Source organism: Streptosporangium sp. NPDC048886, from assembly GCF_055586905.1.
Genome location: NZ_JBVJHH010000032.1, coordinates 1 through 56334, shown reverse-complemented (window position 1 = coordinate 56334; position 56334 = coordinate 1). Strand labels below are relative to the sequence as shown.

Here is a 56334-nt window from a genome sequence, read left to right as displayed (position 1 = left end):
CGGCCATCGGCCCGGTGGCCGCGCACACGGCCAGGGCGTCGTTCGCGGCCAACCTGTTCCAGGCCGGGGGCATCGCCACCGTGACCGCCGGCCCGGGCGCGGATCCCGCCGGACCCGGCGCCGCCGCGTCCGGCGTCGACCCCGGCCGGATCGCCGCCGCCTTCGCCGCCAGCGGCGCGAAGATCGCGTGCCTGTGCTCCAGCGACAGGCTGTACGGCGAGCACGCCGAGGCCGTGGCCGCCGCGTTGCGGCAGGCGGGGGCGGCGAAGGTGTGGCTGGCGGGGAAGGGAGAGTATGTGGGCGTGGACGCCAACCTCTACGCCGGGTGCGACGCGCTCGGCGTGCTCCGCACGACCTTCGACGACCTGGGGGTGGCTCGATGATTCCCGACTTCTCCGGAATCGGGCTGGAGGGCGGCCCCGTCACGCCGGACCCGGCCGGTTGGGCGCGGGCCGTACGGCGGGCCACCGGGCAGGACCCGGAGGGGCTGGAGTGGGAGACGCCCGAGGGGATCGGGGTCAAGCCGCTCTACACGGCCGACGACCTGGCCGGCCTGGACTTCCTGGAGACCTATCCGGGCGCCGCGCCGTATCTGCGCGGACCGTACCCGACCATGTACGTCAACCAGCCGTGGACCATCCGGCAGTACGCCGGGTTCTCCACGGCGGAGGAGTCCAACGCCTTCTACCGGCGCAACCTGGCGGCCGGGCAGAAGGGCCTGTCGGTCGCCTTCGACCTGGCCACCCACCGGGGCTACGACTCCGACCACCCGCGCGTGGCCGGGGACGTCGGCATGGCCGGGGTGGCGATCGACTCCATCTACGACATGCGGCAGCTGTTCGACGGGATCCCCCTCGACAGGATGAGCGTGTCGATGACCATGAACGGCGCGGTGCTCCCGGTGCTCGCGCTCTACATCGTGGCGGCCGAGGAGCAGGGGGTGGCGCCCGAGCAGCTCGCGGGGACCATCCAGAACGACATCCTCAAGGAGTTCATGGTCCGCAACACCTACATCTACCCGCCCGGCCCGTCGATGCGCATCATCTCGGACATCTTCTCCTACACCAGCGAGCGGATGCCGAAGTTCAACTCGATCTCGATCTCCGGATACCACATCCAGGAGGCCGGGGCCACGTGCGACCTGGAGCTGGCCTACACCCTCGCCGACGGGGTGGAGTACCTGCGGGCGGGGGTGGGGGCGGGCCTGGACATCGACAGGTTCGCGCCGCGCCTGTCGTTCTTCTGGTGCATCGGCATGAACTTCTTCATGGAGGTCGCCAAGCTGCGGGCCGCCCGGCTGCTCTGGGCGCGCCTGGTGTCCGGGTTCGGGGCGGCCGATCCCAAGTCGCTGTCGCTGCGGACCCACTCGCAGACCTCCGGCTGGTCGCTCACCGCCCAGGACGTGTTCAACAACGTCGTACGCACCTGCGTCGAGGCGATGGCCGCCACCCAGGGCCACACCCAGTCGCTGCACACCAACGCCCTCGACGAGGCGCTGGCCCTGCCCACCGACTTCTCGGCGCGGATCGCCCGCAACACCCAGCTCCTGCTCCAGCAGGAGTCCGGCACCTGCCGGGTGATCGACCCCTGGGGCGGCTCCTACTACGTCGAGCGGCTCACCCACGAGCTGGCGCGCAGGGCCTGGGGGCACATCGAGGAGGTCGAGGCGGCCGGGGGCATGGCACGGGCGATCGACGCCGGGCTGCCCAAGCTCCGCATCGAGGAGGCCGCCGCCCGCACCCAGGCGCGCATCGACTCCGGCCGCCAGCCGGTCATCGGCGTCAACAAGTACCGGCCCGACGCCGACGAGGTCATCGACGTGCTCAAGGTCGACAACACCGCCGTCCGGGCCCAGCAGCTGGACAAGCTCCGCCGTCTGCGCGAGGAGCGCGACGCCGACCGGGTGGCCCAGGCGCTGGAGGCGCTGGCCAAGGGCGCGGCGGGCGACGGCAACCTGCTCGCGCTGTCGGTCGAGGCGGCCCGGGCCAAGGCCACGGTCGGGGAGATCTCCGACGCGCTGGAGCGGGTGTTCGGACGGCACGCCGGTCAGATCCGCACGATCTCCGGGGTCTACCGCGAGGAGGTGGGGTCGGGCGTGGAGGAGGTCCGTACGGCGTGCGCCGAGTTCGAGCGCCTGGAGGGCCGCCGCCCGCGGATCCTGGTGGCCAAAATGGGGCAGGACGGCCACGACCGGGGCCAGAAGGTGATCGCCACGGCCTTCGCCGACCTCGGCTTCGACGTCGACGTCGGCCCGCTGTTCCAGACGCCCGAGGAGGTCGCCCGCCAGGCGGTCGAGGCCGACGTGCACGTGGTGGGGGTCTCCTCGCTGGCGGCCGGGCACCTGACGCTGGTGCCGGCCCTGCGCGAGGCGCTCGCCGAGCTGGGCGCCGGCGACATCATGATCGTGGTCGGCGGCGTCATCCCGCCGGGTGACTTCGACGAGCTGCGCGCCGCCGGCGCCGCCGCCATCTTCCCGCCCGGTACCGTGATCGCCGACGCCGCCCGCGGGCTGCTCGGCGACCTGCTCACCCGGCTGGGCCATGACGCGGGCGCTTGAGGACTATCTCCAGGGGGTGAAGGAGGGCTCCAGGGCATGGATCGCGCGGGCGATCACGCTGGTGGAGTCCTCCAGGGCCGACCACCGGGAGCTGGCCCAGCGGCTGCTGGTCGCGCTGACCCCGCTGGCCGGCAAGGCGCGCCGGATCGGCGTCACCGGCGTGCCGGGTGTCGGCAAGTCCACCTTCATCGACGCCCTCGGCGTGCACCTGACCGGGCAGGGGCACCGGGTGGCGGTGCTGGCCGTCGACCCGTCGTCCACCAGGACGGGGGGCAGCATCCTCGGCGACAAGACCAGGATGTCCCGCCTGGCCGCCGACCCGGCGGCCTTCATCCGCCCCTCGCCCACCTCGGGCACCCTGGGCGGGGTCACCAGGGCGACCCGCGAGGCCATGGTCGTGGTGGAGGCGGCCGGATACGACGTCGTGCTCGTGGAGACCGTCGGCGTCGGCCAGTCGGAGACCGCCGTCGCCGACATGGTGGACACCTTCCTGCTGCTCGCCCTGGCCAGGACCGGCGACCAGCTCCAGGGCATCAAGAAGGGCGTGCTGGAGCTCGCCGACGTGATCGCGGTCAACAAGGCCGACGGCCCGCACGAGCTGGAGGCCAGGAAGGCGGCCCGGGAGCTGGCGGGGGCGCTGCGACTGCTCCGCTCGGAGCGGTCGGTGCCGGTGCTGACCTGCAGCGGGCGCGAGGGCAGCGGTCTGGAGGAGCTCTGGGGACAGCTCGTCCGGCACCAGGAGGCCATGGCCGCCTCCGGCGAGCTCGCCGCCCGCCGCCGGCACCAGCAGGTCGCCTGGACCTGGTCCCTGGTGACCGAGCGCCTGCTGGCCAGGCTGCGCGAGCACCCCGAGGTCGCCGCCATCACGGCCGAGGTCGAACGGGACGTCCAGGCCGGGGCCCTGACGCCCTCCCTGGCCGCCGACCGTCTCCTGGCAGTCTTCACGCACTGACACGCCCGTGCCGCGGCCGTCTCCCCGCGGGTCTCCGACGCCGGCCCGCCCGGTCCACGCCGCCCGGTCCACGCCGCTCCGCGCCGCCCGGTCGCGGGCGGGCGGGAGTGTGTGGACATGACTACGTTGCGTGACTTTCAGTCAAGATGCTCGATGCGTATTGTGTCCATTTCATGTGAATTGCCACTTAATGGAACGATTCATTTGTGGGTCGACAAAACTATTGTTCCGTTTCTGGGTTGATGGTCTGTGTGGATCATGTGATACTTCGTCCCGAGCGTTACGAATGTCGTAATAAAGCACTCTTCGGATACGTGAGTGTGAGATAAGGCGCATGGCGAGGTACGGGAAGGCCGCAGAAGGGTCGCCGGTCGACCGGCCCTGACCTGTTTCCCGTGTGGGGGTCGGCCACGACGGAGTGGCGGATCCCCGGATTGCGCCCGTGCCGCCCCGGTTCGCCGTGGGCGGTGGTCACGCTGCGTGGATCCGTTCCATGCGAAGTGGGAGCTTCAACAATGTCGATCGATACGGGCACGCGGGGGGCGCGGCGGGCCAGGACCGCTCCCGCCCGCCAGATCCTCCCCCGATTCATGAGGGATCCGGTCAACGCGCTGGCCGAGCTGGGCCGGCAGGCGGGCGGGGAGGTCGTCCGGCTCAACCTGGGGCCGTTCCGGCCCTATCTGGTCACCCACCCCGAGCACGTCCAGCAGGTGCTGCGGGCCGACTGGACGAACTACCGGCGCGAGGGGATGTTCTGGCGCCCCCTGCAACGCATCCTCGGCGCCAGCATCCTCGGCGAGGGCGGGCCCTGGGAGGAGAGCAGGAAGATCCTGCAGCCCCTGTTCACCGTCCGCTACGTCGCCTCGCTGGCCGAGGAGATGGCGCGGACGATCACCGCGCGCGTCGAGGAGCTGGACGGCTACGCCCGCGACGGGCGGCCCATCGACGCCGCCGAGGAGATGGCCGGCATCGTCAACCAGGCCGTCATCAGGGTGCTGTTCGGCGACAAGATCACCCGTGCGGACGGGGAACGCCTCGCGCCGGCCTACGACACGGCCGCCACGTCGATCAACTTCAGGCTGCTCATGCCGTTCGCGCCCTACTCCGTCCGGGTGCCCGGTGACCGGGCCTTCATGAAGGCCGTCAGGACGGTCGACGACGTGGTGTTCCCGGTGATCCGCAAGGCGCGGGCCAACCCCGACGGCGGTCTCGACGTCATCTCCGCGCTCTGCCGGGCACGCGGGGAGGAGGGCGGGGAGGCCGTCGACCGGCAGATCCGCGACGACCTGGTCAGCGTCTACGGCGCGGCCTCGGAGTCCACCGCGATGACCCTGACCTGGCTGTGGCCGCTGCTGGAGGCCCACCCCGAGGTGGCGGCCAGGCTCTATGACGAGATCGACCGCGTGGTCGGCGCCGGGCCGGCCGTCCCGGCGCACCTGCCCGAGCTGGTCTACACCCGCATGGTCCTGCAGGAACTCCTGCGGCTGTACCCGGCGGGCTGGATCTTCCCCCGGATGGCCATGGAGTCGGGGGAGATCGACGGCGTGCCGGTCAGGGCGGGCTCGCAGGTGCTGATCAGCCCCTACGCCACGCACCGGCTGGAGGAGTTCTGGGAGCGCCCGCTGGAGTTCGACCCCGAGCGGTTCGCCCCCGGAGGCAACGAGCGCCGGCACAAATACTCCTACTTCCCCTTCGGGGGAGGGCCGCACCAGTGCCTGGGGCAGCACCTGTTCTACGTCGAGGCGCCGCTGCTGGTGGCGGCCATCCTGAGCCGCTTCCGCCCCACGGTCGCCGGTCAGGGGCCGTTCACCCCGGCGCCGGCCGCCTCGCTGCGCCCCAGGCAGAAAGTCGAGCTGAACCTCCACCCCCTCCAGCGCGTCCCCGGGCGGGTGCGATGACGGTGCAGCCCGCCCTCGCCGCCTGGCCGGCGGCCGCGGGCTCCGGGACGGTCTGCGCCGTGGCCGGGCAGTCCCAGCGGGAGATGCGCGGCTGGGCACTGGCCTATCCGGACCTGTTCTCCGCCAAGCCGTTCGACGAGGCCCTCTACAGCACCCTGTCGCTGGCCATGGCCTTCAGCGGGCCGTGGTTCACCGCCGAACAGCTGCGGATGGCCAACAAGGTCTGCCTGTGGGCGTTCGGCCTGGACTGGCTCGTCGACTACGTCTCCACCTCGCGGGCGGAGGCCGAGGACGTCGCGCGGCGGTGCCTGGAGGTGGCCGAGGGCGCTGCGCCGGTCCCCGGCGACGACCTCACGCGCCTGCTGGCCGACATCCGGGACGGACTCGCCGCCGCGCCCGCCTTCCCCGTGCTCGGCCCCGTCTGGCGCGAGGAGCTCCGGCTCATGCTGGAGGCGATGCTGCGGGAGTGGCGCTGGAAGAGCGAGGGCGCCACGCCGAGCTTCGGGGAGTATCTCGGCAACGCCGACAACCTCGGTTTCTGCTTCGCCTTCGTCTCCCACTGGATCCACACCGCGGAGACGGCGGCGATCCCCGACCTCGACCGTGTGCGCCAGGCGGCCCGCGCGGTGCAGCGGGTGATCCGCCTGCTCAACGACATGGGGACCTACGGGCGGGACCTGAGCTGGGGCGATCTCAACTCCCTGCTGCTCGGCGTCACCCGCGACGAGGTCGAGCGCGAGGCCGCCCGGCTCGCCGCCCTGAGCCGGGAGCTGATCGACCCGATCCGGGCCGACCGGCCCGAGCTGGCCGGCTACCTGGAGCGGCAGATGGACTTCTGCGCGGGCTTCTACCGGGTCGGCGACTACTGGGGCAGCCTGTGAGCGTCGACGATCTCCTCCTGCCGGACACCGCGCGGCCGGCGGGCCGGACCGGGATCGACGTGCCCGCCGCGGCGCGCGAGCTGGTCGCCGGGCTCGTGGCCGAGCCGTACGGCCAGGTCTCGGCCTCGGTGTACGAGACCGGGCGGCTGGTGAGCCTGGCCCCGTGGCTGACCGGCCACGCCGAGCGCGTCCGCTTCCTGCTGGCCGCCCAGCGGCCGGACGGCGGCTGGGGCGCCCCCGGCGGCTACACCCCGGTGCCCACGCTCAGCGCGACCGAGGCGCTCGTCGCCGAGCTGCGGCGCGACGACCCCGATCCCGGCCTCGACCTCGCGGCGGTGAGCCGCTCCGCCGACCGCGGCCTGGAGCTGCTGCGCGGCTGGTCACGTGAGGACCGCTGGCCCGTCCTGCCCGACATGCCGGCGATCGAGCTCATCGTGCCGGCCCTGGTCCTGCGGATCAACGGGCATCTGGCGCAGGGGGACGGCGCCGAGCTGCTGGACCTCCCCGCGGGCATGGACGGCGCCAAGCTGTCGGCGATCCGGACGTGGCTGGCGACGGGGGCGGCGGTCCCGCGGAAGCTGGTCCACGCGCTGGAGGTCGCGGGCGAGGCGGCGGTCCAGGCCCCGGGGATCGTCCCCAGCCTGGTCGGGGCGGTCGCCGGCGCCCGGGACGCGGCCGTCGGCACGATCGGGGCCTCACCCGCGGCCGGCGGCGCGTGGCTCGGACCGGCGGGCGGGCCCGGCCCCGGCGATCCGGTGCGGCGGTATCTGGAGGCGGTCGCGGGCAGGTACGGCGGGCCGGTGCCATGCGCCCTGCCCATCACCGTGTTCGAACGCGGATGGGTGCTCAGCTGGCTGCGGCGGGCCGGCGTCCCCGTGGACGTGCCGCCCCAGCTGGTGGCGAGCCTGGGGGAGACGCTCGGCCCGGAGGGCACCCCGGCGGGGCCGGGGCTGCCGCCGGACGCCGACACCACCTCGGTCGCGCTCTACGCCCTGGCTCTGCTGGGGGAGCCCCGCGAGCCGGACGGCCTGCGGGTGTATGAGACGGACACCCATTTCTGCACCTGGCGCGGGGAGGAGGGGGCCTCCCCGACGGTCAACGCGCATGTGCTCGACGCCTTCGGGGAGTACGCGCGCCGCCGTCCCGCGGCCGCGCCGCGTTACGCGGAGGCCACCGGCAAGCTGGCGGCGTGGCTGCGCGGCTGCCAGCGCGAGGACGGCAGCTGGCTGGACCGCTGGCACGCCTCGCCGTACTACGCGACGGTCTGCTGCGCGCTGGCCCTGGAGGAGTTCGGCGGTGAGGAGTCGGCGGGCGCCGTGGACGGCGCCGTGCGCTGGATCGTCGCCACCCAGCGCGGCGACGGGTCCTGGGGCCGCTGGGAGGGGACTGCGGAGGAGACCGCCTACGCGCTCCAGACCCTGCTGCTGACCGCTCCGGCGGCCGGGCGGGAGCGGGCGGAGGCGGTGGAACGGGGGTATCGCTACCTCCGGGGCGCGGTCGGGGACCGGGGCGTGCCGATCGACGCGCCGCCGCTCTGGCACGACAAGGACCTGTATCTGCCGGTGGCGATCGTCACGGCTGCCGTCCTGGGGGCGCTGCACCTGGCACGTCCGGCGCAGGTCGTCGCGGCCGGGTGACCCGGTCGCGACGACGGAGGGTAACCGGAATTCAGCGGATAATTTTGTCCGGAAAAGGACAGATGAGTCCATGAGATCAATGTCGCCTTGAGTGTATTTGATGACATTGCTAGGGTTCTCCGGGTGCGGAACGGATGTCGCCGATCACATGATGTGGCGCCGATTATTCACACACGTTAATTGCCGTGAAACGTACTGTGATTTCCTTTAACTTTCACCAGGATGGATGCTATGCGCTTGCGCAACGCGCGTTTGCGGACCAAGGTCACGGCGCTTCTGGTGTCCCTTATCGCGCTGTGGGCGTTCACCGCATGGGTGACGGTGCGCGAAGGTCTGAACATGCTCGGAGTGGCCAGTCTCGACTCGGGCATCGCCGAGCCGAGCGAACGCCTCCTGGTGGAGTTGCAGGCGGAGCGGAGGCTCAGCCTGGTCATCCTGGGCGATCCCGGCGCCGCCCGGCAGCAGCGCGGACTGCTGCAGGCCCAGCGCAGGCGGACCGACGCGGCCGGCGCGGACTTCCGCAGGCTCGCGACCGGCGGCAACGTGCGGCTGCTGGGGAGTGAGGCCCTCGAGCGGCGCGTCGCCGAGGTGTTCCAGGAGCTGGACGGCCTCGGCCCCGGCCGCAGGGACATCGACGCCGGGCGGAGCGGCCGGATCCCGGCGGCCGCGGCGTTCACCGAGGTCATCGACTCCCTCTACCGCATCTACGACTCGATGGCGACGCTCGACGACAAGGAGATCGCCAAGGACACCCGCACGATCATCCAGTTGAGCCGGGCCCGGGAGATCCTGGCCAGGGAGGACGCGCTGGCGGCGGGCGCGCTGGCGGCGGGCCGGCTCACCGACGACGAACGCGACCTGTTCGCGCAGGTCGTCGGCGCCCGGCGGTTCCTGCTGGAGGAGACCGTGGCCGAACTTCCGCCCGCCGACCGCGAGTCCTACCAGCGCCTGGCCGCCGGTGAGCCGTTCACCCGCATGCGCGCCATGGAGGACCAGCTCATCCGGAGCGCTCCGACGCCCCTGCCCGACCCCGTCACCGTCAGGCAGTGGACCTCCGCCACCCAGCCCGCGCTGTCGCAGCTGCAGGAGGTGGTGCTGGCGGCCGGCGACGGCGTGGTCGAGCGGGCCACCCCGGTCGCGGTCGGCGTCGTCGTGCGGCTCTCGCTGGCCGGCGGCCTGGGGCTGCTGGCGGTCATCGCCTCCGTCGTCCTGTCCATCACCACGGCCCGCGCCCTGATCCAGCAGCTCGAGAAGCTGCGCGTGGCGGCCTGGGAGCTCGCCAACGAGCGGCTGCCCTCGGTGGTGGAGCGGATCGGCCGCGGGCAGGAGGTGGACGTCGCGGCCGAGGCGCCGCCGCTGAAGTTCGGCGACGACCAGATCGGCCACGTCGGCCAGGCGTTCAACGCCGTCCAGCAGACCGCGATCAAGGTCGCCGCCGAGCAGGCCCAGCTCCGGCGGGACATCGCCGACATCCTGCGCAACCTCGCCCGCCGTACCCAGTCGCTGGTCCACCGCCAGCTGAGCGTGCTGGACGTCATGGAGCGCCGGGAGAACGACCCCCAGGAGCTGCGGGACCTGTTCCGGCTCGACCACCTGGCGACCCGCATGCGCCGCTACGCCGAGAACCTCCTCGTGCTGTCCGGCGCGGCTCCCGGCCGCGCCTGGCGCGACTCGGTCCCGATGATCGACGTGGTCCGCGGCTCGCTGGCGGAGATCGAGGACTACACCCGGGTCGACGTGCTGCCCCTGGGCGACGCCGCGCTGGACGGGCGGGCCGTGGGCGACGTCATCCACCTGGTCGCCGAGCTGGTCGAGAACGCCGCCTCCTTCTCCCCGCCCTACACCACCGTGCAGGTCAGCGGGCACTCCGTGGCCCACGGGTATGCCATCGAGATCGAGGACCGGGGCCTGGGCATGAGCCCGGAGGACATCGAGGGGGCCAACGAGCGGATCGCCAACCCGCCGGAGCTCAAGCTGTCGGGCAACGCCCGCCTGGGCCTGTACGTGGTCAGCCGCCTGGCCGAGCGGCACGAGATCCGCGTCACGTTCAAGGCCTCGCCGTACGGCGGCACGACGGTCGTCGTCCTGATCCCGCAGGAGCTGGTCACCGAGCAGCCCGGACAGGCCGAGCCGGAGCCCGCCGTCAGCGTGCCGCAGGCCCGCACGGCGCTCGGCGGCGCGCCGGCCCTGCCGGCACCGCGCGGCCTGGGCGGCGGCCCACTGGAGATCATCGGCGGCACCGGCCCGGGCGACGTCCCGGCCGCCGGACCGTCCGGCAGGAGGGAGAGCGCCATCGAGGAGAGCATCATCGAGGAGAGCACCCGCGCGGCGGCGCCGTCCCGGCGGCAGGAGACGGGCCAGCCGGCCGGAGGCCGGCACGCGGCCAACGGCGAGTCCGGCGCCCCCGGCTCCTCGCTGCCGCCCGTCATGCCCCCGCCCGACACCAGTCACACGCCGGGCGGCCTGCCGCGCCGCGTCCCGCAGACCCACCTCGCCGCTCCGCTGCAGGAGGAGGAGCCGCCGCCGGCGCCCTCGCCCGAGGACGACGGTGACGAGCGCTCGCCGGAGACGATCCGCGCGGCCATGGCCTCCTTCCAGGACGGCACGCGCCGCGGCCGCTCCGACGCGGCGCAGCTGCTGGAGCGGGGCGGTGATCCCGCCGGCGGCGGAGAGCCCCACATGTGACACCAGTGATGATCTCGGATTCGCGCGTGCCGGCCCGGCGCCGACGAGCCGCCGGAGGCCGGTGACCGGACGCCCGCCGGCAGAAAGAGGACAACGAGTGGTGCAGGGAACAGGATCTTTCACCGACCTGGCCTGGTTGCTGGATGACCTGGTCGCGCGAGTCGGGGAGGCCGAGCACGGGATCGTCTTCTCCTCCGACGGTCTGCTGCTGGCCGCGTCGGCGGCGTTCGACCAGGCCGACGCCGAGCACCTGGCCGCCGTGGGATCGGCGATCCAGAGCCTGGGACGGGGGGTCAGCGACCGGGTCGACGGCGGCGCGGTCCGCCAGACCATCATCGAGATGCGGTCGGCGTATCTCGTCGTGACCGCCGCCGGCCAGGGAGCCTGCCTGGCGGTGCTCTGCACGCACGAGGCCGACGTCGGCCTGGTGGCCTACGAGATGGCCATGCTCGTCACCCGGGTCGGCCAGTACCTCACCTCGCCCGCGCGGGCGGCGGGGTCCGCCATGGACGACGTCCCGCGATGAACCCCCTCGAGGAGCATTCCGACACGCAGTGGGTGGGCGAGGAGGCCGGGCCGATCGTCCGGCCGTACGTCCTCACCCGCGGCAGGACCGAACCGACCCAGGGCCGGTTCGACCTCATCACCCTGGCGGTGACCGTCCGCTCCACCTCCCCGAGGGAGGCGGGCCTCGACCCGGAGTGCCTGGCCATCGTGCGGTTCTGCCAGCAGCCCCAGTCGGTCGCGGAGCTCGCCGCGCACATGAACCTTCCCGCAGGCACCATCCGTGTCCTGCTCAGCGACCTGCTCGACCAGGGATTCATCGCCCTGCAAGAGCCTCATTCGGAGACGGACATGCACGACGAAAGGCTGTACAGGGCGGTGCTCGATGGACTCCGTGCACTCTAGCCGTGACGCCGGGCGGGTCAAGCTGCCCAAGGCGATCAAGATCCTGGTCGCCGGCGGCTTCGGGGCCGGAAAGACCACACTGGTCGGCGCGGTCTCCGAGATCGCGCCGCTGCGCACCGAGGAGACGCTGACCAACCGGGGCCTCGGGATCGACGACCTGTCCGGGGTGGAGACCAAGCAGACGACCACGGTCGCGATGGACTTCGGCCGCATCACCATCGGCGACGCCTACCGGCTCTATCTGTTCGGCACCCCGGGACAGGAGCGGTTCTGGTTCCTCTGGGACGAGCTGGCCCTGGGCGCCCTGGGCGCGGTCGTGCTGGCCGACACCCGCCGGCTGGCCGACTGCTTCCCCTCCCTCGACTACTTCGAGCGGCGCGAGACGCCCTTCGTCGTCGCGGTCAACTGCTTCGACGGGGCCCGCCGCTACGACCTCGACGAGGTCAGGCTCGGCCTGACGCTCCACGAGGACATCCCGGTCGTGCTCTGCGACGCCCGCAGGCGGGAGTCGGGCAAGAAAGTACTGATCACTCTCGTGGAGCACGCCATGAGGATGCGCCTGGGCACGGCGCCGGCCGCCGGGGACGCGACGCCGGTGCCCTGACGCCTCCGTCCCCGGGGCCTCCCCCCGGGGATGAGTACTGACCCTCAGGGGATCACTTGTGCCCTCCAGACAGCTATGAATCAGCTCTTCCCGCTCTCCGATCCGCCCGGGGGTCCGTGCCGGGCGTGCCACGATGACGGCGATCACGAGGAGCTCATCACGGGGAGAGATCTATGTGCGACGATCCGGCCGTTCCCCCCGCCGTGGCGCGGGCACTGGAGGAGTACGGGGCGCTGCTCGCCGGCCACGGGGTCACCTGGGGCGAGGACCCCATCTTCTACGTCAGGTCCATGGCCACCGACGCCTACCTGATGGGCGCCACGACCTTCTGGGAGGTCTGCTACGGCACGCTCCGGGCCCGCCATCCAGGCACCCCTCTCCGGCAGCTGCGCGACCGGCTGACCGAGCTCGACATGGACGAGGTCGTGCGCGACGTCCTGGCGGGCGCCCTGCCCGACAATCTCGCCGCCCTCCGGCTCACCGGGGAGGGCCGCGCCGTCGAGGCGCACGCGCACGCCGTACTGGACGGCCGGCCCCTGCGCACGACGCTGCTGGTCGACTCCACCCGGGACGAGCCGGTCACCGTGCTGGTGGACGGCCACGCGCACGAGGTCGGCCCGCGCGGCGCCCGCCTCATCAGGATCACCAGCGCCAGCGAGGTGGTCGCCGACGGCGCGCGGGTGGACCTCGCGCCCCTGACCCGCCCCGCCGCGGCCGCCCGCCTGCGGCTGCGCGCCGGGTTCCCCTGCAGATGGAGCGTGTACGGCGAGCACGGGCAGGGCTGGTACCCCGAGGGCGCCCCCGCCCGGCGCGACCACCACGTCCGGCCCTACTTCCACGGCGACGACCTCGTGCTGGACGTCCCGGCGGAGCCGCTGACCGTGCGGGTCTCCAGAGGGATGGAGTACGGCTCCGCCGAGGTCGCGCTCAGCCCCGTCCCCGGCGCGGAGACCCTGGTCGAGCTCACCCCCGAGCGGCTCTACGACGCGGCGGCGGCGGGCTGGTACGGCGGGGACATGCACGTCCACCTCAACTGGGCCGGGGACATGGTCGGCACGCCCGCCCTCGCGGCGGCCATGCAGCACGGCGAGGACCTGCACGTGCTCAACCTGGTCGCCGGCAACGTCTCCTCCGAGCGGGTCTACGACTCCGAGGCGCTGGCGCACTGGGCCGGCCGGGACCTGCCCTGGTCGGACGCCACCCACCTGGCCAGGGTCGGCGTCGAATACCGCAACGACCTGCTCGGCCACCTCTACGCCTTCGGCGTCTCGGCCCCGCCCTCGCGCTTCCACACCGGTTTCCTGGGCACCGCGGACTGGCCGCCCAACAGCGTGGCCTGCCGGGAGCTGCGCGGCCTCGGCGCCATCACGGGCTACAGTCATCCCTTCCACCCGCCGGTCCACGACGACGACGTCCCGGACAGGGTGCTGGCGTGGGGGCGCAACTGCTCCGCCAGGGAGATCGTCGCCGACGCCGCGCTCGGCCTGGTGGACAGCCTCGACGTGCTCAACCACAGCTCGATCGCCGCGACCGCCGCCGTCTACCGGCGCCTGGTCGGCGCGGGCAACCGGCTCGCGGTCACCGCGGGGACCGACGCGATGGTCTCCTTCGCCCGGCGCGGCAACCAGTCCAGCCCACCGGGCTGGGCCCGTGTCTACGCCCGCGTGGACGGACCGCTCACCGCCGGATCCTTCGCCGAGGCCGTCCGGCGGGGCCGTACGTTCGGCACCACCGGCCCCTGGCTGGAGCTGTCGGTCGGCGGCCACGGGCCCGGCGCCACCCTGGACCTCTCACCGGGAGACCGGGTCACGGTCACCGTGAGATCGGTCGGCCCCGAGGTGGAGAGGCTGGAGATCCGCACCGCCGACGGCGTCCTGGCCGAGGGGCCGCCCGGCGAGCTGACCGCCGAGCTGACCGTCGGCGACCCCACCTACGTCGTCGCCGTGGCCGCCGGCGGACCGCACGAGCGCGCCTTCACCGACGGTGTCCACGCCCACACCAGCCCGGTCTATCTCGACGTCGACGGCCGCCACGTGGCCAGGGCGCAGGACGTCCGCTGGTGCCTGCGATGGCTGGACGGCATGGAGGCGCTGCTCCGGAAGGAGGGCGTCTTCGACACCGCCGGGCAGCTCGGCGACCACCTGGAGCTGATCGGGCGGGCCAGGGAGGTCTACCAGGCCCGCCTGGGCTGACGCTCGGCGGCCGGGCCTTCCGGGAGGCTCGGCTGTCGGGGCCTTCTGGAAGGATCGTCCGATGGACGCGAAAACGGTTCTCCGCGTGGCGGACGAGTGTCAGACCCTCCTCGGCTCGGGGCTCGAGGGCGACTGGGGGAGCGGGATCCCCGGGATGGAGTGGACGGTCGCCCAGGTGGTCGCGCACATCTCCGACACCCTCCTGTGGTACGCCACCGACTTCGCCGCCGGAGAACGCGAGCTCAGCACGGTGGACCTGCGGGTGCGGCCCGACAGCTCGCCGGCGGACCTGGCCGCCACCGTCGGGGTGTTCGCCACGGTCGTGGCGCGGGTCGTCCAGGGCAGCCCGGCGGGGGCGCGCGGCTGGCACCCGTACGGCATGGCCGACGCCTCCGGGTTCGCGGGCATGGCCTGCGACGAGATGCTGATGCACACCTACGACGCCGCCCTGGGACTGGGGCTGCCGTTCACCCCGCCCGCCGAGCTGAGCGCGGCGACCCTGCGCCGCCTGTTCCCCTGGGCGCCGCACGACGGCGACCCGTGGCAGACGCTGCTGTGGGCCAACGGCCGCGCGGACCTCCCCGGCCGCCCCCGCCAGAGCGACTGGCGCTGGCACTGCGCCCCGCTGGAGGAGTGGGACGGCGTGGCCCCCTGAGGCGCCGGCCGCCGGGGTCACTACTGTGAGCTGCGTGATTCACCGAACGGGGTTGGCCGTCCTGCTGCTGGTGGTGGCGCTCGTCACGGGGTGCGGCACCGGATCCGCCGTCTACGACCTGGGAACGATCGTCCACGGGGGCGTCGGCAAGACGGCGGACGTCCGGCTCACGCCCGGCAAGCGGTTCTCCCTGGCGGTGGAGGAGAACGCCTCCGCCGGAGACAGCTGGCAGATGGCCGACCTGCCGGACGTCACGGTGGCGTCGTTCATCAGTGAGGAGTACCGCCCCGCGGCCCAAGGGGCCGGCGGGGTCCGCTACTTCGTCTTCAACGCCAAGCGTCCCGGCACGGCCACCGTCACGCTCTCCAACTGCCGGCGCTGCACGGCCGGCCGGACGCCCGCCGACGAGCAGAGCCGGCGCGCCTCGGGCGAGGCGATCTTCCGGATCACCGTCGCCTGAGCCGCCGCCCGCCGCCCGCCGTCCGCCGTCCGGTGCCGGAGGGGGCCGGGCGGGTGGCAGGCTCCCGGCGGGCGGTGCGAGGCTGATGTCCATGAATCGGTTGTCACAGGTCGACCTGTCGCGGAAACTGGCCAAGAGAGAGGCCGCCGAGCGGCTCGACGCCGCGCTGGAGCGCCTGCTGCGCCTGCGGCTCATCCTGGGCGGGCAGGTCGCGGACAAGCGCATCGGCCCCCCGCTCTGCGTGGTGTTCGAGGGCTGGGACGCCTCGGGCAAGGGAGGGGCCATCAAGCGGCTGGTGCGCCCGCTCGACCCGCGGCACGTGCGGGTCGCCCAGTTCGCGGCGCCGACCTACGACGAGAAGCGGCACCACTTCCTGTGGCGGTTCTGGCCCGTCCTGCCCGGCTGGGGCGGCATGGCCGTGCTCGACCGCTCCTGGTACGGGCGGGTGCTGGTGGAGCGGGTCGAGGGTTTCGCCACCGAGGAGCAGTGGTCGCGCGCCTACGGCGAGATCGTGGAGTTCGAGAGGACCCTCGCCGCCGAGGGAATGATCATGGTCAAGTTCTGGATGCACGTCTCCGAGGAGGAACAGCTCCGGCGCTTCCAGGACCGGGCGGACGACCCGCTGCGGGCGTGGAAGCTCACCGACGAGGACTGGCGCAACCGCGACAAGCGCCCGCAGTACGAGACGGCCGTGGAGGACATGCTCGCCCGCACCGACCATCCGAAGGCCCCCTGGCACGTGGTGGCGGGAGACGACAAGCGCCTGGCCCGGGTCACGGTCGTGGAGACGGTCTGCGCCGCGGTCGAGGCGGAGCTGGGGGCCCGGGGATACGACCTGGACGACCCCGCCGCCGATCCGGCCCGGACACGGTGACGGGCGTGACGGCCCCTCCGTCGCCGCCGGCGCGCCGGCCCGCGGTATCTCGGCTGGACCCGTACCGGGCTGTGACGGGTGTCCCGTGCGAAGGCGCCCCGGGCGGCTGAGTGCTGCCGTGGTGGCCCTCGTGGCGGGGCGGATCAGCTGGGGAAGAGCAGGGCGGGGATGGCCGCGACGCCGGGCAGGAGGTGGGTGTGGCGGACGGCGCCGAGGGCGGCGGCGTCCTGGCTGCCCGTGAGGACCCCGGCCACGATCGCCGCGCCCGCGTTCGTGCCGGCCTCCAGGTCGCGGACGGTGTCGCCGGCCGTTAGGACGTCGGCCACGTCGCGGACGCCGGTCGCCTCCATCGCCCGGAAGATCATGTACGGCGCCGGGCGGCCGGCCGGGACGTCGTCCACGCACACCACGGCGTCCAGGAAACCGTCGTCCCAGCCGATCTCCGCCAGCAGCGCCGCCGTCACCTCGCGGTCGAAGCCGGTGGTGAGCGCCACCCTGACGCCCGCCGCGCGCAGGGCGGTGATCGCCTCGGGGACGCCCGGCAGGGGCTCCGGCGGGCGGGCGGTGTAGGCGGCGCTCAGCCGGGCGCGGAAATCGGCGTAGGCGGCCTCCACGGCGGCCGGTCCGGGTGACCCGGCCAGGAGCGCGGTGATGGCCTCGCGTTTGTCGGCGCCCATCCAGCGCCGGATGTCGGCGGCGGCCGGAGCGCCGCCCGCGGCCCGCACGGCCTCCTCCAGCGCGAGGTAGACGGCACCGTGCTCCTCCACGGTGGTGCCGGCGATGTCCAGGACTGCCAGTTCGATCACGAGGTCTCTCCTTCGGGGGCTCGGACGGGGAGCGGGTCGTTGGGGCTGCGCAGCAGCGCCGGGTGGGCCTGCTGGGAGTTGTCGATGGTGAACGAGACGAGGTCGGGCCGGTAGCGGTCGTCGGAGAACTCCACGGGCTCGCCGCCGGCGGAGGAGGTCTGGCGGCGCTCGCGCAGCAGCGGCGCGCCCCGGGCGATGCCGAGGAGTCCGGCGTCGGTCTCGTCGGCGCCGATCGCGTCGATGGCGTGGCGGGCCCGGCTCAGGTCGACGCCGCGCCCGCTGAGGTAGGCGAAGACGGACCCGGAGTCGCAGTCGAAGTCGAACAGCAGCCGCCCGACGGCCCAGACGAACGTGGTGCGCTCGACCATGGCGGGCACCCCGTCCAGCAGCCGCAGGCGCAGCACCTGCACGATGGGCTCGCCCTCCTCCAGCCCGAGGGCGTCGCACGCCTCCGGGGTCGCCGGGCGGCGAGCGATCTCGAGCGTGTGCTGCCCGGGCGTGCGGCCCATCAGCTCCACCCAGCGGGAGAAGGACAGGAACGTCTCGAACGGCTGGGACATGCTCTGGCTGCGCACGACCGGCGGCTTGCCGCGCCCGCCGCCGATGAGCCCCTCGGCGCGCAGCGTGGCCAGCGCCTGGCGGATCGGGCCCCGCGAGATGTCCCACTGCTCGCAGAGCTGCGACTCGGAGGGAAGGGCCGCGCCCACCGGCAGCTCGCCGGAGCTGATGCGCCGGCGCAGGTCCGACGCGACACGTTCATGGAGAGGTGTGTCCATGTGACTTGACCATACAGGAGTCACGATATTCCGCAAAAGTCTCCCGATCCACTAAATAGCTGTTCTACATGCGTAAATGACGTGAAAACGAACGCGAGGTGACATGTTCGGCGCGGGGGTTGACGGTATCTCGGCGAGCCCGCGAGCGTACTTATCATGACAAGTTATTCGCCGTGGGACACGTCTCTCGACGCGGCCGACCTCGTGGTCGTCGGGGCGGGCATCGTGGGGCTGGCCCACGCCGTGGACGCCGTGGCCCGCGGGCTGTCCGTCGTGGTCGTCGAGCGGGACGAGCGCGCCATCGGCGCCTCGGTGCGCAACTTCGGGCACGGCTGCTTCACCGCCCAGGACGGCGACGCCCTGCGGTACGCGATGGCCGCCAGGACCACCTGGCTGCGCCTGGCCAGGGAGGCCGGGCTCTGGCTCGGCGAGGGCGGCACCGTCGTGGTCGCCCGCGCCGACGACGAGTACGCGGTCCTGGAGGAGTTCCACGCCGCCCGCGACGGCCAGTCCGTCCTGCTGGACGCCGCCCGCGTCGCCGAACGGGTGCCGGTGGGCCCCGGCGTCGTGGGCGGCGCCTGGTTCCCGCTGGACCTGCGCGTCGACCCCCGCCAGGCCGTGCACGCCGTCGCCGCCTGGCTGGCCGCCCGCGGCGTGCGCTTCCACTGGGGCACCGCCGCGCACCTCGTCGAGCCCGGCCTGGTGACCACCAGCCGGGGACGCGTCCGCGCCCGGCACGTCGTCCTGGCCGTCGGCCACGACGTCGACCGGCACTTCCCCGACCTGGCCGAGCACGCCGGGCTGCGCCGCTGCGTCCTGCGCATGCTGCGCGTGGCCGACCCGCACGACCGCCGTGTCGCCCCCGCGGTCCTGTCCGGCTTCTCGCTCCTGCGTTACGACGGCTTCGCCGCCTGCCCGACGGGGCCCGCCCTGCGCGCCCGCCTGGAGGCGGAGCGGCCGGCGCTGACCGGCCTCGGCCTGAACCTCATGTTCACCCAGCGCCCGGACGGCGACCTCACCATCGGCGACACGCACGCCTACGCCGTCACGCCGGAGCCGTTCGACGCCGACGAGCTCGACCGGAGCGTCCTGGCCGAGACCGCCCGCCTGCTGGGGACCGAGCGGCTGACGGTGCGGGAGCGGTGGCGCGGCGTCTACGCCTCGGCGCCCGACCCGTTCCTGGTCGCGGCCCCCATGCCCGGCGTGCGGGTGGTGTCGGTCACCTCCGGCATCGGCATGACCACCGCCCTGGGCCTGGCCCCCGAGGTTCTCGACGGCCTGCTGGCCTGACCACTCCCTGTGAACCCTTCCCCGAGGAGAAATCCCATGCGCGCACGACCTCTCCTGGCCGTCCTGGCCGTGGCCCCGGCCCTACTGCTGACCGGCTGCGGCGGTGGCGCCACCGAGGCCGCCGGCCCATCCGGCGCCACCTGCCCGGACGGCAGGATCCGCTTCGGCATCGAGCCGTACGAGGACCCGGCCAAGCTCAAGCCCGCCTACGAGACCCTGGCCGCCGCGCTCCAGCGCACGCTCGACTGCCCGGTCGAGCTGAAGATCGTCGAGGACTACTCGGCCGAGGTGCTGGCCATGCGCAACGGCCAGCTGGAGATGGCCCAGTTCGGTCCGCTCGGCTACGTCTTCGCCAGCACCATGGCCGACGCCCAGGCCGTCGCCTCCTTCGCGGACGCCAAGGGTGCCCTGACCACCTACACCGCCGGTATCTGGGTGCCTGCGAACTCGCCGATCACCTCGGTCAAGGACCTGGCCGGCAAGTCCCTGGCCCTGTCCAGCCCCGGATCGACCTCCGGCGACGCCCTGCCCCGCTACGCGCTCAAGACCGAGGGCGTGGCCGACTCCGCTCTAAAGATCGACTACGCGGGTGGGCATCCCGAGGCGCTGGTCGCGCTGGTCAACGGCAAGGTGGACGCCGCCGAGATCAACAGCCAGCAACTGGCCACCGCGCGGGCCGCCGGCACCTTCGACCCGGCGAAGTACCGCCAGATCTGGACCTCCGACCCCATCCCGAACGACCCGATCACCGTGTCGGGCAAGCTCGACCCGGCCCTGCGCGAAGCGATCGCCTCGGCGCTGCTGAAGCTGGGCCCGTCCGATGTGGCCAAGGTCGGCGCGTTCCTCGACGTGGACCCGCCCGGACCGCTCGCGGCCGTCGGCAAGGACACCTACAAGCCGCTGTTCGACCTGGCCGCCGCGCTAGGTCTGACCGAGAAGGACGTCTGACGATGACCGCCCCACGGGCGGCGACGGGCCCGGCCGCCCCCGCGTCCCCGCCGGGTCCCGCCACCCCGTCCCCGCAGGGTCCCCCCGCCGCCGCGTCTCCACGGGCTCTCGCGCCCACGTCCGCGCAGGGCGCCGCTCCGGGCACCGCCGCGCTGCCCGCGCTCGCCGTCCGCGGGCTGCGCAAGTCCTTCTCCGGCCGGACCGTCCTGGACGGCCTCGACCTCCGCCTCGCCGCCGGCGAGTTCCTCGCGCTACTGGGCGCCAACGGCAGCGGCAAGTCCACCGCGCTGCGCTGCGTCGTCGGCCTGGAGAGCGCCGACGCGGGCGAGGTCCTCCTCCAGGGACGGCCCCTCGACGCGGCCGGCGCGGCCGAGTCGGCCCGGCTGCGCCGGCGGATGGCGATGATCTTCCAGCAGATCCACCTCGTCCACCGCCGCAGCGCCCTGGACAACGTCTGCGCCGGAGCACTCGGACGGCTGCCGCTGCACCGCTCGCTCACCCCGGCCCTGTTCCCCCGCGAGCTGCGCGAGGAGGCCATGGCCTGCCTCGACCGCGTCGGGATGGCCGACCGCGCCGCCGAGCCGGCCGGTCGGCTGTCCGGCGGTCAGCGGCAACGGGTCGCCATCGCGCGCGCCCTGTGTCAGCGGGCGGAGATCATCCTCGCCGACGAGCCGGTCTCCGCCCTCGATCCGGCGGCGGCCGAGCAGGTGGTCGCCCTGCTGGCCGGTCTCGCCCACGACCAGGGCCTGGCTGTCGCCGCCGTGCTCCACCAGCCCGACCTGGCCCGGCGGCACGCCGACCGGGTGGCCGGACTGCTGCACGGGCGGGCCGCCCTCGACACCCCGGCCACGGCGCTCACCGACGCCCACCTCGACACCCTGTACGCCCCCGACCGCCATCACGCCGACCAGGAGCCCCGATGACCAGCACGGGCACGCTTCCGCCGGACGCCCGCCTCACCCCGCCCAGGCGGCGGCCCATCACGCCGGCGGCCGCCGTGGTCACCGTGATCATCGTGATCGCGCACGTCCTGGCCTGGAACGGCACAGAGTTCTCCCCTGCCGCCCTCGTGCAGGGCTGGCGCGGCATGGCGGACTTCGTCAGCCAGGCCATGCCTCCAAACCTGTCCTGGGAGGAGGTGCTCCTGCCCGGCCTGCGGGCCGCGCTCGTCACGCTGGGCATCGGGCTGCTGGGCACCACGTTCTCGGTGCCCTTCGCCCTCGGCCTCGCACTGCTGGCCGCGCGGACGACCGCGCCGAACCGCTGGGTCTACCAGGCGGCCCGGTCGGTGCTGTCGTTCCTGCGGGCGGTGCCCGACGTCGTCTTCGCGCTGGTCTTCGTCACCGCCGTGGGGCTGGGCCCGTTCGCGGGCGTGCTGGCGTTGATCCTCCACAACACGGGGGTGATGGGCAAGCTGTGGGCGGAGGCGATGGAGGAGATCGACCTCGGGCCGCGCGACGCCCTGCGGGTCGGCGGGGCGTCGGGACTCCAGGCCGCCGCGCACGCCGTGCTGCCGGCGGTGGTCCCGCAGTTCGTCGGGCTGCTGCTGTACCGCTTCGACGTCAACGTGCGCTCGTCGCTCGTGCTGGGCCTGGTGGGGGCCGGGGGCATCGGGTTCCTGATCAATCAGTCGATCAAGCTCTTCCGGTTCGACGAGATGGTCACCCACCTGGCGGTCGTCATGGTACTGGTGGTCGCGGTCGATCAGCTCTCCGCGTACGTGCGCCGCCGCGTCGGCTCCTGACCTGCCCCTGATCCGGCCCGGCCGGACGGCCGTTCCGCTACAGGTCAAGGCCGGAGCCGCCGAACCGCTCCCGCAGGAAACGGCCCTGGTCGCGCAGGGCCTGCTCGTCGCCCCGGTGCACGGCCCCGGCCACCTCGCGCAGCTTGGCCTCCAGCAGGTCGAGCTGGGCCAGGAGCTCCTCGTGGGCGCTGCGCTCGCGGTCCGCGCGGCGGCTGAGGGCGTAGGCGCGGGGCAGGTTGGCGTAGGCCTCCAGGCTGGCCGGCAGGTAGTCGCGGATCGTCTGGGAGACGATGTGCAGGTGGTCGGGGGAGGCGGTCAGCACCTCCGCCCGGCCCAGGACGCCGCTGAGCACGTCGGCCAGCCCGCCGAGCCTGGCCTGCACGTCGCCGGGGAAGCGCTGGGAGCTCTCCACCCCGCGCAGCAGGGCGTCGAGGTCGGCGCGGAGCAGGCCGGTCTCGACCTCGGCGTGGGAGACGGCCAGCCGGATCCGGTCCGGCGGGGCCAGCAGCGCGCCCACGCCGTACAGCCCGGCGACCACCACCGGCCAGAACGCGCCGGCCAGGCCGAGGAAGTGCGCCAGCGCCCCCAACAGGGCCAGGGCACAGCCGGCGATGTTCCTGGTGGAGCCGAGGTATCTCAGCACTCGCTCAGCGGACACGGCCGCCCCCGCCGGGCCGCACGGGCCGGGCCGGGCGGCCCGCACAGCGATCACTGGTAGCCACGGATCTCCTTGAACGCCGAGGCCAGCGACCCGCTGCGGGCGTCGAAGACGGCGCCCCGGGTCAGCTTGGCTATCTTCCTCATCTCCTCCACGTCGCTCTCGCCGAACAGCACGACGAACGTCCGGACCTGCTGCCGCTCCCGGGGGAGCGTCCGGTAGAAGAGCTCGAAGTCGTCGTAGGAGATGCCGTCGGTGTTCTCGCCGTCGGTCATCAGCACGACCGAGGTGTAGTGGCCCTGGCCGGTCCCGGCGGCCTGCTCGTAGGCGGCGCGCAGCCCGTCGAAGATCGCGGTTCCGCCGCCCGCCCGGAGGTTCTCGGCGTAGGCCCTGATCCGCGCCAGGACCGGCTGCGGGTCGCGTTCGGGCAGGGTGAACGGCTGCGGCTGCCCGGCGGAGCCGCTGAACGGGATCATGACCACGTCCTCCCTGCTGCGGAAGCGGGAGAACGTGCCGGAGGCCGAGGTGTCGGCGCCGGTGAGCGTGACCAGCGCCTGGCGCAGCGCCTCGATCCGCTCGCCGTCCATCGACCCCGAGGTGTCCAGCACGAACAGCGCCCGGGCGGGGACGCGCGCCTCGTCGAGGTAGGCGGTGATCAACGCGTCGGCGGCGGCCCGGCGGTTGGGGAACGGCAGCTCCAGCAGCGGCGCCGTGCCGAACTCCGGTCCGGGCCGGACCTCCGGGACGATCGGCCGCCGGTGGGTGGCGGTCATGATCTCCCGCTGCGTGTCCGGCCTCCGCAGCCAGCCGGTCAGCCTGCCGTACAGCTCCTTCTTCTCCGGCCTGGCCGAGGCCAGCAGGGTGAGCGGGTAGTCGGCGGTGACCACGCCGTCGCTCGGGCGGATCAGGCTCAGCCCCTCCAGGCCGAGCAGCACCGACTCGTAGTTGACGATGCCGTCCACCCCGCCCTCCCGGCTGTAGGCGTCGGCCAGCCAGCCGGAGGACCCCGAGGTCAGCCGCTGGGCGGAGAAGAACTCCTTGAGCCTGGGCGTGACCGCCGCGACCTGCTCACCGCTCAGCGCCTCCCCGGCGTCCGACAGCGCGGCGGCCACCCCGACCAGCGCGGAGAAGCCCGAGTTGGAGGAGGCGGGGTTGGCCATGCCGAAGGTGAACCGCTTCTCCCGCGCGGCGGTCGCGATCTGCTCCCAGGTCACCGGCCTGTCCGCCCAGCCCAGCTCCCGCGCCTTGGCGGCGGTGAGACCGAGGACCACCGGGGAGGACATGATCCTGGTCTCGGTGGACAGCCGGGCCGTCGCGCCGTCGATCAGCGACAGGTAGCGGTTGGAGGAGAACCAGATCGCGTCGTAGGAGCCGTCCGCGCCGCCGCCGGCCACCTGCTCGGCGCCGTCCAGGGTCCCGGTGTAGGAGATCCTCACCCGCACGCCGGAGCGGCGCAGCATCGGCTCCAGGTCCTTGACCTCGCTGCCGGCCAGCACCCGCAGCACGTCCGGGCCGTCCTCGGGCGCGTCCCCGGAGGAGCACGCCACCGGCGTGGCCAGCGCCAGCAGCGCCAGCGCCGCCGCCGCCCGCCGCACGGCGGAGCGGACGGCCCGGCGGCGCGAGGAGGGCCCGGCCGGCGCGGAAGGCGGGGGCGGGGGAGGCGTGGTGCTCATGAGGCGGCCTCGGCGCGGTCGAGGTAGGTCCTGGCGTGGGTGAGTTCGGTGCTCAGGCTGTCGACGGTGACGGCCATGCTCTCCACGGCCTGCGAGCGGAAGCTGTCGATCATGTCCATGGTGGCGTAGACGTTGTCGAAGGCCCGGCGCAGCACGTCCATGTCGACGGTGGTGGAGGCGGCCTGGTTCTGGACGGCGCCGGCCTGGGTGCGCAGCATCTCGCTGGTGGCCAGGATCAGGTCACCGGTGGTGGAGTTGAGCGCGGTGATCTGGTCAAGCACCAGCTTCTGGTTGGCCAGCGCCTGGGCCACGGTCACCGCGGTGCGCAGTGCGGCGACCGTCGTGGTGGTGGCCCGGTCCACCCCTTTGCTCAGCTCCAGGTTGTTCTTGCGGACCAGGTCCAGGGCCAGGTAGCCCTGGACCGAGACCGCGAGCTGGGTGAGGATGTCCTGGTGCTTCTGCCGTACGGCGAACAGCGCGTCGGAGCGGAGCGCGGTGGCCCTGTCGGGATCGGTCGCCTCCAGGAGGAGGATGCGTTGCTCCAGCGCGTCGTCGATCGCGGCGGCCAGCACCGCGTACTCCTGCAGGCGGGTCATCGCCTCCCACAGGTCCGCCTTCTCGCCCTCGATCGCGGCGTTGTCCTTCAGCAGCTCGTCCTGGCCGGACCTCAGCGCCCGGATGATGTCGTCCAGCTGCTTCTGGGCGGTCTGGTACTTGGCGAAGTAGTCGCGCAGCCGGTCTCCGAAGGGGATCAGTCCCAGCAGCTTGCGGGGACCGCTCGCCGCCTGTTTGGGATCGAGGTCCACCACCGTACGGCGCAGCGCGACCAGCCGGCCCGCCACCCGGCCCTGGGCGTCGGCGCCTTCCCCCTTGGCCGCCGCCAGGGCGGCCACCGGGCGTTTGAGCATCCGGTCGGCCACCTGGGAGGCGGAGCGGATCTCGGTGTCGCCCATCGAGGAGATGTCATGCACCTTGCGGGTGAAGTCCGGCACCCGGGGGTCCATCGCGGTCAGTTCCGCGGTGAACCCCTGTGCCTTGGCGGTGAGTTCGGCCTCGCGGCCGTCCGCCAGGGGGAGCATGGTGACCGCCGTCGAGGCGGGCACGGCGGCCACCGGGGCGGGAGGGGTCAGGGTCAGTCCGCTGTCGGCCATGTCAGGGCCTTCCTTCGGTCCGCGGTACGGCGCCGCTCGCGTACAGCCGCTCGATGTCGGAGATGAGCTCCTCCAGGTGCTCGTAGGTGGGCGGCTCCACCACGTCCACCAGATCCCGTGCCACCGGCGCCTTGTGCTTGGCGACCAGGTCGGCGAACGCCCCCGGGTCGGCGGTGCGGAAACCGTGTCGCGCGGCGAGGTTCCTGAGCTCGGGATCCTCGGTCAGCAGCCGCCCGACCTCGGCCGCCTGCGAGGTGAACGGCACCAGCGTGTGTTTGCTCAACACGGTGGGCGCGGGGTAGAGCAGCCGCATTTCCGGCCGGATCGAGCCGTCGCCGGCGAACACGCGGGACAGGTACTGGGCCTCGTAGATCATGACCATCGGCGTCTTGCCCGACCCCATGACCAGGTAGTCGTCGAACGGGGCCTCGGTCGACGACTGTGAGTAGCCCTGGTCGAGGAAGATCGGCGCCACCGCCCTGGCCACCTCGGGCACCCGGGCCGGGGCGGCGACCACGTCCTCGCCGTTGGCGACGTAGCTGGTCATCGCCAGATACATGGCCGCGGAGTTGGAGGTCCTGATGTCGGTGGTGGTCAGCAGCACCCGCTTGCGCGCCGGATAGGCGCTGTTGCCCGGCAGCCGGTCCCACCGGGTGCCCTTGGCCACCAGGTCCAGGTACGCGGCGAGGTCGAGCACCCGGTAGCCCCGGCCCGAGTCGCGTACCAGCCCGGCCTCGGCCAGGACGTCGGCGATCGGCTGGAACGTGGCGACCGCCATGGGGGAGTAGAAGGGGGAGAACGTCGTGGAGACCTTCCGGTCCTTCTTGATCTTCTCCGCGGCGGGGAGGCTGGAGGGGAACGCGAACGCGTAGTCGTCGAGCCTGACCTCGGTCGCGATCTGCCGGGATCCGGCGGTGTCCACCTCCACCCGCAGCCCGTGCCGCTCGAACGCCGCGCGCACCCGCGGGTCGTCGAAGAACGGCTTCTTCTCCGAGCCGATCACACCCCGCACCGTGGCCGGCCCGCCGCCTCCGCCGCCCAGGACGACCGCCGTCACCACCACGGCGCCGAGCAGCAGCGCGAGAACGACGCCGATCAACCGTTTCATTCCACCTCATTTCTTCAAATAGCCTCTCTTCTGGGAATTATGGGAGGGCAAGAAATGGGGCGTGTGCCGGATATCGGGGTATGCGACAGAATTAAGTCCCTGTTCACTCGCCCGTCATCCGGAAAGGTGGGGCACATGCGGTTGAGGTCGTGGCTCGGCAGGCTGGACCGGCGGCTGTTCGCCGTGGTGGCGGACGCCAGGCTCCCCGGCCTCGAGGGCCTCGTGCCCGCCCTGTCGCGCGCGGCCGACAACTCGCTGCTGTGGGCCGGCCTCGCCGGGGCGCTGGCGGTCAGCGGGCGGCGACCGCTGCGCCGCGCCGCGACCCGCGGGCTGCTGGCGATCAGCCTGGCCAGCCCCCTGGTGAACCTGGTCGGCAAGCAGGCCTTCGGCCGGACCCGGCCGTCGCTGGACGGCCTCCCGCTGGCACGGATGATCAAGATGCCCGCCTCGGCGTCGTTCCCGTCCGGCCACTCGGCCTCGGCGGCCGCGTTCGCCACCGCCGTGGCCATGGAGGCGCCCGGCGCGGTCGCGGCCCCCGTCGCGCTGCTGGCGGCGGCGGTCTGCTTCTCCCGCGTCTACACCGGCGTGCACTACCCGGGCGACGTCCTGGTGGGGGCCGCGATCGGCGTGGCGACCGGGCTGGCCACCCGGCGGCTCTGGCCGGAGGCGGTGACGGGCGCGCCGCGCGTCGTCACCGCGCCGCCGGTGCCCGGCCACGACCCCGGCGGCGGGGGCGTGGTGGCCGTGGTCAACCCCACGGCGGGCGGCGCCCCCGTCACGGCCACGGCGGTGCGGGCCTGGCTGCCCGAGGCCGAGGTGGTCGAGGCGGACGGCCCGGACCTGGGAGAGCTGATGGACGGGGCCGCGGCCAGGGCCCGGGTGCTGGCGGTCGCCGGGGGCGACGGCACGGTCAACCGCGGGGCGCAGGCCGCGCTGGAGCACCGCAGGCCGCTGCTGGTCATCCCGGGCGGGACGCTCGACCACTTCGCCGGGGCGCTGGGCCTGCGCGGTCCCGAGGACGCGATGACCGCCTACCGCTCGGGCGGGGTGGTCGCGGTGGACGTGGGGGAGGTGGCCGGCCGGATCTTCCTCAACAACGCCGCCCTCGGCGTCTACCCGGAGGTCGTCGACCGGCGCGAGTCCCTGGAGCAGCGTGTCGGCAAGTGGCCCGCGCTGCTGTGGGCCCTGGGCCGCGTGCTGCGCACCGCCGAGCCGGAGGAGGTGATCGTCGACGGCGTGCCCCGGCGGATCTGGCTGCTGTTCGTCGGCAACTGCCGCTACGACTCGCGCGGCGCCGCCCCGCGCCTGAGGCGGAGGCTGGAGGACGGGCTGCTGGACATCCGGCTGCTGACCGCGGCCCCCCGGCTGCCGCGGCTGCGCGCCCTCACCAGCGTGCTGCTGGGCGGGCTCGGCCTGTCCAGGCACTACCAGCAGTGGCAGGCCGACACGCTGAAGGTCTCCTCCTCCGGCGCGCTACGGCTGGCACGCGACGGCGAGACGTCCGTCGTCCCCGGGGAGGTGGAGTTCACCAAGCGGCCCCGGTCCCTGTACGTGATCCGTCCCGTCGGCTAGGACCCGGCTGGGCGGCAGGCGGGTCCCGCCCCCGTCCCGGCGGCGGCCCTTCCGGGAATCGCTTTCACCGGCCTGCCCATCCGCGCCGTCTTCGATATCCCGATAAATTACGAAATTTAAATGCGGGGGTTGGTGAATTCTCCATCCGCCCCGGTGAGAGCGGCCGGTGCGCCGATCCCGGACCGGGCGGGACACCGCCGGAGAAACGCCGATCCACATTGACGTGTCGTGATCGATCCGGCGATAGTGGGGCAGGTGACTACCCCCCGACTGCTGTCCTGCGCCGTGATCACCGTGCTGGCCCTGAGCGCCTGCACCTCCGGCGCCCCCAGTGAGCCCGTGGTCGGCACTTCCAGCGCGAGCGGCGTGACGGGAGCCGGCGGGACGGGCGCGCCCTCCAGCGGCACGCCCACCCCGGCGGGGCTGACCACCGAGGAATACCGCGCGGAGCTCGGCAGGGCGCGCGGCCCGATCAGAGACGCGCTCAAGAAGCTCGACGCCACCGGCGTCAAGGGGCTCGACAAGCGGCTGGAGCAGACGGTCACCGCGATGGAGGAGGCGGTCGCCGGGCTGGAGGCCCTGACCCCGCCGCCCGAGGTGGGGGCCGAGCACGGTGACTACGTCGGCGCGCTGCGGCGGCTCGTGGGCGCGCTGGGCGCCGCCCAGGAGGACGTGCGGGCGCAGGACGTCTGCACCGGCCCCGCCGTGCTGAGCGGGGTGGCCGAGAGCGGGCAGCTGTCGCCGGTCCGCAAGAGCGCGGACGCGCTGGCCGACCTGGGCGACTACAGCACCGACGTCGTCCCGGTGAAGGTCGCCGGGGAGAGGTCCCGCCGCCTGCCCAACGGCAGATACATCGCCTCCGAGAGCCGCCCCGGGCGCGCCCATCTCGAGCTGAGGAACGGCAACACCCGGGACGCGGTCGTGGTGCTGGTGCGCGGCAAGAAGAAGGCGATCCGCGTCTACGTCCGCAAGAAGTCGAAATTCAAGATCCGGGGCGTGCGGGACGGCAACTACAAGGTCTACTACACCCTCGGCACCGACTGGGATTCCAAGGCCCGCAGCTTCACCCGCTCGTGCTCCTTCGAGCAGTTCGGCAAGTCCGTGCGGTTCAGGACGGTCCGCACCGCGACCCAGATCCGCTGGAGCAACTGGACCATGACGCTGAACGCCGTCGCGGGAGGCACCGTGCGGCCCAAGCGCATCAAGCCGGGCGACTTCCCCGGCTGACCGGCCGGGTCCGCGGTGGCGCGGGCCGGGCCGGCGCGCCCCGGACGCGAGGACCGCGATCCCCTGACGGGATCGCGGTCCGGGTCTCCCCCCTGATCGGATCAGGTCGAGAAGAGCATCCCCACCCAGCTGCGCTGGCGGTGGTGGCCGTAGTGACCGCCGTGGTGCGGCGCGCCCCAGGCGGGGGCGCCGTGCACCGGCGGCGGAGGCGGCGGCGGGGGAGCGGCATGCGACTGGGACCACTGGCTCTCCATGCGAGTCAGCGTCTCGAGCTCGCCATAGTCCAGGAAGATCCCGCGACAGCCGTCACACTGGTCGATATGGACGCCATTGCGCTCATAAGTGCGCATAGCGCCGCGACACTTCGGGCACTGCATCTGGCTGATCTCCTTGTCCTTGGCATTGTGTTGAAGTAACCACAACCTACTGCGTGGGCACACTATGACAGGCGCTCCGGAGCTGAACAATCCTCTGGCAGGTGTCGACCAGCACCTGCTCGACCTCGTCCAGGGGCCGTCCCTCCCGTCCCGCCGTGGCCACCGCCGCCGCCGTGAGCTGCACGGTCATCGCCTGCGCCGGCAGGTCGAGCCGCTCCCACGGGTCGCCGTCGGCCCCGGCGGCGCGCCCGCCCGCGGCCCGGTAGGCCCCGAGGAAGCGCCGCCACACCTCCGGATCCAGCAGGCCGGCCGCGAACCAGGCGGCCGGTCTGGCCAGGTCCCAGGCCGGATCGCCGATCCCCAGGTCGTCGATGTCGATGAGGATCCACTCGTCCCGGACGCGGACCAGCTGACCCATGTGCCAGTCGCCGTGCGCGAGGGAGCCGGGCCCGGCGCCGAGCGGGGGCAGGCAGGCCAGGGCCCGGCGCACGACGCGCTCGGCGGCCGAGCCGCCGTCCAGGCGGGCGACCGTGGCGGCGACCCGGGCGGGCCCGCCCGCGGCCGGCAGCGGGGGCAGCGCCCGCGCCGGCACGGCGTGCAGCCGGGCCAGCAGCCGCGCGGCCGCCTCCCACGGGGCCGCGTCGGGATCCCCGTGGTCCACCGGGGTCCCGGCCGGCCACACGGTGACCAGCCGGCCGTGGACGGTCGTGACCTCCTCGGTCACCGGTTCGAGCAGGACGCCGCGTAGCGCCGGGTGCGCCACGGCCCGCATCCGCTCCGCCAGCGGAGCCTGCGGCGCCCCGGGGGCGTGCGCCTTCACCACGACGGACCCGGCCCGTACGATGATCACGTCCGGCCTGGTCGGCAGCACCTCGGCGGGCGCGTCGCCGTACCGGACGCCGATCCGGCGCAGTTCCTCGATCAGGTCGTCGCTGTCGCTCATCGGGCAAGTGAACCACTGATCCACGACGTGCCGTGCGGGCGCATAAGGTGCATGGCATGAGGATCGGATTCGCGGTGCCGGTGTCGGGATCCTGGGCGACGCCCGCCAACATGGTGCGGGTCGCACGCCGGGCCGAGGAGCTCGGCTACCACGAGGTGTGGACCTTCCAGCGCCTGCTCTACCCGCAGGGGCACCCGATGGGTCCGGTCTACCGCAGCGTGCACGACCCGGTGGTCACGCTCTCCTACCTGGCGGGGGTGACCGGCCGGGTCCGGCTCGGCGTGGCGGTGCTCAACATGCCGTTCGCCTCGCCGGTGCTGCTGGCCAAGCAGCTGGCCAGCCTGCAGGCGGTCTCCGGCGGCCGGCTGGACGTCGGGCTCGGGCTGGGCTGGCTGCCGGAGGAGTTCACAGCCTCGGGGGTGCCCTTCGAGCGGCGCGGGCGGCGCGGGGAGGAGTTCGTCCACGTGCTGCGGCGGCTGTGGTCGGAGGAGGTCGTGGAGCACAAGGGGGAGTTCTACGAACTGCCGCCCGTCCACCAGGACCCCAAGCCGCTCACGCAGCCGCCGATCCTGCTGGGCGGGAGCGCGGAGGTGGCGCTGCGCCGCGCGGGGCGCCTGGCGGACGGCTGGATCAGTTCGAGCCGCGAGGACCTCGACCGCGTCGACGAAAAAATCTACATAGTAAAGGAAGCGGCCCGGGCCGCCGGACGGGATCCGGATGCGCTGCGCTTCGTCACCCGCGGAGTCACCCGGGTCCGTCCCTCCGGAGCCGCCGGCCGCGCCCCGCTGACCGGCTCGTTCGAGGAGATCCGGCAGGACGTGGCCGCCCTGGAGGCCAGGGGCGTCACCGACGTCTTCCACGACCTCAACTTCGATCCGGAGATCGGCTCGCCGGACGCCGACCCGGAGGAGTCGATGCGCAAGGCGGAAGCCGCGCTGGAGGCCCTCGCGCCATGACCAAGCGTTTGGTTGGATAAGGGCATGAGGGAACAGGAGATCGCGGACCGGCTGGAGATCGGCGACCTGCTCGCCAAATACGCCTACGCCATCGACACCGGAGACTGGGACCGGCTCGACCTGGTGTTCACCGCGGACGCGGTGATCGACTACACGGCGGCCGGCGGCATCCGGGGCACCCGGGAGGAGGCCCGGCGCTGGCTGGCCGAGGTGCTGCCGCAGTGGCCGGGCCGCCAGCACCTGATCGGGGCGACGACCGTCAGGTTCGAGGGGGACGAGGCCGTGGTCACGGCCTCCTTCACCGACACGCTCGCCCCGTCCAGGGACATGGTCGCCGCCGGCGCCCCCGGGCTCATCCACGGCGGGGGGTGGTACCACCACCGCATGATCCGCACGCCCTACGGCTGGCGCAGCAGGGAACTGGTCGAGGAGCAGGGCTGGCGCACCATCCAGTAGGCACCCGGACCGGCCGGCGGCCGCCCGGCGGCCGGTCCGTTCCGGGGCTTCCGCGTGGGCCTGATGACATACCGCCCGCTCCGGACCTGTCATCCTTGTTCCGTACCTGTTGGCCTGGAACGCGGGGGAACGGTGGACGAGCGCAAGCCGATCGAGTGCTGGTTGTCGGACATGGACGGGGTCCTCGTCCACGAGGGACACCCGGTGCCAGGGGCCGAGGAGTTCATCCGCCGCCTGCGTGAGTCCGGCAGGCGGTTCCTGGTGCTGACCAACAACTCCATCTACACCCCGCGCGATCTGGCCGTACGGCTGCGCGCGGCCGGTCTGGAGATCCCGTCGGAGGCGATCTGGACGTCGGCGCTGGCCACGGCGAAGTTCCTGGACGGCCAGCGCCCCGGCGGCTCCGCCTACGTGATCGGCGAGGCGGGGCTGACCACCGCGCTGCACGAGGTGGGCTACGTCCTCACCGACATCGACCCCGACTACGTGGTGCTCGGCGAGACCCGCACCTACAGCTTCACCCAGATCACCCGGGCGATCCGGCTGATCGAGGGCGGCGCCCGGTTCATCGCCACCAACCCCGACCCGGTCGGCCCGTCCAACGAGGGCTCGCTGCCCGCCTGCGGCGCGGTCGCGGCGATGATCACCAAGGCGACCGGCGTGGAGCCCTACTTCGTGGGCAAGCCCAACCCGATGATGATGCGCAGCGCGCTGCGGGCCATCGACGGCCACAGCGAGAGCACCGCCATGATCGGTGACCGGATGGACACCGACATCGTCTCCGGGATGGAGGCGGGGCTGCACACGATCCTGGTGCTCAGCGGTGTCATGACCAAGGGGCAGATCGACCGCTACCCGTTCCGCCCGTCCCGGGTGGTCGACTCGGTCGCCGACCTGATCGGCCTGATCGACGGTGATACCTGACATGAGGTGTCAGTCACCGCTGCGACGATGTGGGGCATGACGGACGTTTATCTGGAGATCGGCCCGAAGAAGGTCTTCGCCTGCTCGGTCGAGTGGCCGGGATGGTGCCGCATCGGCAGGTCGGAGGAGCTGGCGCTGGAGGCGCTGGCGGGCTACGCGCCGCGCTACCGGGTGATCGCCGAGCGGGCCGGGCTGACGTTCGAGCCCGGTGACCCGGTGGTCGTGGAGCGGGTCCGGGGAGGCTCGACCACCGACTTCGGGGCGATCGAGGCGGTCGCCGGCCTGGACGCGGAGCCGGTGGGGGCCGCCGAGGCGGCGCGTACCGTCGCGCTGGTCAGGGCGGCGTGGGAGCTGTTCGAGGAGGCTGCGGCCGGCTCGCCGGAGGAGCTGAGGAAGGGGCCGCGCGGCGGTGGCCGCGACCGGGACAAGATGGTCGCCCACGTGGTCGAGGCCGAGCGCGCCTACGCCCGCAAGGTCGGGGTGCGGCACCGGCCCTTCCATGACGCCTCGGGTCTGGCGGCCATGCGCGCGGAGCTCGCCGAGGTGCTGGCCAGGCCCTCCGACGGCGCCCCCGTGGTCTCCGGCGGCTGGCCCGCCCGCTACGCCGCCCGCCGGATCGCCTGGCATGTCATCGACCACCTGTGGGAGATGCAGGACCGCCACGGCTGAGCCCCGGCCGGCGCGCTTTCCGGCGAATCGCGGCCGCGAACAATGGCGTGCGGCAAGGGGAGCGCCCGGGATGAATGTGTTTCCGGGATGAAAGTGATTTATGCCGCATAAGGCGTTAATTTAACCGCGTTCCGTGAGATCTCGTTATGGATCACGATTCTCTCTTCCATGGCGATAAATCCGCGTTTACCGTCTAGGCAGGATCGGGGCCGACGAGAGGCGGTCGTGAGCGTGCGGCGATGGAGAGCGGTCTGGCTGGTGCTCGCCCTGGCATCCCTGATCGCCGTCGGCGCGGGCGGCGGAGCCGCATCCGCGTCCGCGCGGCAGGCGGACGACATGGACGACGACATCTCCGCGGCTCTTTACGTGGTCAACCGATACTGGACGGCCCACTGGCCGCGGTTGTTCACCGGGAGATACTCCTCTCCGGCCGTTTTCGGCGGTTACCAGCGGGGCGGGAGGAAACCGCCTTTCTGTGGCGCGAAGCGGCTCGACTACGACAACGCCTGGTACTGCCGCAACGGCGACTACATCGCATGGGACGTCGACCTCATGGAGGACGGCTACCGTTCCGGGGACGCATGGGTGTATCTGGTCATCGCCCACGAGTGGGGGCACGCCATACAGCGGCGCCTCCACGACGACCTGGTCCTGCGCACCTACGAGCTGCAGGCGGACTGCCTGGCGGGAGCCGTCCTGTACGGCGCGGCCGACGACGGGATCCTGCGGTTCGAGCGGGGGGACCTGGAGGAGATCGCCGCGGCGCACCGGAGGCTGGGCGACGAGACGCCGTGGACCGACATCAGCGATCACGGGACCGCCGCCCAGCGGATGTCCGCCTTCAAGCGGGGCGCGCGCTACGGCGTGCCCGGCTGCCTGCCCCGCTGAGGCCGCCGTCCGGCGGACCGGTGCGGCCGGGCGGGGCGCTAGGAGATCAGCTCGGGCAGCCGGCTGATGTGGCCGGTCAGGTAGGCGCCGAGCTCCCGGGGGACCAGGTTGATGGCGGTGATCTCGGCCGGGTCGAGCGGTAGCCGTACCACCTCGTAGAGACCGCGGGCCGGATCGGCGAACTCGGGGCCGCAGCGCAGGGCCGGATCCATGGAGACCAGGCGGCAGCCGTAGACGTGCTGGGTCTTGACGCCCCCCGCGCGGACGCACTCCAGCGTGGTCAGCGGGGTGACGCCGGAGACGGTGGCGCCGAGCTCCTCCATGACCTCGCGGTGGAGGGTGTCCTCCAGGGAGGCGTCCTCGGGCTCGACGTGGCCTCCGGGGATCGACCAGTAGAGCTCCTCGCCGGGGACCGTGCGCCGGAACAGCACCAGCCGGTCGTCGTCGAGCAGGACGGCGCGGACGCTGGGGACGAGAGGCATCCGATCATTGTGTCATCACGCCCTGACGGTCCGTCGGCCGTCCGCCATCTGCCCGACCGGTATGGCGATGTCGGATGGCAGATCCGGTGTCTGCCGGTGATCCGTCACAGGTATCGGGCGCGAGCCGGCGCGTTCTCCGGTCGTCGAGGTGGAACACCTTTCAGTTCATCCGGCGCCGCGGGGTGCGGTCACCTGCCGCGCGCGTCCGAGCAGGCACCTCTCCGGCAGCGGACTCCCTTCGGATGCCGCGGCCCTTCAGATGTCGCGGCGCAGACGCTTGAGGTCGGAGCGCTGTTTCTTGGCGGTGATCCGCCGCTCGACGGCGCCCCTGCTGGGCTTGGTCGGCCGGCGCTTCTTGGGCGGCGGAGCGATCGCCTCGCGCAGCAGCCGGACCAGGCGCGTCTCGGCGGCCTCACGGTTGCGCAGCTGAGAACGGAACTCCGAGGCGGCGATGGTGATGACGCCGTTCACCAGGCGGGGACCGAGGCGTTCGAGGGCGCGGGCCTTGAGGGCCGGGCCGAACGCCTCGGTCGCGCCGAGGTCGAAGCCGAGCTCCACCCGGCTGTCGGTGGTGTTGACCCCCTGCCCGCCGGGGCCCGAGGAGCGGGAGAACCGCCAGTGGAGCTCGGCCTCGGGGACGGAGACCGAACCGCTGATCTGAAGCGGACCGGGCATGGCGGGTGACTCCTTCTCCTGGGGGCGTGCGTTCAGAATAACTGGACGGCAAACCCATATATCAAGCGATTTATGCCCCATTCAGGGCGTGCCAATGGGAGTGGTCTTGTGGCGTCCGGCTCCTTCCGTCACAGTGACTCGGGGCAGTCGTGGAGCACGGCGGACAGGAGGCGGGGGCGCGTGGACAAGATCGTTGGTGTGCACGGGATAGGCAAATACCACTACTACCGCGACGCGGGAAACTCGATCGGCGGCGCCGCCGCCGCGGTGCGCGGCAAGTGGGACCGCTACCTGCACAAGGGCCTGACCGGCGGCAGGCCCTACGCCCAGGAGCGCTACATCACCGAGATCGCCTACTACGCCCACCTGCTGGGCGAGCACAAGGACGACTCCCCCCGCGCCGTGCAGAGCATGGACGCCGGCGCCCAGGAGGTCTTCGTCGCCTGGGCCAGGCAGCTCGACTCGGTGGGGGAGGGGCTGACCGGCGCGCTGCACCGGATGACCGGCTGGCTGCTGGACCGCCTGCAGGGCGACGCCGCCGAGTTCGCCAAGTTCTTCTGTCCCGAGGTGGCCGCCTACATGACCGCCGGAGGCGAGGCCCGGTCGCGCTCGCGTGCGGCCGTGGCGGAGGTGATCAGGCGCAACCGACCGAAGGTGGTGATCGCGCACTCGCTCGGCAGCGTGGTGACCTACGAGACGCTCTGGGACAACCCCGATCTGGAGGTGGAGCTGCTGATCACCCTCGGCAGCCCGCTCGGCATGCGCAACGTGATCTTCGAGCGCCTGCTGCCCGCCCCGGTCAACGGCTGGGGGGCACGGCCCCGGCAGGTCAGGCGCTGGATCAACATCGCCGACAAGGACGACATCGCGGCGATCCCGCCGGGCCTGCGGTCCTGCTTCACCGGGGTCGACCAGGAGGCCCTGGTCGACCTGGACTGGCTCGACTTCCACACCGTGGAGAAATATCTGGGCTGCGGCGCGCTCAACGACCACCTGAGGCCGTACCTGGGCTGACCCGGCCCCGCCGGGAGGTCGCCGACGCGAGGAGAGCTCTTCGCCCCGGTGTCGCCCGCCGGTCGGGCGGCGTTGACGGCCGCGGGCAGGGGCTCGCCTGTGCAACGGCTGTTCACCCCGCCTTGACGCGCAGGCCACGGCGGCGACAGGTGGGGGCGTTGCACTGGCGGTGTGGAGCAGAAGCCGTCACGCAGAGTGTTCCTGTCCGTCGCCGCCGCGGGTGCGGGCGGCCTGTTGCTCACCGGGGCGGGTCTCGCCCCGGCCGCGGCCTCCAGAGCCCTGGGCGGCGACCCCTTCACCCTCGGGATCGCCTCCGGCGACCCGTCGCGGGAGGGGCTCGTACTGTGGACCAGGCTCGCCCTCGACCCGCTGGGCCCTGGCGGGCGGGGCGGGATGCCCGCCCGGGACGTGGACGTCGAATGGCAGCTCGCCGCCGACGAGCGGTTCGCCGAGGTGGTCCGGGCCGGCACCGAGACCGCGCGGTGGGAGCGGGCGCACAGCGTCCACGTCGAGCTGGACGGGCTGGAGCCCGGGCGGGAGTACTTCTACCGCTTCCGCGCCGGCGGCCACCTGTCGCCGGCCGGCCGCACCCGCACCGCCCCGGCGGTCCTGTCCCCGCTCACCCTGGCGATAGCCGCCTGCGCCCACTACGAGCACGGCTACTACACGGCCTACCGGCGGCTGGCCGAGCAGGACCCCGACCTGGTCGTGCACCTGGGTGACTACATGTACGAGTACGCGCCCCGGGGGTACACCGCGCTCGGCGGGAGCGTCCGCCGGCACACCGAGGGCAAGTGCGCCACGCTGGCCGACTACCGGATGCGGCACGCGCAGTACAAGAGCGACGCCGACCTGCAGGCCGCGCACGCGGTCGCGCCCTGGCTGGTCGCCTTCGACGACCACGAGATCGAGAACAACTGGGCCGCCGGGGTCTCCAGCAGCGGCGCCGCGGACTTCGCCCGGCGCAGGGCCCACGCCTTCCAGGCCTACTACGAGAACATGCCGCTGCGCCGGGCGAGCCTGCCCGGTGGGGCCTCGATGCGGATCCACCGCCGGGTGGACTGGGGGCCGCTGGCCCGCTTCCACCTGCTCGACACCCGGCAGTTCCGCGACGACCAGGCCTGCGAGGACGGGCTCAGGGCCGGCTGCGACGACCGGCTCGCCACCGGGCGCACCCTGCTGGGGGAGGACCAGCGGCGCTGGCTGCTCGACGGGCTGGCCGCCTCCGGCGCCCGGTGGAACCTGGTCGGCCAACAGGTCCTGATGGCCCAGCGCGACTCCAAGGTCGGCCCGGGCACCGAGGTCAACATGGACTCCTGGGACGGCTACGCCGCCGAGCGCACCCGGCTGCTGACCGGCTTCCGCGACTCCGGCGCGGCCAACCCGGTCGTGCTCACCGGTGACGCGCACATGCACCACGCGGCCGACCTCAGACTGGACTTCGACGACCCCGACTCGCCCCGGGTGGCGGTGGAGCTCGTCACCTCGTCGGTCGCCAGCGACGGCGACGGCTACCGGGACAGGGGCCGGGTCGCCGAGACCCTGGCGGAGAACCCCCACATCTCCTATCTCGACCAGCGGCGCGGCTACATCGTCTGCCGCCTGACCTCCGACGAGCTGCGGGCCGACTTCCGCACGCTGGACTACATCAGCCGCCGCGGCGCCCCGGCCAAGACCGCCGCCCGGTTCACCGTCCCGGCCGGGGAGTCGTCCTTGGTCTGACCGCCGGGACCCGACTGCGGGGAATTTCCGGCTATTTGTTAGATGATGCGGCATATGAGTCACCTCCCCACGAGGCTCACCGCCGCGGCTCTCGCCGCCGCGCTGGGCGGCACCCTCCTCCTGCAGAGCCCCGCCACGGCCGCGGCCCCCGCCGCGGCCCCCATGGTGGCCCCCGCGGCGGCCCCCGCCACCGCGACCGCCGCCTTCCGCTACGAGGTCTACTTCCCCAAGTACGTCCGCCGAGGTGGATACCTCACCTACACCGTCAAGGTGCACAACCGTAAGACCCGCGGCCAGCATTACGTGGCGCTCGTCGGGACCTTCTCCAGCCATTTCCGCACGATCAAGGTGATCCGCAAGCCGCGCAGCGTCAAGTGCTCGGTCGACCGGCCGGCCGTGGCCTGCCGGATCGCCTCCCTCGACAAGGGCGACTCGACGACCGTCACGATCCGCGCGTGGGTCGGCCCGCGCCGCGGCACCGCCACGGCCAAGTTCGGCGCGGTCGTCACCGACGATCCGGACGCCCGCCTCAGCGAGCTGAGGAAGCGCATCCGGGGCGGCATCAAGGCGAGGTCGCGGGTCCTGTGAGCGCGTAGCCGAAGAGCGAGTCCCCGGCGGCGGTGGCCAAGGTCTCCGCCGCCGCCGGGCGCACCCCCGTGTACGCGCCCCTGCGCACCGCCGTCCGCAGCAGGGTGAGCCTGCCCTCGCCCGGGGCGGCCACGGCCAGACCCCGGCCCGGGACCGCGGCCAGGGCGGCGCCGAAGTCGCCGCCCCGGCCGGTGACCAGCACGTTGCCCGCCCTGCTCAGGCCGCCGGAGCGGCCGCCGGCGAGCACCTGGACGGCGTTCTCCCCGGGCACGCCGACGGCCAGCTCGTCGTCCCCGTCGCCGTTGAGGTCCCCGGCGGCCAGCGCGGCGCCGAACCGGTCGAAGTAGCGGGGCTCGCCCTTGAGGGACCGTTGCGACCAGGCCTCGGAGGTCGCGGTCCGCAGCCCGGAACGCGAGCCGTAGACCACGTCCACGGTGCCGTCGCCGTAGTCCATCGCCCGCTGGTCGTCGGTCAGGCCCTCACCCGGAACCCCGATCGCCAGGTCGTCATGGCCGTCGGCGTCGAAGTCGCCGGTGGCCAGCGCCGCGCCGAAGGCGTCCCACGCCTCGCCGAGGCCGGCGATCCCGGGGCTGTCCTGGGTGAGCAGGGCCGCCCTCCTGCGGCGGACGTCGAGCACGGTGACCGACCCCTGGCCGTTCCGCTTCAGGAACGTGTCGCCGGGCGCGCCCACCGCGATCTCGGCCCGGCCGTCGCCGTCGAAGTCCCCGGCCGCCAGCACCGCCCCGAACTGGTCGGTCGCCCTGGCGTCCTGCCCGACCCAGCCGCTGTCCTGGTCGATCACCTGCGGCCGGCGACCCTTGAGGCCGTACACCCCGACGCCGCCCCCGCCCAGGCCGGGCACGCCGACGGCCAGCTCGTCGTCCCCGTCGCCGTCCAGGTCCCCGGCGGCCAGCGCGGCGCCGAACCGGTCTGGGCCGCGCCTGCGGCCCAGATCCCCGGAGTCGATCATCTCGCCGGGACGCAGCCCGGCCGGGGAGCCGTGGAAGATCTGCACGGCGCCGTCGCCGTCGGCGCCCGGCCGGGAGCGGTCCTCCTCGGAGACGCCCACGGCCAGGTCGGCGCAGTGGTCGCCGTCGAAGTCCCCGGCCGCCAGCGCCGAGCCGAACGCGTCCCCGGTCTCCGCCTCGCCGGGCACGCCGGGGCTGTCCTGGGTGAGCCGCCGCCCGGCGCGCGTGCCGTACAGGACGGTGACGGACCCGGCGCGCGCGTGCCCGCCGACGGCGGTGTACGGCGCGGCGACCGCGAGGTCGGCCCGGCCGTCGCCGTCGAAGTCGGAGGGGACGCCGGAGCAGGTCCCGGCGGCGGCGGGGGAGGCGGGGACGAGGAGGGCGGCGAGGACCGCGGGGGCGAGGACGGCGGAGGCGAGGTGCGCGGCTCTCATATGCCGAATGGTCTCCGGGGATCCGGACATCCGGCCCACAGGGATATGAAATCCACATGACCAGCACGGGTAGAGAACATGCCGGGACCCGTGGTGAGCAGCGCGCTCGGTGTCCGCGCGGCCGGTGTCCGCGCGGCCGGCGTGGGCGCCTCCCGGGCGCGTCCGGCCGCCGCGCAGTTCAGCGGCGCGCGGCCCGGCGGTGCCGCAGCCCGGTCGCCGCGCAGTTCAGCGGTGCGCGGCCCAGTGGTGCGCAGCCCGGCCGCTCACAGGCCGGCCGCGAGGGCGCGGGCGAGCCTGCCCGCGGTGTCGTCGGCGGTCCCGGTGTCGGTGAAATGGCCGAGGAAGGCGTGCTGCAGGCAGGCTCCGAGCAGCAGCGCGGCCACCGCCTCCGGGTCGGCGTCCGGCCGGACCCGGCCCAGGGCCTGCTCGGCACGGAGATACGCGGCCAGCCAGGTGTTGACGGTCTGCGGCCCGGCCCCCCGCTCGCGCATCGCCGTGCGGTAGCCCTCCAGCAGCCGCAGCTCGGAGAAGATCGACGCGGCGATGGGGAAGCTGTCCTGGTAGAAGGTGATCGCGGCGTGTGCGACCCGCTCCAGGTTCTCCTCGACCGTGCCCTGTCCGGCCTCGTCCGCCAGGGTGGCCAGGAGGCGGGGGAGCCGGCCGGGCACGCGCTCCTGCAGCACGGCCAGGAAGAGGTCCTCCTTCGCGCGGAAGTGCTTGTACAGCAGCGCCTCGGAGCAGCCGGCGGTTCTGGCGATCTCCTTGGTGGTGGCACGGGCGAGCCCCTGGGCGCGCATGACCTGTGCGGCGGCGTCGACGATCCGCTCCCTGGTGCTCTGCACGGTCTCTCCTGGTTTGACAGTTGGTAAGTACTCACTAACCATATGGGGTGAGTGGACACTCACCTATCGTCCCGGGCGTCCCGGGCAGAGGTCAGGAGCGATTCGATGAAGCTGACGGTCTTCGGAGCGAGTGGCCGGACGGGCGTCCATCTGGTCCGGCAGGCGCTCGACGCCGGGCACGAGGTGACCGCGGTGGCACGCCGGTCGTCGCGGCTGCCGTTCGCCGAGCACCCCCGGCTGAGCGTGCTCCGCGCCGACGTGCGCTCCCCGGAGGCCATCGGCCCCGCCGTCGCCGGCCGGGACGCGATCCTGTCGGCCCTCGGCCACACGGGCGGGCGGGTCCCCACCGACGTCTGCGCCGCCGGGGCCCGGGGCGTCGTGCGCGCCATGGCGGACACCGGGGCGCGGCGGCTGATCGTGGTCAGCGCCAGCGGCGCGTTCACCGACGGCGGCGACGGGCCGGCCACCCGGCTGCTCGTCAAGCCCGTCCTGCAGCGGGTCCTGCGGCACTCCTTCGACGACACGCGGGCCATGGAGGAGGAGATCCGCGCCACCGGCCTCGACTGGACCATCGTCCGTCCGCCGCGGCTGACCGACGGCCCCCGCACGGGCCGCTACCGCACCTCCCTCGACCGCAACGTCCGCGGCGGCCTCACCCTCTCCCGCGCCGACCTGGCCGACTGCATCCTGAACCGCCTCGACGATCCGGCCACCGTGAAGGCCGTGGTGTGCGTCGGATACTGACCGGCCTTCTCCTGGCCGTGGCCCCAGCGGCCGTCCGGCAGCTCGATCTTGTTCTCGGGAGCACTGAGCTGGGCTCTCTCCCCGGCACGGCGCGTGCTCCCGGAAGGCAGGACCGTCCCCGATTCCGAGCCCAGGACCTCCACGGAAGTCGGCTTACCTGATCCCTGCTCGGGTCCGCCGGCATCCGCTGCACATTGCGGGCGTCCCGGTGCCGTCCGGCGCGGCTGAGGCCCTACCGGGCTGCGCGCCATGGCGCAGCGCGTCGACAAGCTCGGCGGCAGCCTCGAGACATGGCGCGACGGAGACTGGTCCCTGTTGGACGCTACCGTCCCGCTCCCGCCGTCCCTCACGCTTGCCCCCGACCGATCCTGGAACCCCGCACCAGGACCGCTCGGCCAGGCCGTGAGGGATTGACGGGCGATCCGCTCCGCCCTTGCGGTGCGCGGTCACGGTGCGGATCTCTCGCTCGGCCGGTGGCTTCCCTGAGCGCCAAGCTCATTTGCCTAAAGCTTTTAGGCAAATGCATAATGGATGTCGTCGTATGGGAGGAAGGTTATGGCTAGAGCAGGGCTGACCCCGCAGCGCCTGGCCCGGGAAGGGGCGGAACTGGCCGACGAGGTCGGCTTCGACCAGGTGACCGTCTCGGCGCTCGCGCGACGGGTCGACGTCAAGGTCGCGAGTCTGTACTCGCACCTGAAGAACTCCCAGGACCTCAAGACCAGGATCGCCCTGTTCGCGCTGGAGGAACTCGCCGACCGGGTGGCCGCCGCCCTGGCCGGGCGGGCCGGCAGGGACGCCCTGGCCGCATTCGCGGACGCCTACCGCGACTACGCCCGGGAGCACCCGGGTCGCTACGCCGCCGCCCGGCTCCGGCTCGACCCCGAGACGGCGGCCGCCAGTGCCGGCGTCCGGCACGCACAGATGACGCGGGCGATCCTGCGTGGCTACGACCTGACGGAGCCGGACCAGACGCACGCGGTCCGGATGCTGGGCAGCGTCTTCCACGGCTACGTCAGCCTGGAGACGGCCGGAGGCTTCAGCCACACCGACGTCGACCCGCAGGAGTCCTGGGCCTGGATCCTGGATTCCCTTGACGCTCTGCTGCGGAACCGGGCCACACCCTGACCAGCGGCGGGCCGCACCGTGAAGGCGGTCCGCCGCGCCGTACACCGGTGCGCATGTACATTCCGGAAATACTGATCAACAAGTTGAGACAATGAATACTGAGCACGACTGGATCACCACACCCATCACCGCGGACATATTGCGCGGTTTTCTCGACGTGGAAGCGACCGCCCACGGCCTGCTGCCGCATCGGCTGCCCGCTCGGGCACGTCGACAGATCCCTGACAACCAACTGGCCATGGCCGAGGCGCAGCCCTCCGGCGTGCGGTTGGCCTTCCGCACCCGGGCCACCATGATCGAACTGGACACGTTGCCCACCAAGCGGATCTACCGCGGCTTCCCGGCCCCGCCGGACGGCGTGTACGACCTGCTGGTCGACGGCCGTCTCACCGCCCAGGCCACGGTGGCCGGCGGCAGAGTCCGCACGATCGTCGACATGGTCACCCAGTCCGCCGAACTGCATGAGGGACCTGCCGGCACCGCCCGGTTCACTGATCTGCCGGCGGATGACAAGGATGTCGAGATCTGGCTTCCGCATACGGAGGTCACCGAGCTGATCGCCTTGCGCACCGACGCCCCGGTCGAGCCGGCGCGGGACAGCGGGCGCAGAGTGTGGCTGCACCACGGCAGTTCCATCAGCCACGGTTCGAACGCCGCCCACCCGACCGCCACCTGGCCGGCCCTGGCAGCCGCCCGGAGCGGAGTGGAGCTGGTCAACCTGGGGTTCGGTGGCGGCGCGCTGCTGGACCCGTTCACTGCCCGTGCGATGCGGGACGCCCCTGCGGACCTGATCAGCGTCAAGCTCGGCATCAATGTCGTCAACAGCGACGTGATGCGCCTGCGCGCCTTCACCCCTGCGGTCCACGGCTTCCTGGACACCATCCGCGAGGGGCATCCGACCACTCCGCTGCTGGTCGTGTCCCCCATCCTGTGCCCGGTCCAGGAGGACACTCCCGGCCCCCTCGCGCCCGACTTCGACGGCGGGACCTTGCGGTTCAAGGCCACGGGCGATCCAGCCGAACGCGCCGCCGGGCGTCTGACGCTCAACGTCATCCGCGACGAACTCGCCCGGATCGTCGAACAGCGGACGGCTGACGATCTGAACCTGCACTTCTTCGACGGCCGTGACCTTTACGGCGAGACGGACTACGCCGAACTCCCGCTGCCCGACGAGGTTCACCCTGATCCCGCAGGACACCGCCGCATCGGCGAGAACTTCGCGCGGCTCGTGTTCGGCGACGGCGGTCCCTTCGCCGCCAAGACCGGCTGACCGCACCAGCCTGAGCCCCGCGTGTCCGGCACGTCCCTGACAAGAGATCGTCCAAAAGCCACGCGTGTCCGGAGTGCGAGCCGACCGGCCGTTGCTGCGTGCCGACCGAGCGCCGCGCCGCGCACCGGGCAGGACGCTGGCGCCAAGGTCGCGGGTCCGTTCGCCACCCGGCCGCCTGCGAAACGGCCGACCTCGGGTGAGGGCTGGCCGCCCAGCGCCGCGAGCGCGCCCGGATCCGCAGCGAGAAGGGCGTGCGCTGGGGAGGCCGCCCACTCACAGGCAGGCCGCCTGACCCGCTTACGGCACATCATCCCTTCACAGGAACCTGGGCGATGGCAACGAAGTTTTGGCTCATACCCAGGATCGATGGCTCCGTCTCGAGCAGACGCAGCACGGCCAGAACCCGCTCTCGCTGCTCAGGCTCCTCCAGACGCTGGGCGAATTCGGTCAGCAGCTTGACACTGCCGCTAGCACCGACGAGCGCACGCAGCTCCAGCCCGGCCTCCTCCACCTCCTCGGTGAGATCCTGCGGCCGGTGAAAGAACGAGGTGGTGAACTGCGCCGGGTCACCGCTCGGGTTCCGGTACTGGCCGTCGGCGAGGAACCTGACATTCCCCTCGGAGTCGCCCGGCCCGACCGGCGTTCCCCGGGCGATGTCCTCGAAGAGCGGATAGAACCGGGACAGAGCCTTCGCCACGACGACACCACCCGGTCTCACCACTCGCCGGGTCTCCCGCAAGGCCGTGATGCGGTCGTCCCTGCTCGTCAGGTGGTACAACGGCCCGAGAAGCAGTGCGGCATCCATGCTGCACGCGGCAGCTTCCAGGGCACGCGCGTCTCCGACGGCCGTGCTGGCCAACGGGATGGAGGCGACTCGAGAGGCCGCCTCGGCCTGTTCGACGTGCAGCGGCACCGGATCGATCAGGTGCACCTCGTACCCGGCCGCAGCCAGTGGCAACGCGTAGGCGCCGGCACCACCCCCGACGTCCAGTATCTGTGCAGGCGCTGGCGGCAGATGCCGCTCCAACAAGTCCCACACCCGCAAGAATTCGATCTGCCGCCCACCGGAGGTCAACCGGTCCTGCTCCAGGCCGTGCTCGTAGTACGCCAAGATCTCCGCATCCACCATGCCGCGGACCCTAGATCAGAAGCGTCCGTTCGGCCACTGAGATTCGACCAGCGGCAGCGTGAGGACGATCTACGGGGTGTGGGCTGCGCGGTGTGTTTCTTTTTGTACTCCGGCCGCCCCTCCGCATAGCGGGGGTCCCGGTAGCAATGAGGAAATTTCCAACGGATATGCAGGTCGAAGTCTCCGTAAGGCCCTTCGGGCATAATCTGACGACGGACCGCTGACCTGTATATCCGTCGCTTCCTGCGCCGTCACTATTGGGACCCCACTCTGTTCGGGGCGTCACTGAGCTGTGGGTGACTGCCTGCGGCAACCGGCGGCGACAAGGCGGCCGGGTGCCGATCGGAACGTCGAGCGCCTCGGCCAGGTGTCGGTAGGTCACAGGCGCAGCGCGACGGCCGCGGGTCGGGCGCAGAGTGAGGGACAGGATGGTCCACCGTCCGGGGTGGCTGCGCGCGCCACTCCCCGCCACTTTCACTTTATATCAGACTCGTGCGTCTCATGAGGCGCCAGAAAGTGCTTCATACTTGCCCGTTGCGAACCGACCCGACAAAAGATGGAGCAACGGAATTGGGTTACGTGCTGGGTTTCGAGGAGATCGACTCGACGAATATCGCAGACGTCGGCGGAAAGGGGGCGCACCTGGGCGAGCTCTCGCGAATCAATGGCATCCGCGTGCCGGACGGATTCTGCGTCACGACAGACGCCTTTCAGCGGGTCGTGGCCGAGGCGCCGTCGATCGACGCTCAGCTTGACCTGCTGTCGCGCGTGAAACCGGACGACCGCGCGGCGATCCGTACCCTGAGCGCCGATATCCGCCGCATCGTCGAAGGCGTCGCGGTTCCTGACGATCTTGTGGCAGCGATCAGCGGATCGCTCGCCCGGCTCGGGGAGCGAGCCTCCTACGCGGTGCGTTCCAGCGCGACGGCCGAGGACCTGCCGACCGCATCCTTCGCCGGCCAGCAGGACTCGTACCTGAACATCGTGGGCCTACCGGCGATCCTTCGGCACGTCCGGAGGTGCTGGGCCTCGCTGTTCACCGAGCGGGCAGTGACCTACCGGTGCCGTAACGGCTTCGACCACCGCAAGGTACGGATGGCCGTGGTCGTACAGCAGATGGTGTTCCCGGACGCGGCCGGGATCCTCTTCACCGCGGACCCCGTGACCTCGAACCGGAAAATCGCCACCGTGGAAGCCGGTTGGGGGCTCGGCGAGGCGCTTGTCTCCGGTCTGGTCGCCGGGGACGTCTACACGGTGCGCGACGATCAGGTCGTCACCACAGCGGTCGCCACCAAGCCGCGGTCCGTCCAGGCGTCGCCGGGAGGCGGTACCCAGGACGCGCCGATCGAACCGCAGCGGCAGACGCGGCCGGCTCTGACGGATGCACAGGTCGTGCGCCTGGTGCAGTTGGGCCGGCGCATCGAAGCGCACTTCGGCAGGCCCCAGGACATCGAGTGGTGCCTTGCCGGCGATGACTTCCACATCGTGCAGAGCCGGCCGATCACCACCCTGTTCCCCATCCCCAGGACCGATGACCAGGAGAACCGTGTCTACGTCTCCGTCGGTCACCAGCAGATGATGACCGACGCGATGAAGCCGCTGGGACTCTCCCTGTGGCAGCTGACGACCCCACGGCCGATGCACGAGGCGGGCGGACGGTTGTTCGTCGACGTGGCCCCCGTCCTGGCGACGCCCGCGGGTCGCGCGCACCTCCTCGGGACCCTGGGGAAGTCCGACCTGCTGGTTCGGGACGCGCTGCAGACCGTCCTCGACCGCGGCGACTTCATCCGCTCGCTTCCGGACGGAGATCCCATCGCCGCACCCGCCGGTGACCCACCCGCCCCGATCGAGACCGATCCGGCCGTTGTCACCCAGCTGATCCGGCACAGTCAGGCGTCCGTCGCCACCCTGCGGAGCGAGATCCAGACTCTGTCCGGGCCGGCGCTGCTCGACTTCATCCTGGCCGACATCGCAGAGCTGAAGCGCGTCCTGTTCGATCCGCGGAGCCTCCAGGTGATCATGGCGGGGATGGAGGCGACCTGGTGGCTCAATGACCACCTCGAGGCGTGGCTGGGCGAGAAGAACGCGGCCGACGCGCTCACGCAATCCGTCCCCCACAACGTCACGTCGGAGATGGGGCTGGCGCTCCTCGACGTCGCGGACACGATCCGACCGCACGCGGACGTCGTGACGTTCTTGCACCGCGTCGTGGACGAGGGGCGGGAGGGCGACGGCTTCCTGAACGAGCTGGCCGAGCTGGCCGGCGGACGGGAAGCACGTGACGCCATCCGGGGCTACCTCGACGAGTACGGCATGCGCTGCGCGGGCGAGATCGACATCACCAGAACGCGCTGGAGCGAGCGTCCCGCCACGCTCGTGCCCACCATCCTCGGCAACATCAAGAACTTCGAGCCGGGCGCCCGGAAGCGACACTTCGAACAAGGACGCCAAGAGGCACGACGGAAAGAACAGGAACTGCTGACGCGATTGCGCGCCCTACCCCACGGGGAGCAGAAGGCCGAGGAGGCCAAGCGGATGATCGACCGCGTCCGCACCTTCGCCGGATACCGGGAATACCCCAAATACGGCATGGTCAGCCGCTACTTCGCCTACAAGCAGGCGTTGCTGCGGGAAGCCGATCGCCTCGTCCGCTCCGGCACCCTGCGCGAGAAAGAAGACATCTTCTTCCTCCGGTTCCAAGAGTTGCAGGAAGTCGTGCGCACCAACGAGGTGGACGCCGAACTCATTCTGGAAAGGCGGGAGGCGTTCCGGTCGTACGAGGCGCTCACACCGCCCCGGGTCCTCACATCGGACGGCGAGGTCATCACCGGCCGGTACCGGCGTGACGACGCCCCGACCGGCGCGCTGGCCGGCCTCCCGGTCTCGGCCGGGACCGTCGAGGGCCGTGCCCGTGTCGTCATGGACATGGCGCAGGCCGATCTCGAGGCGGGCGACATCCTGGTCACCGCCTACACCGACCCCAGCTGGACCCCCCTGTTCGTCACCGTCGCCGGACTGGTTACGGAGGTAGGCGGCCTTATGACGCACGGGGCGGTGATCGCGCGGGAGTACGGCTTGCCGGCCGTCGTGGGTGTGGAGCAGGCCACCCGGCTGATCCGGGACGGGCAGCGGATCCGCGTTCACGGAACCGACGGGTACGTCCAGATCCTCGCCTGAACCGTCACCTCGGACCCGGGACTCCAGCACTCGAGGCGGGCCGTCTTCGGCACCCGATCACTGAGCCTGGATCCACGGCCCGACCCCGACTGATCATTTTGGTCTTTCAGGTCATGTCCGTGCTGACAGGACGGTGTTACCACCGGGACCCGCACAGACACCACCGTGGTTACGCGACCGACTCTCCAGCCCCGTTCTCCGCACATGGCGCTCCGTCGTGGGGCAGACGCCCTACCTGATCCGGCACTGGTTGTGATCGGTGCGGCTCAGGTTCGGTGATGTGTGGAAAGCGGGGTCAGCGGTGTGCGGTGAGGGTGTAGGCGCCCCGGGTGCAGCCGGTGATGCGCCAGCCGCCCGGTGCCTGCCGGGCGGTGACGTCGGTGATCGCGGTACTACGGACGACCGGCCGGGCGCCGCCGGGGAACCAGACGTCGAGGCCGCACCCGGTGCCCTCGCCCTGGGCCGTGAGGCTCGCCCGGTCCGACGTGAGGCCGGTCAGGCGGCCGGGGGCGGAGCGGGGGTAGGGGCGCGAGAGCTCGGCGACGTACTCGGGGGGCGGGGGCAGGTCCTTCCCGGTGGCACAGTCTTCGATCATGAGGTTGCCGCCGGTCCTGGATTCGGCTCCGGCGTGGGCGTCGCCACAGGACTGCTTCCAGACCCAGAACGCGCCGCCGATGCGGTGCCGGTCCTCTTGGTCGGTGTATCTCGTGATCGGGGCCGAGGCGGCGTCGCCGAACCACCCCCACTCCCCCGACCAGAGCCCGGCGCGGTAGTACGCCGCCGCTCGGCTCGCCAGGTCGAAGCCGCGCTCGATGCTCGTGATGGTGAGGCCGCTGCCCTGGTCGATGGTGATCGACTCGTTGTAGAGGTGGGGGGCGAAGACGAGCAGCCGGTCGTCGGTGAAGTCCTTGGGCACCGAGACCTCGAAGCCGAGACCCGACCAGAGCACGGACGGCTCGAAGAAGACCAGGTGCGGGAAGCCGCGCTTCTCGCCCGCCCTGATGGCCTTGATCGCTCGGTCGTAGTAGCGGCCGAGCAGGACGCCGGAGGTGATCGGCGGGGCCTCGCCGAAGCCGGGCTCGTTCAGCAGGTCGTATCCGGCGACCATCGGCTCGTCCGCGAACCGCTCGGCCAGCATGCCCCAGACGGCGACCAGGCGGGTCTGGATGCCGTCCCTGTCTTGGTAGAAGTTGGTGAAGGCGCGGGCGACGGCGGGAGAGATGTCGCGTCCGGTGAACTCGCACTTGGGGGCGCCGTCGAAGCGGTCGGCCCAGGTGGGGGCGCCGTCCCAGCCGTGCATCGGGGAGCCGTTGTCGCAGGTGGTGGCGGGGGCGGCGTTGACGCCCTTGCCCCAGGCGTCCTGGTGCATGTCGAGGACCGTGCGCAGGCCGTGCTTGGCCGCGGTCTCGACGGCCCAGGAGATCCTGGCGAGGTAGGCCGGGTCGTAGTGGCCGGGCCGGGGTTCCAGGGCTGACCAGGACAGGGCGAGGCGGATGACGTTGAAGCCCATCCGCTCCATGCCGGCGAAGTCGGCCTCGGTGAGCGGTCGCGTCACCGCCTTGCCGGGAAATTTCTGGAAGTAGTCTTCGAGCTGGTTGACGTTCACGCCGCGCAGCAGCACCTCGTTGCCGTCGGCGTCGACGATCCTGCGGTCGGCTGAGAGCGTCAGGCCCTGGGTGCGTGGTGGCTGCGCGGTGGCGGTGCCGGGCTGCAGGAGCGGTAGGGCGAGCGCCGCGGCGGCCACGACAGCCGCCATCCATCCCGGCGCGGGAAAGGCGACGCCCTTACCGGCCGGGAGGACGCCCTTACGCGCCGGGAGGAGGGCGGTTCTTCGCACCGGGCGGGGGGCGGGCAGGACGGCGACGAGGGCTGCTGTCACGAGGGCGAGGAGGGCGCCGAAGGAGAGCGCGGGGGCGAGGCGGAGCATGATCGCCGGTGCCCAGAACGTGTCGCCGCCCGCCAGGTCGCCGGGGAGCCCGACGGCCACCTCGACCAGGCCCAGCGTCGCGGCCGCTCCCAGCGCGGAGATCCCGGCCACGACGGCCCGCGGCGAGGTGGTGGCGCTGAGCCAGCGGTTCAACGCCCAGGTCATCACGCCCAGCAGGGTGACGGCGGCGAGGCAGCCCAGCGGTCCCGCCTCGGGCGCCGGGGCCAGCGGGGAGTCGCCGATGGCGTACCCGACGGGTGAGCCGCCCCACCACACCCCGCCGACCGACGCGCCCAGGACCACGGCCGCCCCTGCCGCCACCCAGCCCGGCCCCACGGTCGGCGGGAAGAACGGCCCGGAGGCCTCAGCGGGTCCAGCGCCCGGCCCTGGGGCGGGCGGGGAGGTCGAGCTCGAAGGAGGTGGGGTGGGGTGGCGGCGCAGCAGCTGCGTGAGCCAGGTGGCCGCCAGGACCGGCAGGCCGAAGAGCGCCGCCTTGAAGCCGGTGAATCCGGTCGACCACGCCAGGTAGACCACCTCGCCGAAGGCCATCACCAGCGACATCATCAGCTTGGCCGCCATCGCCGACCACACCACCGCGCCCCACACCAGCAGCGCCGTACGCAGCGGGGCGCGCCCGCGCGCGACCACCCACGCCAGCACCCCGACCCCCGCCAGCAGCAGCGGCACGTAGACGGCCTGCGCGGCCACCTGCCAGAGCCCGGCGACGGGTAGCAGGTCGGCGCCCGTCCAGGTGTACGGCGCGGCCAGCCCCGACGGGTCGAACACCGCTCCCAGCACGATGACGGCGGCCAGCATCATGACGGCGATCGGCGACAGCCAGTGGTTCCTCATAGTGTCGGCGACCATACATGAGCATTGCTCACAAATGAAGAGCTAGATCCACAACAGCGCGGAAGAGGGCTTGAGCAGCAACCGATCGGCCAGTGGCGTCAGCGGGCTGACATCAGCCGGACCGGGCACCGGACAGTACGCCACCGGCGTCACCATCAGCGGCGCGCACATGGCCGACCTGCCCATCGTCAGCCACGACTGGTCCTCGTCCGGCATGTGCCAGGCCACGGACATGGGCTCGCGCCCAGGTCGACGGCGCCGACCGTGACGTCGCCGATGACGCGTGTCCACCTGCCCCCGACCCTCGGCCCCGGAGTCGGCTCCAGGTCGACAGGGGGACACGCGCGAAGCGGGCCGCTCCCCGGAGGGAACGGCCCGCGTCGGATCTGTTCAGGTCAGTTGATCGTCACGATCGTGCCGGCCTCGTTGGGGTATTCGATGTAGCCGGTCGCCGTCTGGTCCGGCTGGCCGGACCAGGTGGCCGTCAGTGGGAACGTCGTTCCCGGCGTGACCTTCGGCCTGTCGGGCGTCACCGTCAGCGCGCCGGACCCGGAGCCGGCGCCCACGACGTTGATCTGCGTGCTGAACGGCGTCTCGGCGCTCCCGAAGGTGAGCACGGACAGGGTGTACCTGCCGGGCCTGGGGTTGGCCAGGACCGCGCGGTAGTCCTCCCACGAGGTGACCCAGGCCAGGCCCTGCATCGCACCGCCCTCGGTGTAGCCCAGGATGGCGCCGACCTCCGTCTCGGGGTCGCCGGGGATGAGCTTGAAGGAGACGGCCTTGGCGCCTTCGGGCACGACGACGGAGACTTCCCTGCCCCAGATGTCGCTGGGACTCACGGTGCCGGGCACCGGGTCGGCGGAGACGGGCCCGTAGGCCTTGACGGGGAACTTCGACACGCCGGGGGTCACGTCGAAGGTGAGCGAGCCCGCCGGACCCGTGCCCTTGACCTCGGCGGGCGCCTTGGCGCTCAGCGGGGTGACCATGATGGGGCTGCGGACGGCGGTGTTCTTACCCTGCCAGGTCAGCGAGCCGACGATGGCGCCGGCGCCGGTGTGGCGCGTCATCTCCATGGTGACGGTGAACTCTTTGGTCTCGCCCGCCTTCTTGAAGACCAGGGTGGAGGGCTGGACCTTGGTCCTGACGCCCGGCAGGTCGACGGCCGCGTGGTAGACGCCCGGGGTCAGCGCCGTGACCTTGCGGGTGAGGGTCCTTGAGCCGAACAGGGCGCCGACCGCGATGCTGGGGTAGTTCAGGTCGCTGGTGGCGATGGGCGCGGCGCCGGTGCCGGTCTTGACGCCCAGCCCCTCCAGGTATCCGTACCAGTCCTGGGCCGCGGCGTCGTAGACCAGGCCGGGCTTCAGCATGCGGGCTGGGTCGACGTGGCCTGAGCCCTGCGCGAAGAGGTCGGGTGTCTTGGTGTCGTACGCGGTGGTCATCATCGCCGACTTGACGGCGGCGGGCGACAGGAGCGGGTCCGTGCCCAGATACAGGGCGGCCAGACCGGCGATGTGCGGGGTGGCCATCGAGGTGCCGGAGTAGAAGTCGAAGTCCTTGCCCTGGTTCCCGGGAGGCGCGACGGCGGCGAGGATCGACACGCCGGGGGCGGCGATGTCGGGCTTGATCAGGTCGCCGTTGTTGCTGAGGGAGGGGCCGCGCGAGGAGAAGCCGGCGACCTGCGGGTATTCGGCGCCCTCGGTGGAGGAGGCGGGGAGCAGCGTCACCGTCGCGCCGGGGGTGGCGGCGTAGGCGAGGACCTTCTCGGTGTCGGGGGTGTTGATGTGCACGGTCGGTACGGCGTGCACGTCGGCGCCGGTGTCCTGGTCGCTGGGGTTGCCCAGCACCATGCCCACGCCGCCGGCGCGCTTGACCTCGGCGGACTTGTCCACGCGCGGGGTGACGCCGCGCACACAGTAGATGATCTTCCCGGCGGCCTTGGCCGGGTCCAGCGACCCCGCCGCGCAGATCTGGGCGTCGGAGTCGGAGGCGGCGGTGTTCTTCACCGACACCGAGGTGGCCAACGGCTTGGGCCCGAACGGCGCGCTGATGGTGGTGCTGGCGCCGCGGAAGGTGCTGCCGTCGCCCAGCCGCACGTCGGCCAGGTAGGGGGCGACGGTGCTCGCGGCGACGGTGGTCGTCCACGGGGCGGTGTTGTCCAGGGTGGAGGCGTCGGGGCCGGAGTTGCCGCCCGCGGTGGCGACGAAGATGCCGGCGTCCGCGGCGGCCAGGAAGGCCAGCTGGACCGGGTCGTCGGTGGAGGACTCGCTCTGACCGCCGACAGAGTAGTTGATCACGTCGACGCCGTCGGCGACGGCCTGGTCGATGGCCTCGATGATGTCGGAGGTGTATCCGCTGCCTCCGTCCGGGCCCTCCCACAGCGCCTTGTAGACGGAGACGGCCGCTCCGGGTGCGACGCCGGAGATCTGGCCGAAGTCGATGCCGTTGGCGGTGGCGGGGACGGCGTGGTTGCCCGCGGCGGTGCTCGCGGTGTGGGAGCCGTGCCCGCCCCGGTCGCGCGGCGAGGCGTACTCGCCGGTGGCGGCGGGGTCGTTGTGGCCCAGCCAGGCCTTGCCGAAGTACCTGGCGCTCACCAGCTTCTGGTTGCACAGATCGGCGGTGAACTCCGTGCCGGTCTCGCACAGGCCGGTGAAGGTGGAGCCGTCGGCCTTCTTCATGACCGTGGCCGTGCCCTGGCGGTAGGGCCGGTAGGGGTCGGCGGCGGTGGGCGCCTCGGTGCCGAGCGAGGGGCCGGCGAAGGAGGGGTTCTCCGGCCAGACGCCGGTGTCGACGACGCCGACCACGATGCCCTTGCCCGCCTTGGCGGTGCCGCCAAGCGAGGCCCACAGGCCCTTGTCACCTGACAGGCCGAGGAAGTCGCTGGAGTTGCGGTCGTCCAGGGCCTTGCGCAGGGTGTCCTGGACGACGGACACGACGCCGTCCGTCCGGTGCAGTCTGAGCGCCTGAGCGGGGGTGAGCTCGGCGACGAAGCTGTTGGAGGCGACGGAGTTGTGCCGCTGCGCGGTCACGCCGACGCTGCGGGCGGTCTCGTCCTGGCGTTTGGTCAGGTGCTCGCGGTAGCGCTTGGCGTCGGCGCTGGCCGTGTCGACCTTCCTGCCCTTGCCCTTGCCCGGCTTGGTGGCGGCGATGCCGTCCACGCCGCCGCTGTAGGTGGCGAGTGGCTGCCCTGCGAGGGTGACGATGTAGGTGGAGGGGGTGCCTGTCACAGCGGGTTCGGCGAGCGCCGGTGCCGCGGCGGAGGTGACCGCCAGCGCGGCGGCGAGCGCCATGGCGCTGTAGACGCGGGGGGTACGGGACATTGCTCCTCTTGAGGGGATGAGGCTGCCACCCGCCCGGCCAAGATCGCCGGAGGGGCCGGTGAGCAGTCAACGGCCTGCGAGGATCCCTTGTCGAGATATGGTTATGACATTTTCGGCCATATGGCCAAAAGGGACACGATCCGGTCAGGTGATACGTGGAGGAGCAGCGGGTTCTCGGCGGGGTGGGGGTCGCGGAGTTCGACGAGCAGGTGTATCGGTTGCTGCTGAGGCAGCCGGGCCGGCGCACCGCCGAGCTCGCCGCCGCCCTCGGGGTCACCTCCTCACGGGTGCGGCTCGCGCTGCGCCGGCTGACCGAGGTGGGCCTGCTGCGCAGGACCGGCCCTGGCGGCTACGAGCCGGTCCCGCCCGAGGCGGCGCTCGGCTGGCTGGTGGACAGGCGCCGCCTGGAGGCGGAGGCGAGCCTGGCCAGGGTACGCACCATGGCGGGCGCCTTCGCCCAGCTCTATCACTCGGGTCGGATGTGGGCCGAGCCCGCGGGCGTGGTGGAGATCCTCTCCGGCGAGGATGCCGTCAAGCGGCAGATGACCGAGCTGGCCCGCTCGGTCACCACCGAGCTGCTCTGCTTCGACAGCCCGCCGTACCTGGGCCGTCCCGACTTCTCCCAGGACACCAACGAGTCGGAGCTGGAGGACACCAGGGAACTGCTGGCCCGCGGTGTGGACATCAGGGTGGTGTACTGCCCCGGCTCGCTCGTCAGGCCGGGCCGCATGGAGACCCTGCTGCGCCTGGCCGGGGAGGGCGAGCGCTCCAGGTTCCTGCCGCGCCTGCCGTTCAAGCTGCGCATCGCCGACCGGAGGGTCGGGCTGCTGCCCCTGGTGGACGGCGTCTACGACAACATCGCGCTGCTGCACCCCTCTCGGCTGCTGGATGCGCTCATCGAGCTGTTCGACGTCTACTGGGAGCGCGGCCAGCCGCTCACCGGCGACTCCCCACCGGTGGATGACAGGCCCGCCGAGGAGGACCTGCTGGTGCTGCGGCTGCTGAACTCGGGGCTCAAGGACGAAGCCATCGGCAGGCACCTGGGCGTCAGCACCCGCACCGCGACCAGGAAGATCGCTGCGGTGGTGGAGCGCCTCGGCGTGACCACCAGGTTCCAGGCGGGCGTGGAGGCGACGGTGCGGGGCTGGCTCTGACCTTCCCCTGGGCCACCGCCCGGCAGCCGCCTCCACAGGGCGGGCGTGAGCGTCCAGCGATACACCGTGTCGGGTTTTCGCCGGCGGTCTGCGGCCGCTGCGGCCACCGGCGCTCACCTGGTCCACGTCTCCAGCGACGCGGTCTTCTCCGGCGCCCGGATCCGTTACGACGAGACCTGCGCCCCCGACCCGATCAGCCCCTACGGCGCGGCGAAAGCCGCCGCGGAGACGGCGATCAAGGCGATCTGCCCGGACGCGGCGATCGCCCGGACCTCGCTCATCGTCGGCGACGGCGGCTCGTCCCACGAGCGCCTGGTGCACGCGCTGGCCACCGGCCGGCGCCAGGGAACGCTGTTCACCGACGACGTGCGATGCCCCGTGCACGTCGCCGACCTCGCCGCGGCGCTGCTGGAGCTCGCCGGCTCCGGCCACGCCGGGGTGCAC

The 56334-nt window shown here is 72.4% G+C and carries 50 protein-coding genes and 1 pseudogene (1 of these 51 only partly in view); 34 read left to right on the top strand and 17 right to left on the bottom strand.

Going from position 1 to position 56334, the window contains the following annotated elements; translation table 11 throughout:
- The 14 genes from ACZ6R6_RS33190 to ACZ6R6_RS33125 form a co-directional block, all read left to right on the top strand.
- Positions 1-383, top strand: partial view of a methylmalonyl-CoA mutase subunit beta gene (locus tag ACZ6R6_RS33190; protein WP_470100061.1) — the 3' end only. 1510 nt of this gene lie to the left of the window's left edge; 383 of the gene's 1893 nt are visible here — the last part of the coding sequence; its start codon lies off the left edge, out of view; it ends in the stop codon at positions 381-383.
- A complete protein-coding gene (scpA, locus tag ACZ6R6_RS33185; protein WP_470100059.1) occupies positions 380-2557 on the top strand; it encodes a methylmalonyl-CoA mutase in 2178 nt (725 codons plus the stop codon). The genes ACZ6R6_RS33190 and scpA overlap by 4 nt, the downstream gene beginning before the upstream one ends.
- The gene (meaB, locus tag ACZ6R6_RS33180; protein ID WP_470100057.1) at positions 2541-3509 is read left to right on the top strand and encodes a methylmalonyl Co-A mutase-associated GTPase MeaB; all 969 of its coding nucleotides are present in this window, start codon (positions 2541-2543) and stop codon (positions 3507-3509) included. Before scpA ends, meaB begins: the two co-directional genes overlap by 17 nt.
- 515 nt (positions 3510-4024) lie before the next feature.
- The gene (locus tag ACZ6R6_RS33175; protein ID WP_470100055.1) at positions 4025-5407 is read left to right on the top strand and encodes a cytochrome P450; all 1383 of its coding nucleotides are present in this window, start codon (positions 4025-4027) and stop codon (positions 5405-5407) included.
- Complete coding sequence (locus tag ACZ6R6_RS33170; RefSeq protein ID WP_470100053.1) at positions 5404-6288, top strand: terpene synthase family protein; 885 nt, start codon at positions 5404-5406, stop codon at positions 6286-6288. Before ACZ6R6_RS33175 ends, ACZ6R6_RS33170 begins: the two co-directional genes overlap by 4 nt.
- Positions 6285-7925, top strand: a complete 1641-nt coding sequence (locus ACZ6R6_RS33165) for a prenyltransferase/squalene oxidase repeat-containing protein (protein WP_470100051.1) — start codon at positions 6285-6287, stop codon at positions 7923-7925. The genes ACZ6R6_RS33170 and ACZ6R6_RS33165 overlap by 4 nt, the downstream gene beginning before the upstream one ends.
- A 231-nt stretch (positions 7926-8156) precedes the next feature.
- A complete protein-coding gene (locus ACZ6R6_RS33160) occupies positions 8157-10610 on the top strand; it encodes a sensor histidine kinase (RefSeq protein ID WP_470100049.1) in 2454 nt (817 codons plus the stop codon).
- Positions 10611-10707: 97 nt separating this feature from the next.
- Complete coding sequence (locus ACZ6R6_RS33155) at positions 10708-11136, top strand: roadblock/LC7 domain-containing protein (RefSeq protein ID WP_470100047.1); 429 nt, start codon at positions 10708-10710, stop codon at positions 11134-11136.
- Complete coding sequence (locus ACZ6R6_RS33150; protein WP_470100045.1) at positions 11133-11519, top strand: DUF742 domain-containing protein; 387 nt, start codon at positions 11133-11135, stop codon at positions 11517-11519. Before ACZ6R6_RS33155 ends, ACZ6R6_RS33150 begins: the two co-directional genes overlap by 4 nt.
- Positions 11500-12123 (top strand): GTP-binding protein, encoded by a 624-nt coding sequence (locus ACZ6R6_RS33145; RefSeq protein ID WP_470100043.1) that lies wholly within the window; start codon positions 11500-11502, stop codon positions 12121-12123. The genes ACZ6R6_RS33150 and ACZ6R6_RS33145 overlap by 20 nt, the downstream gene beginning before the upstream one ends.
- Positions 12124-12296: 173 nt before the next feature.
- The gene (locus tag ACZ6R6_RS33140; protein ID WP_470100041.1) at positions 12297-14315 is read left to right on the top strand and encodes a CehA/McbA family metallohydrolase; all 2019 of its coding nucleotides are present in this window, start codon (positions 12297-12299) and stop codon (positions 14313-14315) included.
- Between the two features lie 61 nt (positions 14316-14376).
- Positions 14377-14970: a maleylpyruvate isomerase N-terminal domain-containing protein gene (locus ACZ6R6_RS33135; protein ID WP_470100039.1), complete on the top strand. Its 594-nt coding sequence runs from the start codon at positions 14377-14379 to the stop codon at positions 14968-14970.
- A 34-nt stretch (positions 14971-15004) separates the two neighbouring features.
- Positions 15005-15430 (top strand): protease inhibitor I42 family protein, encoded by a 426-nt coding sequence (locus tag ACZ6R6_RS33130; RefSeq protein WP_470100037.1) that lies wholly within the window; start codon positions 15005-15007, stop codon positions 15428-15430.
- A 91-nt stretch (positions 15431-15521) separates the two neighbouring features.
- On the top strand, positions 15522-16304 hold the full coding sequence (locus ACZ6R6_RS33125) for a polyphosphate kinase 2 family protein (protein ID WP_470100035.1): 783 nt from the start codon (positions 15522-15524) through the stop codon (positions 16302-16304).
- A 143-nt stretch (positions 16305-16447) separates the two neighbouring features.
- Here ACZ6R6_RS33125 and ACZ6R6_RS33120 read toward each other — a convergent pair whose 3' ends face one another.
- Positions 16448-17110, bottom strand: a complete 663-nt coding sequence (locus ACZ6R6_RS33120; RefSeq protein ID WP_470100033.1) for a phosphonatase-like hydrolase — start codon at positions 17108-17110, stop codon at positions 16448-16450.
- Positions 17107-17886, bottom strand: coding sequence for a GntR family transcriptional regulator (locus ACZ6R6_RS33115; protein ID WP_470100031.1), 780 nt, complete (start codon positions 17884-17886; stop codon positions 17107-17109). The genes ACZ6R6_RS33120 and ACZ6R6_RS33115 overlap by 4 nt, the downstream gene beginning before the upstream one ends.
- Before the next feature lie 156 nt (positions 17887-18042).
- Here ACZ6R6_RS33115 and ACZ6R6_RS33110 point away from each other — a divergent pair, with 156 nt between their 5' ends.
- From ACZ6R6_RS33110 to phnE, 4 genes are read left to right on the top strand one after another with little or no spacing between them, the layout of a single operon-like run.
- Positions 18043-19176 (top strand): TIGR03364 family FAD-dependent oxidoreductase, encoded by a 1134-nt coding sequence (locus tag ACZ6R6_RS33110; RefSeq protein WP_470100029.1) that lies wholly within the window; start codon positions 18043-18045, stop codon positions 19174-19176.
- Between the two features lie 36 nt (positions 19177-19212).
- Positions 19213-20124 (top strand): phosphate/phosphite/phosphonate ABC transporter substrate-binding protein, encoded by a 912-nt coding sequence (locus tag ACZ6R6_RS33105; protein WP_470100027.1) that lies wholly within the window; start codon positions 19213-19215, stop codon positions 20122-20124.
- Between the two features lie 2 nt (positions 20125-20126).
- Positions 20127-21047, top strand: a complete 921-nt coding sequence (locus ACZ6R6_RS33100) for a phosphonate ABC transporter ATP-binding protein (RefSeq protein WP_470100025.1) — start codon at positions 20127-20129, stop codon at positions 21045-21047.
- Positions 21044-21868 (top strand): phosphonate ABC transporter, permease protein PhnE, encoded by an 825-nt coding sequence (gene phnE / locus ACZ6R6_RS33095; RefSeq protein ID WP_470100023.1) that lies wholly within the window; start codon positions 21044-21046, stop codon positions 21866-21868. The genes ACZ6R6_RS33100 and phnE overlap by 4 nt, the downstream gene beginning before the upstream one ends.
- Positions 21869-21905: 37 nt before the next feature.
- Here phnE and ACZ6R6_RS33090 read toward each other — a convergent pair whose 3' ends face one another.
- The 4 genes from ACZ6R6_RS33090 to ACZ6R6_RS33075 are packed head-to-tail and all read right to left on the bottom strand — an operon-like array spanning position 21906 to position 26458.
- A complete protein-coding gene (locus ACZ6R6_RS33090; protein WP_470100021.1) occupies positions 21906-22526 on the bottom strand; it encodes a hypothetical protein in 621 nt (206 codons plus the stop codon).
- A 50-nt stretch (positions 22527-22576) separates the two neighbouring features.
- Entirely contained in the window at positions 22577-24199 is a 1623-nt protein-coding gene (locus ACZ6R6_RS33085; RefSeq protein WP_470100019.1) for a vWA domain-containing protein, read from the bottom strand.
- Complete coding sequence (locus ACZ6R6_RS33080; protein ID WP_470100017.1) at positions 24196-25350, bottom strand: toxic anion resistance protein; 1155 nt, start codon at positions 25348-25350, stop codon at positions 24196-24198. The genes ACZ6R6_RS33085 and ACZ6R6_RS33080 overlap by 4 nt, the downstream gene beginning before the upstream one ends.
- Before the next feature lies 1 nt (position 25351).
- A complete protein-coding gene (locus tag ACZ6R6_RS33075; RefSeq protein ID WP_470100015.1) occupies positions 25352-26458 on the bottom strand; it encodes a hypothetical protein in 1107 nt (368 codons plus the stop codon).
- Positions 26459-26593: 135 nt separating this feature from the next.
- Between ACZ6R6_RS33075 and ACZ6R6_RS33070 the strand changes: the two genes are divergently transcribed.
- Together ACZ6R6_RS33070 and ACZ6R6_RS33065 are read left to right on the top strand one after the other, a co-directional pair.
- Positions 26594-28030, top strand: a complete 1437-nt coding sequence (locus ACZ6R6_RS33070; RefSeq protein WP_470100014.1) for a phosphatase PAP2 family protein — start codon at positions 26594-26596, stop codon at positions 28028-28030.
- 255 nt (positions 28031-28285) lie between these two features.
- On the top strand, positions 28286-29257 hold the full coding sequence (locus ACZ6R6_RS33065) for a hypothetical protein (RefSeq protein WP_470100012.1): 972 nt from the start codon (positions 28286-28288) through the stop codon (positions 29255-29257).
- Positions 29258-29358: 101 nt separating this feature from the next.
- Here ACZ6R6_RS33065 and ACZ6R6_RS33060 read toward each other — a convergent pair whose 3' ends face one another.
- The 3 genes and pseudogenes from ACZ6R6_RS33060 to ACZ6R6_RS33050 form a co-directional block, all read right to left on the bottom strand.
- The gene (locus ACZ6R6_RS33060; RefSeq protein WP_370879609.1) at positions 29359-29511 is read right to left on the bottom strand and encodes a hypothetical protein; all 153 of its coding nucleotides are present in this window, start codon (positions 29509-29511) and stop codon (positions 29359-29361) included.
- A 15-nt stretch (positions 29512-29526) separates the two neighbouring features.
- A pseudogene (locus tag ACZ6R6_RS33055) lies at positions 29527-29634 on the bottom strand (TFIIB-type zinc ribbon-containing protein); the annotation flags it as partial.
- Positions 29635-29680: 46 nt separating this feature from the next.
- Positions 29681-30577, bottom strand: coding sequence for a phosphotransferase family protein (locus tag ACZ6R6_RS33050; RefSeq protein ID WP_470100010.1), 897 nt, complete (start codon positions 30575-30577; stop codon positions 29681-29683).
- 56 nt (positions 30578-30633) lie between these two features.
- Between ACZ6R6_RS33050 and ACZ6R6_RS33045 the strand changes: the two genes are divergently transcribed.
- The 5 genes from ACZ6R6_RS33045 to ACZ6R6_RS33025 all read left to right on the top strand — a co-directional run bounded on the left by ACZ6R6_RS33045 (position 30634) and on the right by ACZ6R6_RS33025 (position 34470).
- A complete protein-coding gene (locus ACZ6R6_RS33045; RefSeq protein WP_470100008.1) occupies positions 30634-31533 on the top strand; it encodes a TIGR03619 family F420-dependent LLM class oxidoreductase in 900 nt (299 codons plus the stop codon).
- A gap of 24 nt (positions 31534-31557) precedes the next feature.
- Positions 31558-31989 (top strand): nuclear transport factor 2 family protein, encoded by a 432-nt coding sequence (locus ACZ6R6_RS33040; protein WP_306858153.1) that lies wholly within the window; start codon positions 31558-31560, stop codon positions 31987-31989.
- 132 nt (positions 31990-32121) lie between these two features.
- Positions 32122-32913: an HAD-IIA family hydrolase gene (locus tag ACZ6R6_RS33035; protein WP_470100006.1), complete on the top strand. Its 792-nt coding sequence runs from the start codon at positions 32122-32124 to the stop codon at positions 32911-32913.
- Between the two features lie 36 nt (positions 32914-32949).
- Positions 32950-33582 (top strand): DsbA family protein, encoded by a 633-nt coding sequence (locus ACZ6R6_RS33030; RefSeq protein ID WP_470100004.1) that lies wholly within the window; start codon positions 32950-32952, stop codon positions 33580-33582.
- Positions 33583-33813: 231 nt separating this feature from the next.
- Positions 33814-34470 carry a neutral zinc metallopeptidase gene (locus tag ACZ6R6_RS33025; RefSeq protein ID WP_470100002.1) on the top strand — a complete coding sequence of 219 codons (657 nt, stop codon included), beginning with the start codon at positions 33814-33816 and terminating at the stop codon, positions 34468-34470.
- 38 nt (positions 34471-34508) lie between these two features.
- Here the strand turns inward: ACZ6R6_RS33025 and ACZ6R6_RS33020 are convergent, their stop codons facing one another.
- Both ACZ6R6_RS33020 and arfB read right to left on the bottom strand, forming a co-directional pair.
- Complete coding sequence (locus tag ACZ6R6_RS33020; protein WP_470100000.1) at positions 34509-34952, bottom strand: NUDIX hydrolase; 444 nt, start codon at positions 34950-34952, stop codon at positions 34509-34511.
- A gap of 255 nt (positions 34953-35207) precedes the next feature.
- Entirely contained in the window at positions 35208-35627 is a 420-nt protein-coding gene (gene arfB, locus ACZ6R6_RS33015; protein WP_470099998.1) for an alternative ribosome rescue aminoacyl-tRNA hydrolase ArfB, read from the bottom strand.
- A gap of 180 nt (positions 35628-35807) precedes the next feature.
- Between arfB and ACZ6R6_RS33010 the strand changes: the two genes are divergently transcribed.
- The 3 genes from ACZ6R6_RS33010 to ACZ6R6_RS33000 all read left to right on the top strand — a co-directional run bounded on the left by ACZ6R6_RS33010 (position 35808) and on the right by ACZ6R6_RS33000 (position 38951).
- Entirely contained in the window at positions 35808-36641 is an 834-nt protein-coding gene (locus ACZ6R6_RS33010; protein ID WP_470099996.1) for a hypothetical protein, read from the top strand.
- A gap of 171 nt (positions 36642-36812) precedes the next feature.
- The gene (locus ACZ6R6_RS33005; protein WP_470099994.1) at positions 36813-38363 is read left to right on the top strand and encodes an alkaline phosphatase D family protein; all 1551 of its coding nucleotides are present in this window, start codon (positions 36813-36815) and stop codon (positions 38361-38363) included.
- A 54-nt stretch (positions 38364-38417) separates the two neighbouring features.
- Positions 38418-38951 carry a hypothetical protein gene (locus tag ACZ6R6_RS33000; protein WP_470099992.1) on the top strand — a complete coding sequence of 178 codons (534 nt, stop codon included), beginning with the start codon at positions 38418-38420 and terminating at the stop codon, positions 38949-38951.
- On the opposite strand, the gene ACZ6R6_RS32995 is transcribed toward ACZ6R6_RS33000, so the two are convergent.
- Both ACZ6R6_RS32995 and ACZ6R6_RS32990 read right to left on the bottom strand, forming a co-directional pair.
- Complete coding sequence (locus ACZ6R6_RS32995) at positions 38926-40353, bottom strand: FG-GAP and VCBS repeat-containing protein (RefSeq protein WP_470099990.1); 1428 nt, start codon at positions 40351-40353, stop codon at positions 38926-38928. The two genes, ACZ6R6_RS33000 and ACZ6R6_RS32995, sit on opposite strands and share 26 nt — an antisense overlap.
- A 263-nt stretch (positions 40354-40616) precedes the next feature.
- Positions 40617-41195, bottom strand: coding sequence for a TetR/AcrR family transcriptional regulator (locus ACZ6R6_RS32990; RefSeq protein WP_470099988.1), 579 nt, complete (start codon positions 41193-41195; stop codon positions 40617-40619).
- 105 nt (positions 41196-41300) lie between these two features.
- Here ACZ6R6_RS32990 and ACZ6R6_RS32985 point away from each other — a divergent pair, with 105 nt between their 5' ends.
- The 3 genes from ACZ6R6_RS32985 to ACZ6R6_RS32975 all read left to right on the top strand — a co-directional run bounded on the left by ACZ6R6_RS32985 (position 41301) and on the right by ACZ6R6_RS32975 (position 44334).
- Positions 41301-41939 (top strand): NAD(P)-dependent oxidoreductase, encoded by a 639-nt coding sequence (locus ACZ6R6_RS32985; RefSeq protein ID WP_470099986.1) that lies wholly within the window; start codon positions 41301-41303, stop codon positions 41937-41939.
- A 555-nt stretch (positions 41940-42494) separates the two neighbouring features.
- On the top strand, positions 42495-43064 hold the full coding sequence (locus ACZ6R6_RS32980) for a TetR/AcrR family transcriptional regulator (protein WP_470099984.1): 570 nt from the start codon (positions 42495-42497) through the stop codon (positions 43062-43064).
- Between the two features lie 91 nt (positions 43065-43155).
- Positions 43156-44334: a GDSL-type esterase/lipase family protein gene (locus tag ACZ6R6_RS32975; RefSeq protein ID WP_470099982.1), complete on the top strand. Its 1179-nt coding sequence runs from the start codon at positions 43156-43158 to the stop codon at positions 44332-44334.
- A gap of 307 nt (positions 44335-44641) precedes the next feature.
- Here the strand turns inward: ACZ6R6_RS32975 and ACZ6R6_RS32970 are convergent, their stop codons facing one another.
- Positions 44642-45463, bottom strand: coding sequence for a class I SAM-dependent methyltransferase (locus ACZ6R6_RS32970; protein WP_470099980.1), 822 nt, complete (start codon positions 45461-45463; stop codon positions 44642-44644).
- Positions 45464-46033: 570 nt separating this feature from the next.
- Here ACZ6R6_RS32970 and rph point away from each other — a divergent pair.
- Complete coding sequence (rph, locus tag ACZ6R6_RS32965) at positions 46034-48640, top strand: rifamycin-inactivating phosphotransferase (RefSeq protein ID WP_470099978.1); 2607 nt, start codon at positions 46034-46036, stop codon at positions 48638-48640.
- A gap of 295 nt (positions 48641-48935) precedes the next feature.
- Here rph and ACZ6R6_RS32960 read toward each other — a convergent pair whose 3' ends face one another.
- The 3 genes from ACZ6R6_RS32960 to ACZ6R6_RS32950 all read right to left on the bottom strand — a co-directional run bounded on the left by ACZ6R6_RS32960 (position 48936) and on the right by ACZ6R6_RS32950 (position 54736).
- Positions 48936-51419 carry a glycoside hydrolase family 5 protein gene (locus ACZ6R6_RS32960; RefSeq protein ID WP_470099976.1) on the bottom strand — a complete coding sequence of 828 codons (2484 nt, stop codon included), beginning with the start codon at positions 51417-51419 and terminating at the stop codon, positions 48936-48938.
- A gap of 42 nt (positions 51420-51461) precedes the next feature.
- Positions 51462-51653, bottom strand: coding sequence for a hypothetical protein (locus ACZ6R6_RS32955; RefSeq protein WP_470099974.1), 192 nt, complete (start codon positions 51651-51653; stop codon positions 51462-51464).
- A 161-nt stretch (positions 51654-51814) separates the two neighbouring features.
- Positions 51815-54736, bottom strand: coding sequence for a S8 family serine peptidase (locus ACZ6R6_RS32950; RefSeq protein WP_470099972.1), 2922 nt, complete (start codon positions 54734-54736; stop codon positions 51815-51817).
- 155 nt (positions 54737-54891) lie between these two features.
- Between ACZ6R6_RS32950 and ACZ6R6_RS32945 the strand changes: the two genes are divergently transcribed.
- Together ACZ6R6_RS32945 and ACZ6R6_RS32940 are read left to right on the top strand one after the other, a co-directional pair.
- Entirely contained in the window at positions 54892-55890 is a 999-nt protein-coding gene (locus ACZ6R6_RS32945) for a helix-turn-helix domain-containing protein (protein WP_470099970.1), read from the top strand.
- Positions 55891-55935: 45 nt separating this feature from the next.
- Positions 55936-56334 (top strand): sugar nucleotide-binding protein (locus ACZ6R6_RS32940; protein ID WP_470099968.1); only part of this gene is annotated, 399 nt, incomplete at its 3' end.

Coding starts and splice junctions, on each gene's coding strand:
- scpA (WP_470100059.1), top strand. CDS start 380: ATGATTCCCGACTTCTCCGGAATCGGGCTGGAGGGCGGCCCCGTCACG.
- meaB (WP_470100057.1), top strand. CDS start 2,541: ATGACGCGGGCGCTTGAGGACTATCTCCAGGGGGTGAAGGAGGGCTCC.
- ACZ6R6_RS33175 (WP_470100055.1), top strand. CDS start 4,025: ATGTCGATCGATACGGGCACGCGGGGGGCGCGGCGGGCCAGGACCGCT.
- ACZ6R6_RS33170 (WP_470100053.1), top strand. CDS start 5,404: ATGACGGTGCAGCCCGCCCTCGCCGCCTGGCCGGCGGCCGCGGGCTCC.
- ACZ6R6_RS33160 (WP_470100049.1), top strand. CDS start 8,157: ATGCGCTTGCGCAACGCGCGTTTGCGGACCAAGGTCACGGCGCTTCTG.
- ACZ6R6_RS33150 (WP_470100045.1), top strand. CDS start 11,133: ATGAACCCCCTCGAGGAGCATTCCGACACGCAGTGGGTGGGCGAGGAG.
- ACZ6R6_RS33145 (WP_470100043.1), top strand. CDS start 11,500: ATGGACTCCGTGCACTCTAGCCGTGACGCCGGGCGGGTCAAGCTGCCC.
- ACZ6R6_RS33140 (WP_470100041.1), top strand. CDS start 12,297: ATGTGCGACGATCCGGCCGTTCCCCCCGCCGTGGCGCGGGCACTGGAG.
- ACZ6R6_RS33135 (WP_470100039.1), top strand. CDS start 14,377: ATGGACGCGAAAACGGTTCTCCGCGTGGCGGACGAGTGTCAGACCCTC.
- ACZ6R6_RS33125 (WP_470100035.1), top strand. CDS start 15,522: ATGAATCGGTTGTCACAGGTCGACCTGTCGCGGAAACTGGCCAAGAGA.
- ACZ6R6_RS33115 (WP_470100031.1), bottom strand. CDS start 17,886: ATGGACACACCTCTCCATGAACGTGTCGCGTCGGACCTGCGCCGGCGC.
- ACZ6R6_RS33110 (WP_470100029.1), top strand. CDS start 18,043: ATGACAAGTTATTCGCCGTGGGACACGTCTCTCGACGCGGCCGACCTC.
- ACZ6R6_RS33105 (WP_470100027.1), top strand. CDS start 19,213: ATGCGCGCACGACCTCTCCTGGCCGTCCTGGCCGTGGCCCCGGCCCTA.
- ACZ6R6_RS33100 (WP_470100025.1), top strand. CDS start 20,127: ATGACCGCCCCACGGGCGGCGACGGGCCCGGCCGCCCCCGCGTCCCCG.
- phnE (WP_470100023.1), top strand. CDS start 21,044: ATGACCAGCACGGGCACGCTTCCGCCGGACGCCCGCCTCACCCCGCCC.
- ACZ6R6_RS33085 (WP_470100019.1), bottom strand. CDS start 24,199: ATGAGCACCACGCCTCCCCCGCCCCCGCCTTCCGCGCCGGCCGGGCCC.
- ACZ6R6_RS33080 (WP_470100017.1), bottom strand. CDS start 25,350: ATGGCCGACAGCGGACTGACCCTGACCCCTCCCGCCCCGGTGGCCGCC.
- ACZ6R6_RS33075 (WP_470100015.1), bottom strand. CDS start 26,458: ATGAAACGGTTGATCGGCGTCGTTCTCGCGCTGCTGCTCGGCGCCGTG.
- ACZ6R6_RS33070 (WP_470100014.1), top strand. CDS start 26,594: ATGCGGTTGAGGTCGTGGCTCGGCAGGCTGGACCGGCGGCTGTTCGCC.
- ACZ6R6_RS33060 (WP_370879609.1), bottom strand. CDS start 29,511: ATGGAGAGCCAGTGGTCCCAGTCGCATGCCGCTCCCCCGCCGCCGCCT.
- ACZ6R6_RS33050 (WP_470100010.1), bottom strand. CDS start 30,577: ATGAGCGACAGCGACGACCTGATCGAGGAACTGCGCCGGATCGGCGTC.
- ACZ6R6_RS33045 (WP_470100008.1), top strand. CDS start 30,634: ATGAGGATCGGATTCGCGGTGCCGGTGTCGGGATCCTGGGCGACGCCC.
- ACZ6R6_RS33040 (WP_306858153.1), top strand. CDS start 31,558: ATGAGGGAACAGGAGATCGCGGACCGGCTGGAGATCGGCGACCTGCTC.
- ACZ6R6_RS33030 (WP_470100004.1), top strand. CDS start 32,950: ATGACGGACGTTTATCTGGAGATCGGCCCGAAGAAGGTCTTCGCCTGC.
- ACZ6R6_RS33020 (WP_470100000.1), bottom strand. CDS start 34,952: ATGCCTCTCGTCCCCAGCGTCCGCGCCGTCCTGCTCGACGACGACCGG.
- arfB (WP_470099998.1), bottom strand. CDS start 35,627: ATGCCCGGTCCGCTTCAGATCAGCGGTTCGGTCTCCGTCCCCGAGGCC.
- ACZ6R6_RS33000 (WP_470099992.1), top strand. CDS start 38,418: ATGAGTCACCTCCCCACGAGGCTCACCGCCGCGGCTCTCGCCGCCGCG.
- ACZ6R6_RS32995 (WP_470099990.1), bottom strand. CDS start 40,353: ATGAGAGCCGCGCACCTCGCCTCCGCCGTCCTCGCCCCCGCGGTCCTC.
- ACZ6R6_RS32985 (WP_470099986.1), top strand. CDS start 41,301: ATGAAGCTGACGGTCTTCGGAGCGAGTGGCCGGACGGGCGTCCATCTG.
- ACZ6R6_RS32980 (WP_470099984.1), top strand. CDS start 42,495: ATGGCTAGAGCAGGGCTGACCCCGCAGCGCCTGGCCCGGGAAGGGGCG.
- ACZ6R6_RS32975 (WP_470099982.1), top strand. CDS start 43,156: ATGAATACTGAGCACGACTGGATCACCACACCCATCACCGCGGACATA.
- ACZ6R6_RS32970 (WP_470099980.1), bottom strand. CDS start 45,463: ATGGTGGATGCGGAGATCTTGGCGTACTACGAGCACGGCCTGGAGCAG.
- ACZ6R6_RS32960 (WP_470099976.1), bottom strand. CDS start 51,419: ATGAGGAACCACTGGCTGTCGCCGATCGCCGTCATGATGCTGGCCGCC.
- ACZ6R6_RS32955 (WP_470099974.1), bottom strand. CDS start 51,653: ATGTCCGTGGCCTGGCACATGCCGGACGAGGACCAGTCGTGGCTGACG.
- ACZ6R6_RS32950 (WP_470099972.1), bottom strand. CDS start 54,736: ATGTCCCGTACCCCCCGCGTCTACAGCGCCATGGCGCTCGCCGCCGCG.